The organism is Anaerovirgula multivorans (assembly GCF_900188145.1).
Lineage (GTDB): Bacteria > Bacillota > Clostridia > Peptostreptococcales > Natronincolaceae > Anaerovirgula > Anaerovirgula multivorans.
In genome coordinates, this window is sequence record NZ_FZOJ01000019.1 from 1 (window position 1) to 57671 (window position 57671).

The 57671-nt window shown below is 34.6% G+C and carries 54 protein-coding genes and 2 pseudogenes (1 of these 56 running past the window's edge); 9 read left to right on the plus strand and 47 right to left on the minus strand.

What is annotated here, in order from left to right; translation table 11 throughout:
* Nucleotides 1–744: 744 nt before the first annotated feature.
* Entirely contained in the window at nucleotides 745–1308 is a 564-nt protein-coding gene (locus tag CHB72_RS16515) for a cupin domain-containing protein (RefSeq protein WP_089283983.1), read from the plus strand.
* Between the two features lie 358 nt (nucleotides 1309–1666).
* Here the strand turns inward: CHB72_RS16515 and CHB72_RS16520 are convergent, their stop codons facing one another.
* Together CHB72_RS16520 and CHB72_RS16525 are read right to left on the minus strand one after the other, a co-directional pair.
* A complete protein-coding gene (locus tag CHB72_RS16520; RefSeq protein WP_089283984.1) occupies nucleotides 1667–2743 on the minus strand; it encodes a M24 family metallopeptidase in 1077 nt (358 codons plus the stop codon).
* Between the two features lie 68 nt (nucleotides 2744–2811).
* Nucleotides 2812–4206, minus strand: coding sequence for a peptide MFS transporter (locus CHB72_RS16525; RefSeq protein ID WP_089283985.1), 1395 nt, complete (start codon nucleotides 4204–4206; stop codon nucleotides 2812–2814).
* A 333-nt stretch (nucleotides 4207–4539) separates the two neighbouring features.
* Between CHB72_RS16525 and CHB72_RS16530 the strand changes: the two genes are divergently transcribed.
* Entirely contained in the window at nucleotides 4540–5091 is a 552-nt protein-coding gene (locus CHB72_RS16530) for a helix-turn-helix domain-containing protein (RefSeq protein WP_330397067.1), read from the plus strand.
* A 496-nt stretch (nucleotides 5092–5587) separates the two neighbouring features.
* Here CHB72_RS16530 and CHB72_RS16540 read toward each other — a convergent pair whose 3' ends face one another.
* The 19 genes and pseudogenes from CHB72_RS16540 to CHB72_RS27425 form a co-directional block, all read right to left on the minus strand.
* Complete coding sequence (locus CHB72_RS16540) at nucleotides 5588–6439, minus strand: GNAT family N-acetyltransferase (RefSeq protein WP_089283986.1); 852 nt, start codon at nucleotides 6437–6439, stop codon at nucleotides 5588–5590.
* Between the two features lie 47 nt (nucleotides 6440–6486).
* Nucleotides 6487–7360: pseudogene (locus tag CHB72_RS28115) on the minus strand (ABC transporter ATP-binding protein); the annotation flags it as partial.
* Between the two features lie 62 nt (nucleotides 7361–7422).
* On the minus strand, nucleotides 7423–8235 hold the full coding sequence (larE, locus tag CHB72_RS16550; RefSeq protein WP_089283987.1) for an ATP-dependent sacrificial sulfur transferase LarE: 813 nt from the start codon (nucleotides 8233–8235) through the stop codon (nucleotides 7423–7425).
* Nucleotides 8236–8260: 25 nt separating this feature from the next.
* Nucleotides 8261–8473 (minus strand): nickel insertion protein, encoded by a 213-nt coding sequence (larC, locus tag CHB72_RS28120; RefSeq protein WP_334293334.1) that lies wholly within the window; start codon nucleotides 8471–8473, stop codon nucleotides 8261–8263.
* Nucleotides 8460–9386 carry a nickel pincer cofactor biosynthesis protein LarC gene (gene larC, locus CHB72_RS16555; RefSeq protein WP_330397068.1) on the minus strand — a complete coding sequence of 309 codons (927 nt, stop codon included), beginning with the start codon at nucleotides 9384–9386 and terminating at the stop codon, nucleotides 8460–8462. The genes larC (CHB72_RS28120) and larC (CHB72_RS16555) overlap by 14 nt, the downstream gene beginning before the upstream one ends.
* Nucleotides 9379–9747 (minus strand): nickel pincer cofactor biosynthesis protein LarB, encoded by a 369-nt coding sequence (gene larB / locus CHB72_RS16560; RefSeq protein ID WP_330397075.1) that lies wholly within the window; start codon nucleotides 9745–9747, stop codon nucleotides 9379–9381. The genes larC (CHB72_RS16555) and larB overlap by 8 nt, the downstream gene beginning before the upstream one ends.
* On the minus strand, nucleotides 9704–9937 hold the full coding sequence (locus tag CHB72_RS28475; RefSeq protein WP_330397069.1) for a hypothetical protein: 234 nt from the start codon (nucleotides 9935–9937) through the stop codon (nucleotides 9704–9706). The genes larB and CHB72_RS28475 overlap by 44 nt, the downstream gene beginning before the upstream one ends.
* Before the next feature lie 119 nt (nucleotides 9938–10056).
* Complete coding sequence (locus CHB72_RS16565; protein ID WP_141131470.1) at nucleotides 10057–10281, minus strand: hypothetical protein; 225 nt, start codon at nucleotides 10279–10281, stop codon at nucleotides 10057–10059.
* Between the two features lie 283 nt (nucleotides 10282–10564).
* Entirely contained in the window at nucleotides 10565–12187 is a 1623-nt protein-coding gene (locus CHB72_RS16570; RefSeq protein WP_330397070.1) for a mannitol dehydrogenase family protein, read from the minus strand.
* Nucleotides 12188–12310: 123 nt separating this feature from the next.
* Nucleotides 12311–13375, minus strand: coding sequence for a mannonate dehydratase (uxuA, locus tag CHB72_RS16575; protein WP_089283989.1), 1065 nt, complete (start codon nucleotides 13373–13375; stop codon nucleotides 12311–12313).
* A gap of 209 nt (nucleotides 13376–13584) precedes the next feature.
* Nucleotides 13585–14871 (minus strand): TRAP transporter large permease, encoded by a 1287-nt coding sequence (locus CHB72_RS16580; RefSeq protein WP_089283990.1) that lies wholly within the window; start codon nucleotides 14869–14871, stop codon nucleotides 13585–13587.
* A 70-nt stretch (nucleotides 14872–14941) separates the two neighbouring features.
* On the minus strand, nucleotides 14942–15433 hold the full coding sequence (locus CHB72_RS16585; protein ID WP_176431427.1) for a TRAP transporter small permease: 492 nt from the start codon (nucleotides 15431–15433) through the stop codon (nucleotides 14942–14944).
* Nucleotides 15434–15521: 88 nt separating this feature from the next.
* Nucleotides 15522–16532, minus strand: coding sequence for a TRAP transporter substrate-binding protein (locus CHB72_RS16590; protein ID WP_089283992.1), 1011 nt, complete (start codon nucleotides 16530–16532; stop codon nucleotides 15522–15524).
* 79 nt (nucleotides 16533–16611) lie between these two features.
* Nucleotides 16612–16878, minus strand: a complete 267-nt coding sequence (locus CHB72_RS16595) for a hypothetical protein (protein WP_089283993.1) — start codon at nucleotides 16876–16878, stop codon at nucleotides 16612–16614.
* Between the two features lie 75 nt (nucleotides 16879–16953).
* Nucleotides 16954–18237, minus strand: a complete 1284-nt coding sequence (locus CHB72_RS16600; RefSeq protein ID WP_089283994.1) for a nickel pincer cofactor-dependent isomerase, group 22 — start codon at nucleotides 18235–18237, stop codon at nucleotides 16954–16956.
* A gap of 120 nt (nucleotides 18238–18357) precedes the next feature.
* A complete protein-coding gene (locus tag CHB72_RS16605; RefSeq protein ID WP_089283995.1) occupies nucleotides 18358–19377 on the minus strand; it encodes a zinc-binding alcohol dehydrogenase family protein in 1020 nt (339 codons plus the stop codon).
* Between the two features lie 370 nt (nucleotides 19378–19747).
* Entirely contained in the window at nucleotides 19748–20419 is a 672-nt protein-coding gene (locus tag CHB72_RS16610; protein ID WP_089283996.1) for a FadR/GntR family transcriptional regulator, read from the minus strand.
* Nucleotides 20420–20703: 284 nt separating this feature from the next.
* The gene (locus CHB72_RS27820) at nucleotides 20704–20835 is read right to left on the minus strand and encodes a hypothetical protein (RefSeq protein WP_278277857.1); all 132 of its coding nucleotides are present in this window, start codon (nucleotides 20833–20835) and stop codon (nucleotides 20704–20706) included.
* Nucleotides 20836–21154: 319 nt separating this feature from the next.
* Nucleotides 21155–22197, minus strand: a pseudogene (locus CHB72_RS27425) (transposase); the annotation flags it as partial.
* 412 nt (nucleotides 22198–22609) lie between these two features.
* On the opposite strand from CHB72_RS27425, the gene CHB72_RS16625 reads away from it, so the two are divergent.
* Nucleotides 22610–23329 (plus strand): lysophospholipid acyltransferase family protein, encoded by a 720-nt coding sequence (locus tag CHB72_RS16625; protein WP_207652588.1) that lies wholly within the window; start codon nucleotides 22610–22612, stop codon nucleotides 23327–23329.
* 350 nt (nucleotides 23330–23679) lie between these two features.
* Nucleotides 23680–24570 (plus strand): DUF3658 domain-containing protein, encoded by an 891-nt coding sequence (locus CHB72_RS16630; protein ID WP_089283999.1) that lies wholly within the window; start codon nucleotides 23680–23682, stop codon nucleotides 24568–24570.
* A gap of 184 nt (nucleotides 24571–24754) precedes the next feature.
* Here CHB72_RS16630 and CHB72_RS16635 read toward each other — a convergent pair whose 3' ends face one another.
* From CHB72_RS16635 to CHB72_RS16710, 16 genes are all read right to left on the minus strand, one after another.
* Nucleotides 24755–25087, minus strand: coding sequence for a cupin domain-containing protein (locus tag CHB72_RS16635; RefSeq protein WP_089284000.1), 333 nt, complete (start codon nucleotides 25085–25087; stop codon nucleotides 24755–24757).
* An 89-nt stretch (nucleotides 25088–25176) separates the two neighbouring features.
* Complete coding sequence (locus tag CHB72_RS16640; RefSeq protein ID WP_089284001.1) at nucleotides 25177–25956, minus strand: RNA polymerase sigma factor; 780 nt, start codon at nucleotides 25954–25956, stop codon at nucleotides 25177–25179.
* A gap of 318 nt (nucleotides 25957–26274) precedes the next feature.
* Nucleotides 26275–28632: an NlpC/P60 family protein gene (locus tag CHB72_RS16645; RefSeq protein ID WP_089284002.1), complete on the minus strand. Its 2358-nt coding sequence runs from the start codon at nucleotides 28630–28632 to the stop codon at nucleotides 26275–26277.
* Nucleotides 28633–28864: 232 nt separating this feature from the next.
* Entirely contained in the window at nucleotides 28865–30229 is a 1365-nt protein-coding gene (rlmD, locus tag CHB72_RS16650) for a 23S rRNA (uracil(1939)-C(5))-methyltransferase RlmD (RefSeq protein WP_330397072.1), read from the minus strand.
* A 215-nt stretch (nucleotides 30230–30444) separates the two neighbouring features.
* On the minus strand, nucleotides 30445–31209 hold the full coding sequence (locus tag CHB72_RS16655; protein WP_089284003.1) for a class I SAM-dependent methyltransferase: 765 nt from the start codon (nucleotides 31207–31209) through the stop codon (nucleotides 30445–30447).
* Nucleotides 31210–31234: 25 nt separating this feature from the next.
* On the minus strand, nucleotides 31235–31786 hold the full coding sequence (locus CHB72_RS16660; RefSeq protein ID WP_089284004.1) for a DUF6648 family protein: 552 nt from the start codon (nucleotides 31784–31786) through the stop codon (nucleotides 31235–31237).
* 159 nt (nucleotides 31787–31945) lie between these two features.
* The gene (gene pssA / locus CHB72_RS16665; protein ID WP_242975166.1) at nucleotides 31946–32461 is read right to left on the minus strand and encodes a CDP-diacylglycerol--serine O-phosphatidyltransferase; all 516 of its coding nucleotides are present in this window, start codon (nucleotides 32459–32461) and stop codon (nucleotides 31946–31948) included.
* A gap of 332 nt (nucleotides 32462–32793) precedes the next feature.
* Nucleotides 32794–33444: a YesL family protein gene (locus tag CHB72_RS16670; protein ID WP_089284005.1), complete on the minus strand. Its 651-nt coding sequence runs from the start codon at nucleotides 33442–33444 to the stop codon at nucleotides 32794–32796.
* Nucleotides 33445–33684: 240 nt separating this feature from the next.
* A complete protein-coding gene (gene xylB / locus CHB72_RS16675) occupies nucleotides 33685–35187 on the minus strand; it encodes a xylulokinase (protein ID WP_089284006.1) in 1503 nt (500 codons plus the stop codon).
* 226 nt (nucleotides 35188–35413) lie between these two features.
* Nucleotides 35414–36733: a xylose isomerase gene (gene xylA, locus CHB72_RS16680; RefSeq protein ID WP_089284007.1), complete on the minus strand. Its 1320-nt coding sequence runs from the start codon at nucleotides 36731–36733 to the stop codon at nucleotides 35414–35416.
* Nucleotides 36734–36842: 109 nt separating this feature from the next.
* Entirely contained in the window at nucleotides 36843–38456 is a 1614-nt protein-coding gene (locus CHB72_RS16685; RefSeq protein WP_089284008.1) for a glycoside hydrolase family 43 protein, read from the minus strand.
* An 81-nt stretch (nucleotides 38457–38537) separates the two neighbouring features.
* On the minus strand, nucleotides 38538–39440 hold the full coding sequence (locus tag CHB72_RS16690; protein WP_089284009.1) for a carbohydrate ABC transporter permease: 903 nt from the start codon (nucleotides 39438–39440) through the stop codon (nucleotides 38538–38540).
* Nucleotides 39441–39455: 15 nt separating this feature from the next.
* Entirely contained in the window at nucleotides 39456–40334 is an 879-nt protein-coding gene (locus CHB72_RS16695) for a carbohydrate ABC transporter permease (protein ID WP_089284010.1), read from the minus strand.
* Nucleotides 40335–40575: 241 nt separating this feature from the next.
* The gene (locus CHB72_RS16700) at nucleotides 40576–41898 is read right to left on the minus strand and encodes an extracellular solute-binding protein (protein WP_089284011.1); all 1323 of its coding nucleotides are present in this window, start codon (nucleotides 41896–41898) and stop codon (nucleotides 40576–40578) included.
* Nucleotides 41899–42001: 103 nt separating this feature from the next.
* The gene (locus CHB72_RS16705; protein WP_176431428.1) at nucleotides 42002–42793 is read right to left on the minus strand and encodes a response regulator transcription factor; all 792 of its coding nucleotides are present in this window, start codon (nucleotides 42791–42793) and stop codon (nucleotides 42002–42004) included.
* Entirely contained in the window at nucleotides 42790–44535 is a 1746-nt protein-coding gene (locus CHB72_RS16710) for a sensor histidine kinase (protein ID WP_089284012.1), read from the minus strand. The genes CHB72_RS16705 and CHB72_RS16710 overlap by 4 nt, the downstream gene beginning before the upstream one ends.
* A gap of 900 nt (nucleotides 44536–45435) precedes the next feature.
* Between CHB72_RS16710 and fba the strand changes: the two genes are divergently transcribed.
* Nucleotides 45436–46365, plus strand: a complete 930-nt coding sequence (fba, locus tag CHB72_RS16715; protein ID WP_089284013.1) for a class II fructose-1,6-bisphosphate aldolase — start codon at nucleotides 45436–45438, stop codon at nucleotides 46363–46365.
* A gap of 56 nt (nucleotides 46366–46421) precedes the next feature.
* Here the strand turns inward: fba and CHB72_RS16720 are convergent, their stop codons facing one another.
* Both CHB72_RS16720 and CHB72_RS16725 read right to left on the minus strand, forming a co-directional pair.
* Nucleotides 46422–47111, minus strand: a complete 690-nt coding sequence (locus tag CHB72_RS16720) for a metallophosphoesterase (RefSeq protein WP_089284014.1) — start codon at nucleotides 47109–47111, stop codon at nucleotides 46422–46424.
* A gap of 33 nt (nucleotides 47112–47144) precedes the next feature.
* On the minus strand, nucleotides 47145–47948 hold the full coding sequence (locus CHB72_RS16725) for a GTP pyrophosphokinase (protein ID WP_089284015.1): 804 nt from the start codon (nucleotides 47946–47948) through the stop codon (nucleotides 47145–47147).
* A 411-nt stretch (nucleotides 47949–48359) separates the two neighbouring features.
* Between CHB72_RS16725 and CHB72_RS16730 the strand changes: the two genes are divergently transcribed.
* Nucleotides 48360–48590: a SelT/SelW/SelH family protein gene (locus CHB72_RS16730; protein WP_089284016.1), complete on the plus strand. Its 231-nt coding sequence runs from the start codon at nucleotides 48360–48362 to the stop codon at nucleotides 48588–48590.
* A gap of 25 nt (nucleotides 48591–48615) precedes the next feature.
* Here the strand turns inward: CHB72_RS16730 and CHB72_RS16735 are convergent, their stop codons facing one another.
* Together CHB72_RS16735 and CHB72_RS16740 are read right to left on the minus strand one after the other, a co-directional pair.
* Complete coding sequence (locus CHB72_RS16735; protein WP_089284017.1) at nucleotides 48616–49038, minus strand: hypothetical protein; 423 nt, start codon at nucleotides 49036–49038, stop codon at nucleotides 48616–48618.
* Nucleotides 49039–49297: 259 nt separating this feature from the next.
* Nucleotides 49298–50260, minus strand: coding sequence for a TIGR01212 family radical SAM protein (locus CHB72_RS16740; protein WP_207652589.1), 963 nt, complete (start codon nucleotides 50258–50260; stop codon nucleotides 49298–49300).
* Between the two features lie 291 nt (nucleotides 50261–50551).
* Between CHB72_RS16740 and CHB72_RS16745 the strand changes: the two genes are divergently transcribed.
* On the plus strand, nucleotides 50552–50899 hold the full coding sequence (locus CHB72_RS16745) for a P-II family nitrogen regulator (protein WP_089284018.1): 348 nt from the start codon (nucleotides 50552–50554) through the stop codon (nucleotides 50897–50899).
* A gap of 22 nt (nucleotides 50900–50921) precedes the next feature.
* Entirely contained in the window at nucleotides 50922–52178 is a 1257-nt protein-coding gene (locus tag CHB72_RS16750; RefSeq protein ID WP_089284019.1) for an ammonium transporter, read from the plus strand.
* Nucleotides 52179–52403: 225 nt separating this feature from the next.
* Here CHB72_RS16750 and CHB72_RS16755 read toward each other — a convergent pair whose 3' ends face one another.
* The 4 genes from CHB72_RS16755 to CHB72_RS16770 all read right to left on the minus strand — a co-directional run bounded on the left by CHB72_RS16755 (nucleotide 52404) and on the right by CHB72_RS16770 (nucleotide 55372).
* Entirely contained in the window at nucleotides 52404–52793 is a 390-nt protein-coding gene (locus CHB72_RS16755; RefSeq protein ID WP_089284020.1) for an adenine nucleotide alpha hydrolase family protein, read from the minus strand.
* A 392-nt stretch (nucleotides 52794–53185) separates the two neighbouring features.
* Nucleotides 53186–54004 (minus strand): SafA/ExsA family spore coat assembly protein, encoded by an 819-nt coding sequence (gene safA, locus CHB72_RS16760; protein WP_207652590.1) that lies wholly within the window; start codon nucleotides 54002–54004, stop codon nucleotides 53186–53188.
* Nucleotides 54005–54128: 124 nt separating this feature from the next.
* Nucleotides 54129–54317: a DUF378 domain-containing protein gene (locus CHB72_RS16765; protein ID WP_089284021.1), complete on the minus strand. Its 189-nt coding sequence runs from the start codon at nucleotides 54315–54317 to the stop codon at nucleotides 54129–54131.
* 113 nt (nucleotides 54318–54430) lie between these two features.
* Nucleotides 54431–55372, minus strand: a complete 942-nt coding sequence (locus CHB72_RS16770) for a phosphoglycerate dehydrogenase (protein WP_089284022.1) — start codon at nucleotides 55370–55372, stop codon at nucleotides 54431–54433.
* Between the two features lie 180 nt (nucleotides 55373–55552).
* On the opposite strand from CHB72_RS16770, the gene CHB72_RS16775 reads away from it, so the two are divergent.
* Entirely contained in the window at nucleotides 55553–56035 is a 483-nt protein-coding gene (locus CHB72_RS16775; RefSeq protein WP_176431429.1) for an HD domain-containing protein, read from the plus strand.
* Nucleotides 56036–56321: 286 nt separating this feature from the next.
* Here the strand turns inward: CHB72_RS16775 and CHB72_RS16780 are convergent, their stop codons facing one another.
* Nucleotides 56322–57635 carry a 2-hydroxycarboxylate transporter family protein gene (locus tag CHB72_RS16780; RefSeq protein ID WP_089284024.1) on the minus strand — a complete coding sequence of 438 codons (1314 nt, stop codon included), beginning with the start codon at nucleotides 57633–57635 and terminating at the stop codon, nucleotides 56322–56324.
* Nucleotides 57636–57657: 22 nt separating this feature from the next.
* Nucleotides 57658–57671 carry the final stretch of an NAD(P)-dependent malic enzyme gene (locus tag CHB72_RS16785; RefSeq protein WP_089284025.1) on the minus strand. It continues 1159 nt past the right edge of the window, so only the last 14 of its 1173 coding nucleotides appear in the window; the start codon falls outside the window, past its right edge; the stop codon is at nucleotides 57658–57660.

The window sequence follows — 57671 nt, forward strand, 5'->3', positions numbered from 1 at the left end:
ACTGGGACTTACGTAGACAAGAATTACTATATGTTTGACTATTACGATGAAGTTGTAGAAGATTTAGGAAAAGCAAGCAACATAGATTTCTCCAAAAGATTTATGACCTTGGGAGAAGTTAAAAATATCATATCTCGAACTAAAAAATAATCTGTAGAACTACAGGTTATTGAGTAAATCAAAAAGCCTGCACCCTTTGCAATACAAAGGTTGAAGGCTTTTATTTTCTCTCTAAGGTGTAAAACTCAAGTTATATCTATAATTTTCCATGGTATCAATATATAATTAGAATAAATATATTTAAAAGTTTTACAGTATTCAGTTCTACTTGATTTCTTTTAAGTCTTATACTATACCTTTTACTATCTTACAATTCCCCAATTTGTACACTTTTACCAAATTTCATAACGCTTCAAGACACAGATTACTCCGTATATTGGTTACTAGCTACCAAGCAACCTGACCCTTACTCTGACAGGACTTGCACCAGTCAGTATTTGAAAGCTTAATTGGACGCGATTGTCAACACAACACATTCCACATGCGTTTTGATAGAATGCTGATATTATTTCGCAGAAATATTGTAGTTAGACCTCGGATGTTGTCTTTTGTTGGGGGCTCATATAATTCATGGATGTTCTAATTTAAAAGTTATCTCAGGTACATATCTTCCTGTGAATTGAATCACCACTCCTAAACATAGAACATATGATATTAATAAAGCCTATGAAAGGAATGAGCAATATGTATCATGTTTATAACCCATACCCATGTCCTTACTACGTTAACCCACCAATGTATTACCCACACAATACGTATAATGATTATAGAACGCATCCACACCCTTACTGGGTTAACACGCTAATGTATTACCCAGACTTTTGGAGACATTTTATTGAATTGAAGGATTATGGACCAGAACCCTTTGTAGTTAATATTGAGGAGGCTACTAAGCAAAATAATACTTTTCGTACCGCTTTATGGACAGGAAAATATTTGCAACTTACCTTGATGAGCATTAATGTTGGGGACGACATAGGTCTAGAGATTCATCACGACCATGATCAATTCATACGTATTGAAGAAGGTCAAGGAATTGTTAAAATGGGGGATAAAAAAGATAAGTTGGATTTTCAAGCAAAAGTCTATGATGACTATGCAATATTTATCCCTGCTGGCAAATGGCACAATCTAATTAATACAGGTTGTACACCACTTAAATTGTACTCTATTTATGCGCCACCTGAACATCCACATGGTACGATTCATGAAACTAAAGAAGATGCTGAAGAGCATCACGGATACTAAATATCGAAAGGTTTATTCCTTTTAAAATTGGAGAACGTCTATAAGTTTATGTAAATGTCATTAGACAAGGCATGATTGATTTAAAAATTACTACAAGAAGTAATTCCTGTAGTAATTTTTATTTTATTGGAAACTACTAGCATATATTTTCTTCACCGTGATTAGCTGCAATCACTTTAGAAGCAAAAGAGACTTTGCTGCTAATTATAAAGACGGGTTATCATAGGAAACTTGTCTATTTAAGTTTGTTGTATAGGTCTGCTTGACAGCAGAATTTATTTGGTACTTATCATCCAAAAAATAATAACATAGCCCTCACTCTAATCCTAGGTGGGGCTATGTTTCACTTATAAATATACTATCCTATTATAATAAAATCTTTATCGGCCTTATTAAGCACTTCGCATCCACTTTCCGTTACAAGAACAAGATCTTCTATTCTCACTCCAACCGCTCCCGGTAGATAGATTCCCGGCTCTATTGAAAATATCATTCCTGGTTGTACGGTATCAGTGTTTACAGAAGACACATCACCAAAATCATGAACTTCTATTCCTATAGAATGTCCCGTTCTGTGGGTGAAATACTCTCCATATCCTTTTGAATCTATGTAATTCCTTGCAGCAAAATCTATGTCACAAAATCTTACTCCTGGTTTAATCATTTCTATAGCTCTTTTATTCGCTTCTAAAACTATGTTGAATATCTCTTTAAATCTTTCGCTTGCACTTTTGTAGAACACCGTTCTTGTCATATCAGAGCAATATGAATTTTTTACACAGCCTATATCTAATATTATGCTATCTCCTGCACTAGGAATTTTATCACCATTTGAATGATGCGGATTCGCAGCATTGGCTCCATAGGCTATGATTGGTTCAAATGAAAATCCATCGGCTCCAACTTCTTTATATATTGAGAGTAAAACTTGAGCCAAGTCTTTTTCACTATGTCCACTAAGCGCTGCCATCTTAAGCTTTTCCATTGCCATGTCATTTAATCTTGAAGCATTTCTCATAAACTCTATCTCTTCATTGTCTTTTATCATTCTAACCCTATCTACGATTAAAGAACTATTGACATAGGAAGCTGCTCCATTCAGTTCCATAAGTCTTATTAGAAATCTAGAAGGCCAATTTTTGTCTATTCCCACCGGCTCATCTTTCATCAAGCTATCTGAAAGAATTTTTATACAGTTATCAGTATCGTCAAACGAAACAATTTCCACACCTAAGTCTTCATTTATAGGAAAAAGTCTGTTTACAAACAGTTTGTTATTTCCTTTAGAATTTATATAAAGTGCAAGCATTCTTTCACCCGGATGTATCCATTTTCCAGTAAGATAAAATATCGATGCTGGATCCGAAACGATTATCTGTTTTAGATTTGAATCTTCCATTGATTTAAGTATTTTTGCTAATCTATTTGATTTCAATGTTGTCCCTCCTTGATCATTTTAGCCTATTTGCCAAATAAATAACTTTTTATATAGAAACAAATCAACTATACAACTTCCTCATATGCAGGGAATTCTTCAATTATAGGCGCATCTTCATCTTCAAGAAGTTTTATAAGTTTCTTATCAAAGAAGAATAAAAGCATTGCACATATAAACAGTACTACCGGTATTACAGTATAAGCCTGTATAACAGAAAATTTTGAAGCGAATGCATATAAATAACCATATGATTTTCCTGCTATGAAAGTAGCAAAAGTCCAAACTCCCATTAGTACGGAGTAGATCTTATTAGGTGCATATTTTGTTACAAATGAATTACCAAGTGGTGAAAACAGCATTTCTCCAATACTTAAAAGCAGCCCAAATGCAATCAGCCATACTATATTTGCTTGAAAGGTAGCCTCTGCTCCTACGCCTCTTGAAAACTCTGCAAATACCAGCATCAAGAAAGCAGCCCCAAGCAGTCCAAGTCCAATACCTAATTTTTTGAATAAACTCAAATCCCCTTTAGCTGTTTTTGATAGCTTAAACCAAAGCATACCTAGTATAGGCCCAAGTATAATACATGTTAGTGAATTCAAAGAGTCAAACCATGAAAGTGGAACTGCAAATCCTCCTACAGACATGTTGATGAATGCACCACCATAATCATAAGCAGCAAGATAAGTAAGATACCAAAATACCCAGAAAATAACAGAAAAACCTGATATCAAGCTAATTGCAAAAACTTTTTTCTTTTCTATTTTAGTCAAAGGTTTGTTTTCTGTTATAACTTCTTTTTTTATGTTCTTACCTGCTTTAAATGGCTTTTTACCTGCTTCTCCTAAGAACCTACTTCCAACAAGGAACCACAAAAAGTCAATCCCACAGATAATTCCACAAAGCTTAAATGCTGTTCTAAAACCTTGGATCTCACCTTGAGCAAACGTGCTTGCTACAAGAATACCAACAGCTGTTGTCCCTATGAAAGCTCCAATGTTTATAAATGAATACTGAAGAGAAAACGCCGAATCAAGCTGTTCTTTATCCTCGAACAAAGATCCGCTAATTGCAGCAATATTCCCTTTAAATAATCCTGTTCCTATGGCTACAAGTGCAACCATAATATTCATACCCACTGCATCGGTCGCAGACCCACCAATCCAATATCCTACTCCCATCAAAGCTAATCCTACCGGAACACAATATCTAGCTCCTATATACCTATCTGAAATATATCCTCCTATAATAGGCGCAAGATATGTAAAAGCTACAAGATTTGATTGAATAAGTGCTGCTTCAACCGTTGTAAGTCCTAATCCCCCAGTTGTTATCGTAGCTGCTACAAATACAAATATAAGATACTTAGCAGGATAGTACGCCATTCTTTCAAACATAAATGCAACACTGCACAAATAAAAACCAAAAGGTCTTTTGTTACTTATTGTCGTTTCACTCATGATTTTCCCCCATTCATTCAATTTGTTTTTAAAAATTGATAATTACAGTAAAACGTATAGCATTTTACTACAATAATTGTGATGAGAAATCAGAATATCACAATTGTTAAATCGTTAACTTTTACTAAATTATATATTATATTACTGTAAAATTCAATAGTATTTTTTTAAATACAGTAATTTTTTAACTTATACCGTAATAATTAGTGCGCATTTAAAGTAATATTGAATACCCATTCTACGATGTGATATGATAATAAGTAGAATAAATTTTGAAAAACCACAAAAAATCTAATAATTTGTGTATTGGAAAATAGAAACGGAGGTGAAAATATGCAAATACTTAGTGAAATAGCAGATAAAATTAAGGAATTGAGAAAAGAAAAAGGACTTACACTCAAAGACCTTGCAGAGAAGACCGAACTTTCTGTTAGCTTTCTTTCTCAAGTTGAAAACGGTTCATCTTCGCTTGCAATAACTTCCCTTAAAAAAATAGCTGACGCTTTTGCCGTGCCCATGACATATTTTTTTTATAACATAGATGTGCATAACTATCACGTAAAAATCCAAGAGCAAGAACCTTTCAAAATGGAAGGATCAAACTCTAAGTTTATAAGACTAAGCGGTGATTTTTCAGGAAGAATCATGGAAGCTGTGATAGTTTCTATACCTGGAGGACAAAAACACGGACATAGATACAGTCATCCTGGAGAAGAGTTTGTATATGTGCTTGAAGGTGTTTTGATAGTAGAAATAGAAGGAACAGAGTATCTTGTCAAAAGTGGGGATTCAATACACTATCCCTCTACAATAGTACACCAGTGGAGCAATCCCTTGAATTCTCCAGTGAAAGTGCTTTCAGTAATAAGCCCCGCCATATTCTAATTTTACCTTTCCATGCTGAACTATGGCTTCAGTACATGTATCAATAGATGATGTTGCTTCATCTAAAATCATTACAGCTGGATCCACAACAGCAACACGATCAATTGAAATCAACTGCCTTTGCCCTGTGGTAAGCCATTACCATCGCCGTGAAGGATTATTTTGTACCTATGAGATAACATTTGAATGAAACCATCTGCATTTGATATAATTGTAGATATAATAAATCCAGTAGAAGTTAGGTTTCTGACAACTCTACTGGATTTTATATTTTTATTTGGTGTGAATTTTTAACTCCTCCATTTCATCCAAAATAAAAAAACACAGATTGGTTACCTGTGCCTTGAGTAATCGGAATATACATGATAAAAATGAAATAGATGCTTGTTTCCATTCATATAATAAAAAGCACAAGTGACTTCAAGATGTTAATTGCTCTTCGCTTAGTGGATTTAATAGAACAGTTTGCTTAAGTTTTTCATCATCCTCAATAATATTAGAGGGTTAAATACATCTCATATTGAGCAATTTCTTCCCTTTGAAAATTAAGGCGTTTTAAAAAACCTGCTAAACCAGCATTATTAGGAAAACTTATACTTAGCTTGTTTAGATAAAGCTCCTTTGAAGCCTTCATAATCATATTTTTTGCAATCCCCTTATGTCGATATGAAGGCTTTATCCAAATAAAATAAATTTTCCCATCTGTATTTAAGCTTAAAGCTCCTATAAGTTCTGAGTCCTGATACACACCATAATGAATTAAACTCTCAAGCTTTTCCATATAATCAAAATCATTTTGCCAATTAATATGGACATCTTCTATTTGATTGGACAACATCCTAATAGCCTCAAAAGAAACCTTTTGAATTCCTATAGAATCATCTATCTTCTTTTTAAGATTCCCCTGATCCTCATAGGTATAATAACTTAAATCATAAATCTTTTCATACCCTAAATTTTTATAGAACTTTAATGCTCTATCATTACCTACAAGAATCTCCAAAAACATCTGCTTGCAATCATTAACTACTGCTACTTGCTTATGCAATTGAAAAAGTTCTTTACTTACTCCCTTACCTCGATAGTCAGGATGGACACAAAGAGTACCGCAACGAAGTGTTTTTACACCTTCATAGTCTTTGATACCCCCTAGAATAACCCCTATTGGTTCCCCTCCGTCTAATGCAATAAACGAGTGTTCTAGCTGATTACCCTCAGGTCCAAAGAAACGCTTCAAGAAATTCTCCTCAGACATTTCTATTTTTATCATATAGTCAGAAAATCCAATTTGGAATGCATTATATACACTATGAAATTCAACATGACTGCAGTTGTCGTATACGATCATACTTATCCCCCTTTTCTTATTTTAGCAATATATAGCTTTCTTATCTTCTACACAGCATTATTTTCGATGTTGTCACCACTAAACTGACTGTTGTAAAGCTCTGCATAGAACCCATTTTTGTCCATAAGCTCTTCATGATTACCCTTTTCAATAACATTTCCGTTATTCATTACAAGTATCAAATTGGCTTGTCGAATAGTAGATAATCTGTGAGCAATGACAAAACTGGTTCTTCCTTTCATTAGCTCCAGTATAGCCCTTTGTATCAACACTACTTGTGGCTTCATCTAATATGAGGATTCTAGGGTTAGCAAGTATGGCGCGGGCAATGGTAATAAGTTGTTTTTGGCCTTGGGAAATATTAGATGCTTCCTCATTTAATATTGTATCATATCCATCAGGTAGAGTTTGAATAAAACGATCAGCATGGGTGACCTTTGCCGCCTCTATGATTTCTTCCTCGGTGGCATCCTTGCGTCCAAAGGCTATATTATCCCTTATTGTACCTTTAAAAAGGCAAGTATCCTAAAGCACCATTCCAAATAGACTACACAAGTCTCCTCATTTTAAATCTGTGATATTTATGCCATCAATGGTGATTTTTCCTTCTTGTATTTCATAAAAACGCATGAGAAGATTGACAAGAGTGGTTTTCCCGGCTCCAGTTAGACCAACGATGGCAATGGTTTGTCCTTGCCTTACATCCAGATTCATATCCTCTGTAAGAGTAACATCTTCCTTATAACCAAATTTTACATACTGAAACTTCACCTCTCCTCTAGGAAATTCTATTACTCTAGGATTTTCAGGATCTGGTATTTCTTCTTTTTCATCTAGCAGTTCAAAAACCCGTTCTGCTGAAACCATGGTAGATTGAATCACATTGGCTATGGTAGCTGTTTGAACGATCGGTTGTGTAAACTTAAATAATGATCCACCAGCTAAGCTGGTGGATCATTATTTAAGCTTTTAGATTTATAGTGTTAAATGTTTTTTAAAATCTCATTCATACTTCCTGTTCTATAGCCATTTAAATCCAACGTTACATAGGTAAAGCCAATCTCATTGAATTTTTTTCCTACTTGTCTCATTAGATTCTTATCTATAAATCGGTCAAATTCGTTTTCTCCTAATTCGATCCTTGCTGTATCTTCATGATGTCGCACCCTTAACTGTCGAAATCCTAGTTCATATAGGTAATCCTCTGCTTGCTCTACCATAGATAGTTTTTCTCTAGTAATCTTATGTCCATAAGGGAAACGGGAAGACAGACAAGCAAAGGCCGGCTTACTCCAAGTAGACAAGTCTAATTCCTTAGATATAGCTCGAATATCATCCTTGGTCATTTTTGATTCTTTTAAAGGCGATACGACTTTCAGCTCAGCTGCTGCTTGCATCCCTGGGCGATAATCTCCTAAATCATCTTGATTAGAACCATCAGCTACATATTTAATATTATTTTCTATAGCCACTTCTCTGACCTTAGTAAAGAGCTCTGCCTTACAATAGTAGCAGCGATTGGTTGGATTTCCAGAAAAACCATCAATGTCTAATTCCTCTGATTCAATGATGATGTGCTTTGCTCCAATGTCTTTAATCCATCGTTTTGCCTCTTCAAATTCTCTTTGGGGATAGGTAGAAGAGGTAGCGGTTACAGCAATTACATTTTCTCCTAATACATCATAGGCTACCTTTAGCAAAAATGTACTATCTACCCCACCGGAATATGCAATGGCTAAGCTTCCCAGTTCTCTTATATAGTGCTTTAGATGTTCATATTTTTCTTGTAGTAACATTTAAATGTCCTCCTTTAATTTTGAGTTAATCAGTTAATTTCGCTTGCTTCACTGCATCATATACGCTTTTAAAGCCTAGTCCTCTTTCATCACAAATTGTTTTGATATCTTCATACTCAGGATAATAATATTTTTCATCTTCAAATTGACAAACCTTTACCCTTACTTGATCATACTTGGTCTCTACCAGTGTAAATTCTATCTTTAAAATCGTACGATCAATTTTATACCTTCTGATTTAAATGGTGGTGGTATTTAGGATGATCCATAGATAAGGTTTTTTTAGCATAATTACTACTATCTTCTATCATGTAGGCTCTCAATATATTGGCCTTAGGAAAATCCTTTTTACCAGAACCGATTCCAATTTTTTTGATTTGATAGCTTACTGTCAAGTTGTCCCTTGTTTTTATTGCTGCAGCAATGGCAGCTCCCGTAGGTGTTACAAGCTCTCCCTCTATATTGGTTATTTTTAAATTTAATGCATTATCCATGACAATATTGACCACTGCTGGTACTGGAACAGGTAAGATACCATGCTGACATTTTACATGTCCACGCCCTTCATATAAGTCGGATATGATTACGTCATCAATATTTAAATTATCTATGCAAACGGCAGTAGCAACAATGTCTACGATGGAATCCACGGCACCTACCTCATGAAAATGCACCTCATCGATTCCAATTCCGTGGGCCTTTGCTTCAGCCTTTGCCACCACATCAAAGATTTTCTTAGATAACATTTTTGCACTATCTGAAATCTGTGAATGATCGATTATTTCATAGATGTCCTTTATATTTCGATGGGCATGATGTCCTCCATGATGATGAGGATGACTGTGGCTGTGGGTATGTTGACCATGATGATGGCCGTGCTCATTCTTATGACCATCTTGGCTATCATGATGATACTCATGGATCTGATGGTGGTTATGGTGATTTTCCTCACTGTCTAATAGAACATCAAAATAGCAGGTATCGATTCCACATTTTTGTCTTCTCCCTATTTTGATTTCATAACCTTCTAGATTTAGACTACCAAGGGCAGCCTTTAATACTTCTACATCTGCCCCTATATCCAATAAAGCCGATACCGTCATATCTCCACTGATCCCTGAATAGCACTCTAAATATAGTTGGTTACCCATTTCCCTTCACCGCCAATCTATTGATTTGCGTACTTAAATACCCTGCACCAAAGCCATTATCAATATTGACTACAGATATTCCCTCGGCGCATGAATTTAGCATGGTTAATAATGCTGATAATCCATTAAAGTTAGATCCATATCCAATGGAAGTCGGTACTGCAATGACTGGTTTGTCTGCTAAACCTGCGATGACCCCCGGCAAAGTCCCTTCCATACCAGCAACTGCTACAATAACATTTGCCTTATTAATTTTTTCTATATTAGATAATAAACGATGAATGCCTGCTACACCGACATCATAAAACCTTGTCACATTACCCCCACAGAATTCTGCCATTTGGGCTGCTTCTTCTGCCACTGGAATATCGGTGGTTCCACCTGTACATACTGCAATAGACCACTTCGCCAAAGCCAGATCTTAATTTTCGATGATGATCTAGCTTAGCAAAGCCTAAATCTTCATAGGGCAATTTCTTTAATTGATCCGCGGCACTTTCCAAATCAATTTCATCATTTTTAACTTTTCTCAGTAGTTCTTGAATATCCATATGATCCTCCTTTGATAATCGATCCTTAAACTTAGATCTTTAGTTAATTCATCATCTTCAATACAATTTCCAGTAACATTTTTTCAAAAATTCCTGATCCTATTCTACTATTAAATGGATTATCCTTGTCCATTCTCTTCTAAGACCGCCTTGACCATCCAGCCGATTACTGGATCAAAGCCACCATCTGGCTCACTGCCTATGGCTATGACTAAATCTTCCCGCTGATTTCCTATACTGTCCTGTTCTAACCCTTCCTTAGACTGGCTTGTACAGCCTGTGAAAACAAGCGTGCCCAATACAAAAGTAAGCAGTCCTATTGCTACCCTAGTCTTATTATTCATATCTACTCCACCCTCTAAAGCAAAAAACCACAAAGGAACCCCTTATTCTTAAGGGATAAAAACCTTCATGGTTTGAATCTGTTCAATATTTTTTTATAACATCATTTTAATTTTTTTAAGCAATTATTTAAAATGTGGTTTACTAGTGATACCGAAGTAAAATAACATTTGAAAATAATCATAAAAATGGGAATCTCAAAGTGACTGTCTAATCACACAGGAGAGATTCCCATGAGGGCTATATTTATAGATAAAAACCTTTGTCTATATCTACTTAAACTAATTAACCTAAATATTTTTTTAATGTTTCTCTTACTGCTCCTTCAGATGCCACCAGCCCAGCAAAATAACCTTCTATCATTTCACCTAACCCAGCCTCGTATAAATCAATGCCAAAGATAGAAGCATTTGATAAAATCGGTTTTAAGTTTTCAGTAAAAGGTCCCTTGTCTCCAAGCTTAATTCCTGAAACATAAGGTGTTACTTCCTCTAACATTGGATCTGGGCTTAAGGTCATATCATTTCCACGATCATCTATTTCCATTAAGTATCTACACCATCCAGCTATGGTTAGTGGAATATATTTTAAGTCCTTGGCATCCATATCATCCCTTACCACATAGGCCTTGATAGTCTCTCCAAATCTTATACCAAGCTTTTGAGAGGTATCTGTGGCGATCCTTTGAGGTGCATCAGGCATAAATGGATTTGGGAATCTTACCTTCAATACTTCATCGATAAAGTCCTTAGGGTTGATGATTTCAGGATTCACCACCACTGGTAGTCCTTCCACATAACCGATCTTTTCAACCAATGTCTTTAGTTGAGGATCCTTCATTTCTTCAGAGATTAAAGTGTGACCTAGTAAACAACCGTAGATAGCAAGGGCTGTATGAAGAGGATTCAGGCAGGTACATACCTTCATTTTTTCAATTTTATCAACAGTCTCTCTGTCTGTAAAAATGACGCCTCCCTCTTCAAGATTCGGTCTTCCGTTAGGGAAAAGATCCTCGATTACTAAATACTCTGGTTCTTCTGCATTTACAAAGGGAGCTACATAGGTATTCTTTGATGTCACCACAGCTTCAACATCCTCAAATCCATCGCTTTTTAGCATTTCCTTGACGCTGTCATCGGGTCTTGGTGTAATTTTATCTATCATAGACCATGGGAAAGATACAGAATTAGGATCATCAACATATTTTTCAAATCCCGCTTCTACTAATCCATTTGCCACCCATTTTTTCGCAAAGGTGCTGACTGCATTGTAAAGCTTCGTTCCATTATGGGAGCAGTTATCCATACTCACAAGGGCAAGGGGTGCTCTCAAATTAGTATATCTTTCATATACAAAAGATGCTAATTTACCAATATAGCTAACCGGCGCCTTTGGCCCCCTTTCAAAGTCTTCTAAAACAGAAGGAAGATATTCCCCCTTAGCATTTATTAGGCTATATCCCTTTTCAGTGATCGTAAAGCTCACCATCTGCAGGCTTGGATTGACAAAGATCTCTTTTAATCGATCCCAGTTCTCCGCATCCTGTGAATCCACCACAAGGGATTCCATAACACTTGAAATCACTGTCTTATCAATGCTGCCGTCTGCCTTCAATGTCACAAGTAATGTTAGATCATCATGGGGTTTGTTCATTTTTTCAATAATTTCATAATCAAATCCCTCTGCAACAACAATGCCCGTAGTACTTTTTCCTACATCTAAGATATTTTGTTGCACATTAGCCAAGAAAGCTTTGAAAATATTTCCTGCACCAAAGTGGATCCAATTTGGATTTTTTTGAGTATTAGATTTTACTTCTTCGTAGTTGAACTGAGGAAGCTTGTATCCTTTTTCTTCCCAAACTTTATTATCTTTTAATCCATTGATATTCAGTTTAATTGTACTCACCCTTTCCTAATTTATGTTATCGCTATGAGTCAACTTCTCATAACTGAGTTAGACTAAACACGACGCCTTGTCATAGGTGATACTGCAATTCAATGGGAGTAAAACTCCCCTATGAATATGTGTCTATGATGTTTTTTCTAAAGCTTCCCAAATTCCATTTAAATAGGTTGCCCCTAGAGCTCTATCATATAGACCATAGCCAGGCATTGAAACTTCATCCCAAATAGCTCTTCCATGGTCTGGTCTGATAGGACCTTCCATACCGATCTCATGGAATGCCTTCATAATTTCATACATGTCTAAGGAACCATCTGTAGAAAGATGTGCTGCTTCATCAAACTTTCCAGGACCAAGATGAATCAGGTTTCGAACATGTCCAAAGTGAATTCTTCCTTTGAAGCTTCGAATCATGTCCGGAATATCGTTATCAGGGTTAGAGCCAAGTGATCCTGTACATAAAGTTAATCCATTATTCACCTCAGGCACAGCCTCTAGTAATCTTTGAATATTTTCCTTGGTATTAATGATTCTCGGCAATCCAAATACTGGCCAAGCAGGGTCATCCTGATGAATCGCCATTTTAATCCTATACTTTTCACAAGTAGGCATGATTGCCTTTAAGAAATATACTAGATTTTCAAATAGTTTTTCCTCATTGACATCTTCATACATTTCAAATAATTCCTTAACTCTTGCAAGTCTTTCAGGTTCCCATCCTGGCAATGCAAATCCATTTGAACTAGATTCCATTTGATCAAACATCTTAGTAGGATCAATTTTGTCAACCAGCTCTTGATCATAGGAAAGCACAGTAGCGCCATCAGGTCTTACCTTTGCAAGATCAGATCTTGTCCAGTCAAATACAGGCATGAAGTTATAGCATACAAGGTCTATTCCTTCTTTCCCTAAGTTTTCAAGGGTTTCAATGTAGTTTTGAATATACTGATCCTTTGTAGGTAACCCAATTTTAATATCATCATGAATGTTTACACTTTCAATACCGCTAAGTTCAAGTCCATCTGCCTCTATTTCTTTTTTCATCGCTTTGATCGCTTCTGGACTCCAAACCTCCCCAGGCTTTGTATCATAAAGGGTTGTGATGACTCCTACGCATCCTGGTATTTGTCTAATTTGCTTTAAAGTTACACTATCATGTTTACTGCCAAACCATCTTAATGTCATTTTCATAATAAACTTCACCACTTTCAAATTAATGTATGATCCTAGTAAGCATGGACAATTCTATCCTCTTTCTTTATTGTAGGAAAATTCTGTCTTTATGAGAAAAAGTTTCTTTATGATGGCGGATATACGTGAGGTTGGTCAAATATATCTGCCATCCTGATTTCATATTCAACTTCTTCTGCTTTGTATAACTATACTGACTATGCTTAGATTTATCTATTTACCAATGATGGTAACCACGTAGAAAGTATCGGAACAAAGGAGAACAGCAGTGCACAACCAATTTGAACTGCAGTGAATGGCAGGATCTGTCTTGCCACACGACTCACAGGTTCTTTACTGATACCAGAGGCCACAAACATTGTGGTTCCAAAAGGCGGTGTTGCTTGACCCATGGCTAAAAGGAATACAAATACCATTCCAAATTGTACAGGATCTACGCCAAAGGCAACAGCAATTGGTGCAAGGATAGGCGCTAATATAAGATTTGTGGCACCTACTTCCATAAACATACCGGCAATAATAAGCAAGATATTAACAAGTATTAAGAACATGTATGGACCGCTTGCAACTGCCATAAATCCATCGGTTACATAAACAGGTATTCGATAGTAAGTAATCAACCAACCAAATAACTGTGCCGTAACCACCAACATCATCAGATTTGCACTTGATTTTGCAGTTTCTTTCATAATTGGCCATAAATCCTTAAAGGTTAATTCCTTGTAGATGAAAACACATACAATAATTCCATAAAAAACAGCGATGGCCGCTGATTCTGTAGGTGTAAATACCCCAGAATAAATACCCCCTAAAATAATCACTGGCATGATCAATGCCCATATGGCTTCTTTAAATGTAGAAGCTAGTTTCTTTGGAACGAACTTTTCTTCTTTAGGGAAGTTTTGTTTTTTTGCTATAAAGTAAGCCATGATACATAGGACGATCCCACAAATAATACCTGGGATAATTCCTGCCATTAGTAAATCCGCTACTGACACACCTGTTATATTTCCGTAAATAACTAATACAATACTAGGTGGTATTACGATTCCTAATGTTCCTCCAATGGCTTGAATCGCAGAGGAATAATCTTTAGGATACCCTCTTTTAACCATCTCTGGATACATTAAGCCCCCAATTGCTGCAGTTGTGGCAACTGATGAACCAGAAATAGCAGCAAAGAAGGTACAAGCCACAAGTGATACTAAAGAGACCCCACCAGCAATCCATCCCACCAGTGAATTGGCAAAGTCGACGAGTCGTTTGGACAAACCACCCTTTGACATAATATCACCAGCAAGTATAAAGGCTGGAATAGCTAACATAGAGAATGAATCGCTCCCAGTAAAAAGACGTTGGGAAATAACAGTGATTGGTAATCTTATATTCACAACAATAGATAGTGTACTAGCCAACCCAAGTGACCATGTGATTGGTACACCAGCAAGCATTGCAATAAACAATGTAACAATTAATACGGTTTCTGCCGTCCCCATCTGTATATAGCACCTCCATCATTTAAAATAATTATTATATTCTTCCCGTCTTCTGCTCTAAAGCAGTCCGTTACATTTCCTCTGGTCCACTTTTTATAGCAAAAACTACTTTTCTCATAATTTCCAGCATTGCGAATCCAAGACCAACAGGTATGCATATATAAATATATATCATCGGAATTTGCATAGCAGGGCTCAGCTGTCTCGCACCTATGGATAGAAAGTTGAAGGAACTATAGAAAAACACACCACTAACAACGAGGGACACAAGGTGCTGGAAAACAGTTATCACTGTTTTCCCCCAACCTGTGAAGACCCGATCTATAATATCGATTCTAACTTGCATATCATCACGTATTCCTAGATTTACTCCAAGCATAATCATCCAAACAAATAAATATCGTGAAAGTTCTTCAGACCATGGTAGACTATAGAAGAAAACGTACCGTGTTATCGTCTGCAACAGGATCACAACCATCATCAGTCCCAGGAGTATTGTAATGAGTGTGTGTATCCCATTTTGAACTTTTTCGTAGAAGTTAATCAATGCATTTTTTTTCATCATTTTCACCCATTTCTTGGAAATCTCACTAATATGATTGTATTATATAAAATTCGTTAGTTAACGCTTCCTTTTTTAAAATCAAGACTTAGTCTTCAAGTACATCGATTTGCTTGATAATATCTTCAAACTTTGCACCAAAATCTAGTTTAAATGCTTCTGAAGCGTCAATAAATTCTTGCTTATCTGGGTAAGTTACTTGCATACCAAGAGCTTGAAGATCTTCTAATGCAGAATCATTCATATCCCTTTGTACTTGACGTTGGTAGATTCCAGCTTCATAGGCTGCTTCTTCAAATATTGCTTGATCTTCTGGAGATAAACTATTCCATGCCACAGGGCTCATAATGAAAACTACAGATGCATATACGTGTTCTGTCATAGCAAGGTGCTTATTCACTTCAGCTACATTCATTTGTAAAATAACGGATAATGGGTTTTCTTGTCCATCAAGGGCTCCTTGTTGCATACCAGTATAAGCCTCTCCCCATGACATTGGAACTGGGTCAGCCCCTAATGCTCTCCATAATCCTTGATGTGCACGGTTTTCCATTGTTCTAATTTTAAGACCCTTTACATCTGCTATACTATTAACTGGTTGCTTACTATTTGTTAAGTTACGGAAGCCTGATTCCCAGAACCCAAGTGTTTTAAGTCCAGATGCATCGATTTCTTCCATAAACGCTTCACCGATTTCTCCTAGAAAGATATTATCTGCATGCACGTAGCTTCTGATTAGATATGGCAGGTCTACTGCTGCAAGGCTAGGTGCAAAGTTAGTCATTGGTCCTTGATTTGCAATTGCCATGTCAACTGAACCCAGTTGCGCCCCTTCAATCAAATCACGCTCTGCTCCAAGTTGTCCGTTATGGAAGATATTGATCACATAACGTCCATCAGTTTGTTCTTCAATGATTTCTTTGAACTCGATTAATCCTTGTCCAACTGGACTCGTTTCAGATGCTGAATGACCTACATTAAATTCAACTATCGCTCCAGGTGTTGTTACTGCTCCATTACCAGCATCCGAACTACATCCTACAAATACTAAACTCATAATCAATAAAACACATAACATCATCGTAATCCTTTTTTTCATTTAAATTACCTCCTCATATTTGGAATTAACTTCTCTATATTACAATGCCTATTTTCGATTATTAAAATCCTTCTAGCATTTATAATTGTTTTGCAGTCCTACTTGTGAAACTTCTTACTTTCTTAGATTTAAGTCGATAAAGTACTGCTGTTAATATACAAATAGAAGCCCAGACAAATAGTGTCCACTCTGGTAAACCGATAGCCATATGATAGCACAAAAAGGTAATCCAGCCTATTATCGAAAATATTTGCAATTTTTCAACTGCTTTTGCTTTTAGCATTGATATCACTAATATTACTGTCATCACTAACGCAATTGTAAGCCAAATTACACTCATTCTCATCTTGCCTTCCCCCTTTCTTATGCCTCTCTAATATTAAACCATAGATTTATGTTAACCTCAAACGTTTAACAACTCCTACCACAAGTTACCGTCTTCATCAAATGAAAATTCCTTAGGTTCTTCAAGAATTTCAATCCCTGGTATCGTTTTAGCCTTTTCCAGTAAAGATTCTGAAATATGAATATACTCTATATGTAGAGAATTTGGGATTCGAATAATGTCTGGTGATTCCTTATTTATGTCAACACAGGTTTTGATAGCTGCTTGAATTGCTTCTTTATCATTTTTTAGGATCATTGGAATTTTGATGTTTTTTACAATTTTAGCCGTTAAAGAATTAGGATAGGTTTTTTCTAGATCTGCCTTGTTAAATAGACGTCGTGTAACCATATGTGCCATTCCTAATCCATTGGCATTTCCGTGGGTTTCATCACTTAAATCTAATAAGACCACTCTCTGGGATTTAATACCACCGGAAGCATAAGGAGTTGGAAACTTGCCAGTAATATTAGGATCCATCCCATCTCCAGAAAAGTTCTTACCGATTTTATCAACGATTAGGATATCGGTTTCCTCAATCAAAATATTTGGCATTAAAGCCTTTGATTCCAGTAATAGTGCTGGTTCTTTTTCTGGAATTTCTTCATTGGTTAAGGCAACAATCTTGCATGTTTCATCAAAAGGATTTTCAATTAACCCTACACCAAAAAGAACATTTGAATTCTTTAAAATGGCATTCCCGAAAAGAGGTACTAGCTTTGCTAAGTGTTTGATCCCTATTTCGTGGCAGGTCTCTGCCCCTTTTTGTTTTCCTAGACCAATGGTCATCATTTTCATGATTCCTGACTCATATGGACCCCGGAAGGCTGGATGTGTTTTAATACGGTTGACAACAATAATACCATCTGCTTCAGCAGCATATTTGTCAATAAACACTGGATATTGCTCCGGAAATTGTGTTTCATCGGTAAAACCGATTTGTGTAGTTTCCATAGTGGCTTTAATCGGACACCCACAAAATTCTTCTGTAATACCAAAGCTTTCAAGTACTTCTACCTGACCTTCAGCAGTAGCACCTCCATGACTTCCCATAGCTGGGATAATAAAGGGATGTGCCCCTTGCTCCTTTACAAATATTACAATTTCCTTTAAGATCAGAGCGATATTTGCAACACCCCTGCTCCCTCCAGTTATGGCTATACTCATTCCTGGCTTGATTGTACTTCTAATCTTATCCTTTAAAAGCTCAACCTTTAGAGCTTCTGGAATATCATCAATTTTTTTTCTAGGAAAGGTTTGTCTGATCCTCGCCATTTTAGGCAATTTGACATCCTTCAACAACTCACTTACAACTCCCATTTTAGCCTCCATTCTGTTATTAACATGATGATGTTTATGAAAAGTAAAACTCACCTTAAGGGTTAATAACTTGTGTTCTTTTCTATATCCTTCTTAGTTTTTTTCTGTTCAAATGAGATACTAATCAAATTTCAATATAACTTTGTAAGTCTCAATTGGATTGTTTTCTACTTGTTCTATGGCTTTCATAATATCTGAAAAGTTATATACATTTGATATCAACATTTTAGGATCGATTTCCCTGTTGTTAAACCATTCAATCACTTCTGGAAATTTATTACTATGAAGTCTTGATCCTTTTACGTCTAGCTCTTTCTTTGTGATTTCAAGCTGAGCGATTTTGGAAGGTGTATCTGTGAAACCGAGAAGAATCACTCTTCCAGCTGAAGCAGCCAGCTTTACTGCTTGCTCAAAGGTTTGTGGAATACACACAGCATCAATAATAACTGGTACCCCTAATCCATTGGTTTCGTCCATAATGATTTTATCTACATCTTCCTTAGAAGGATTGATGACCATATCAACGCCGATTTTTTGAGCTAGTTCAAGTCTCGAATCCACTAAGTCTGAAATAATACATTTAGCGCCGATCCTTTTAACAACCTGCGCTGCACAAAGTCCTGCAGGACCTGCGCCCATTATAAATACAGTGTCTCTTTCTGTTATTTCTCCACGGGAAGCAATTTGTGCGGCTATTGTAAAGGGCTCAATCATAATTGCCTCTTCCCAACTTAGATCCTTTGAAATTTTATGAACACCATTTTCTGGTAACACAATATATTCTTGGTATCCTCCATCTTCATGGACCCCACGTACCTTTAGATAAGAACATACATTAGGTCTCCCAATAGAGCATGGGTAACACTCTCCACATCCAATAACCGGATCCATGATCACATGATCCCCGACAACAAGTTTTGTTGCTTTTGTTCCAACTTCTACTACTTCTCCTACAACCTCATGACCTATCACCCTAGGATAAGTTGCTACTGGAGAGGTACCATGATAGATGTGGATATCAGAACCACATATTCCAGCAGCCTTTACTTTAATTAAAACTTCATCATCACTTTTAATCTTAGGCATTGGCACTTCACATATTTCTAGATTCCCTGGAGAAATTATTTTTGCTGCTTTCACCCAAAACACCTCCTAGTCGATTTTATGTTTCCATAATTGAGTCGAAATTGAATTTCCTCCATTACCTTGTTCTACAAAATGACTATCCTTTGCTTTTTCTTTTGAACAACAGGCACCCTTTTGTCCAAGGTTATATAAAAGCTAAATACTATTAGTGAAAATTTATTTCGTTACAAAATTTGTAATACAAATTTTGCTTGTTTTTATTATAAATTATCGAAATTCGTCTGTCAATACATTTTATGTAATCGTTTTTATAGTTTTTTATGATTTTCTCTTTTTATTTGTATTACAAATTTCAATAAAAAAAGTGGTTTCAGCTAAATACATAGCAAACCACTCTAAGTTTCTACACATTATTTTTTTGTCATTAATAATCAAGTCTTCCCATATCACTTATGGCTCTTAAAATATGCTTTTCAATAAAATGCTCAGCAAGCTTACTGTTTCGTTCTTCTATTGCTATATAGATATTTTTATGTTCTTTAATACTGGTTGAGATTCCTAAAATATTATTTAAAGTCATCTGATGTTTTCTCATAATATGGCGTAGCATTTCATTAATTTTTACATTAATAGGGTTTTTACTACCTCGGGCAATTTCCATATGGAATTCAAGATCAGCCTCAACAAACTCACTGCTTCTGCCAATGTTTTTTTCCATTACATCAAGATAACTTCTCAAATTTCTCAAATTTTCTTCATCTCTATTCTCTGCACAAAGTTTAGCACTCCCAATTTCAATGATGCTTCTAAATTTGAGAATATCAATAATTTTTTCCTCTCGAAATATAACAAAAGGTAATAGGGGATCTAAAAAGATTGAAGGATCAGGTTGATTTACATATGTTCCTCCTCCTCGTACTTTTCTTAGAATGCCTAAGGCAACTAGCCTTTCCATCGCTTCCCTTACAGACACTCTACTGGTATTCCATATCTTACACATTTCATTCTCTGTTGGCAGCTTATCTCCAGGATTTAATTTTCCTACTATGATTTGATTTTTTATATTTGAATATATTTCATCACTTATACTACTCAATTTTTTATATCCTTTCCAAATTTTTATTTGATAATTTAATATAGCATATTAAATATTTTTTGTAAAACAGTTTATTTCATCTATTTATCCTACGATTTATATATCCTATTATATTTTTTCATAGCATTAAAAAATATCTCTATATTCCTTTTTATAAAGAAATCACCAGTTATTTTACAATTCTCTATCAAACCTAGGGCCGACATTGAGTTTACCATAAAGAGTAAAACCCGTTTAAGATTTAATTTTATTCATAATATAGTTTTTTATACACTTCTTTCCTTTTAAAAATGATATGGCAAAACAAGGGTTAGGATAAATTCACAGCCTTCATTTTCTTTACTGTTGCAGGTACTATCACCACCAACAAGTTTGTTTAAGGTTTTATCATCTTCTACCGCCAATATTGAAAACATAATATCTCTACTTAATTTCGCAAGAAAATCTGTACAGTTTCTTCCTTTTCAAAAAAACACGCATACTCCAATGTGTTCTTCTAATAAGATACCATTTTCCCTTAACTTCTTATGTGCTAAATTCAATTACACTTTGTAGATGGCAAGGTGCCAAATTTTTAGATATTTGAGTTCTGAAACCCTTCTAAACCCTTGTTAGTAGAGCGACAGTTTCCACATGTCTGGAGTTGATAGTGTCAACAAAATCAGGTTGGAATAGCGCTTGCTCTCTAAAAAACCATCCCCCTCGGGGGATGGTTCTCATTTTACTATACATTGCTTCATCTATTTTATAGGCCATCTCACTTACTGGGATATATGCCTTTGCTTGAATTTCTTTTGTTTTATCTAGTATTGGTTTTCTAAAATAGGCTTTATCACCATATACTTCCTGAAGTTTTAATCCTGCCTTCTTTGTTAATTCTATTAATTCATCAAATCTTGTTCCATCTACATATGCACCATTAGCTACCGTAATATCTGTGATGAACCTTTCATCGGTTGTAATAATGTATTCATTTTTATAGCCAAAGAAGTGCTCTGTTTTACTCTTATGACCAACTCTTGCATCCTGATCAACAATTGATCCGACTCCTCTTTGTTCTATGAATTTAGGGTCTTGTAGAATTTCTTTAGCATTTTCTACAACTTTGTGGGTTTTGGTGTGTTCTTGAGGATTAGTTATATTTTCAACTTTATTTATTTCTGCTTCTAGATAATTTTTCATAACTTTCTTTGCTTCTTCATTGTCTGTTATTTCTTTGTAATCTGGGATATCTTGATTTATATTTGGGGGGAGTGTACCAATCTCCTTTTCGTAAGTTTTAAAAATTTTCTTTGCTAGTCGCTTCGTTACTCTTTCCGGAATAGCTTTAAAAGTATTAGCTTGTGTATGGGTTGCATCTATACTTATACCTATATCTTTTATAATTCCTTTTTCAACGCATTGTTTTACAATCTCAACAATTACCTCGTCTAAAGTTATATCCTCTAATCTATATACTCTAAACTTTGAAAACTAGGATTAGGTAAAGTCTCATCAGGATTTATCTTAAGAAACCACATGTATGCTAGGTTCAAGGAGGCTTCTTCTATCACTCTTTCATCCGATAAGTTATACAGGTATTGTAATACAAGGATTCTTATCATAAGTTCTGGATCTTTAGCTGGTCTACCATAATATTTGTTGTAAGAGGCCTCTAGCAATTTTGTTACAAAGCTAAAATCAACAGCCTTATTTATTAATTTCAGCGTATGATTTTCTGGTATTTTATTGTATAATATTGAGTAGATGCTTAATTGATTATTTTGGTCTTTAAGCATTGAAATTTCTCCTTTTCGTTAAGGTTTCTAGTCAATTCCATTATACCAAATTAAGGAGGATTTTTCTTTGCTTATTTATATTGAAATTTGTTCTTTTTTACATTTATTTACAGTGTTTTTCAGTGGTCTCGAACAGGGACTTGTCTGTTATGCCTTTTCAACCATATACTTGCTTACCCCCCTATTACTCTCACAAGCTGTTTATTTTCGTACGACAAGTCCCTGTCCCCTCGTCTTGATTTGTCCCCTCGTCTTGATTAATGGAAATTCTATGTTTGCATCTTTTCTACAAAATGAAAATCTCTAAAAAGATAAAATAGATGGATAAATACAAATAATTATCACAAACTTTTAATTTTAAAACAACTATGATAGGATGAAAAAGTATCATAAAATAAGAGGGGGCTATATTGTGCGTACACTAATCTGGATGATATATTTTTGGCTTTATGCAATTGCTAGTATTATTTATTATCCTAAAATAAACTATTATGTAAAAAAAGGTCTTATTCAAGAAAGAAGAGAATTTGCCCATAAATTTACTGCCAATTGGGCCAGATCTTTAATTGCACTTTCAGGTAGTAAAATAGAAGTAACTGGTATTGAAAATATTCCCTCAGAGGGAGCCGTCCTATTCGCCAGTAACCATCAGGGTAATTTTGATATCCCCATTCTAATGGGATATCTCCAAAGACCTATCGGCTTTATTGCTAAAATAGAGCTAAAAAAAATGCCCATCATTAGTAGATGGATGAAGGTCATAGACTGTGTTTTTATAGATCGTAAGGATATTAGACAATCACTTAGGGTAATGACTCAAGCTATTGATATTCTAAAATCTGGTCAATCCATGGTAATCTTTCCAGAGGGGAGCCGCAGTATGGGTAACGAGATGACACCCTTTAAACCAGGAAGCTTAAAGATTGCTGCACGTAGTAATACTCCAATTATTCCTATAACCATTATTGGTTCCTATAAAATGATGGAAAGTAATAATAATCGGATACAACCTGCCCATGTCAAAGTAATTATTTCTCCTGCAATTAATCCTTATCAGACGGAAAAAACCAGTGACCTAACAGTAACGATTCACAATATAATTAAGGAAAATTTAATAAAGTATACTCATTAAATCATAGTTTATGACCTGTGAGTGGAATTATGATGAATCTCTGATTTCAAAATACAGAAGAAAGCCTTGCTACGTTTTACGGTAGCAAAGCTTTCTTCTAAGGTGTTTACTATGAGCAGAATGTAACCACGGAAAAATGTGATGATTATGACGGAGAAAGGTGGGTTGTTTTAGGGGATGTATAAAGTTCTTAAAAATTATGTGTATTAATGGTCTTGAGTATAGTAAAATAAATAAAACACATTACGCAGACATCAGAAAATATTTTGAAAACGAAGATGTGAAATTTTGCGTGAGTAAGGTTAATTTATATAACACACGGATAACCAGGAATTTGAAGGAGGACTTTTATGATAGAAGTAATGTTTGGTGAGAGTGAAGGCGGAGCCATGAAAATGGCAAAGAATTATCAAAAACCTGATTTTAATAATGGAACAACAGCATGGTTTGGAAAAAAACCAACCAAAGATGAGTTTGATAAAATGTTTGACGGGAAGGCGGTAGGTGGTAATTCCTCAGAAGTGCTTTGTATTCCTTTTATGCTGGATATTGGAGATATTAATGTTCCGATTGAAAGTGAGTATAGAAAAAAACTTATTTTGGATATGTATACCATAAATGGATGGGATGATAAAAGTACCTTAGAAGATTTAGAGAAGGCATGGAAAAAATATTTAGATGAAATAGGGCGTTTGAAAAATTATGCAGCCCAAGGAAAAAATATTCGTTTATGGTATAGTGATGCCCCATATTCTATGTGCGGATTTTATTATGTGTGTAATCTTTTGAGAGAATATGGTTGCAAGGTATCTGCTATAAAATTACCACAGTATATGCAGATTTCGGATAATGAAATACAATTTTATACATCTTGGGGAGAAATAGATGCAGGAAAGTTTTATAAATTTCTTCCTTTAGAGAAAGAGTTATCTAGTTGTGAAATGCGCTCTTTTGTACTTGATTGGGTTGAATTAAAAGAAGAAAAAAGTAATTTGCGAGCTGTTGTAAATGGTAAAGTGATTGGTGTTCCAGAAGATTTCTATGACCATATTATTAGAAAAGAGATTCCGGATGGCGAGTTTATTATGGCACGTCTGATTGGAAATATTTTAGGGAAACATCCTCTTGGAATTGGCGACTGGTGGTATGCTAAAAGAATTAATAAGATGATAGAACAAGGTGAACTAGTGGTAGTACAAAAACAGAAAGAAATATATCGCCAAGTACTTAAAAAGGTGTAAAGGTTACTTACAAATTTCAATTTGTTGGAAAGTTTATGAACATAATCTCACATTAGACAAGGCAGACAAAGGGACAGGAGTTTGTCTGTTATGCCTTTTCAACCATAAACTTACTTACCCCTGTTACTCTCACAAGCTGTTATCTTTGTAAGACAAGTCCCTGTCCCCTTGTCTTCAAATTACCCTATTTTTTTGAATATCTACCTTTTTCATTAAAAAATGTAATATCAGCATATCCTGCGAAAATCTTACCAAAGTGTTTAACACCTGATGGAATATAATACCTATCTCCTTTTACAAAAGTATTCTTTGCCCCATCAATAGTTAATTCAATTTTACCTTCAAGGACTATACCATATTGACTTTCATGTTCATGCTCTGGCAAATCAACATCTTTTTCAAATTCCATAAATATAATCTGGTGCTGATCTCCTTGGGATAAAAATGCAGTGATTCCATCTAGTGGGATATCAGCTTCTGGTAAATTTTTAATTACTTCTGGAAAAATCTTAGACATATTATACAGCTCCTTCAACAATGATTTATTTTGTCCTACAATATATAAGATGCAAAAAATAAGTCAAAGTTGTGTTTTTACACTAATTTTTATAAAAATTTTTCTATTGCTCTTAAAACCTCTTCATACCATTCTACGCTTGGTTTATGATCTGGCATTTTTGCGTAAAGATATCTCAATTTATTTCTTATTTCCAAATTATTAAAACCCATAGTCTCACTCTTCTGCCTTAAACTATTCCTTCTATTATTTGACACTCTTGTTTTTAATTTGTTTCTATGATCTGAAAATTCTGCCCAAGCCTTACAGTTACATGGATTCTCCACCAAAACTAAGCTACAATTTTCACTGAAGAATTTATCCAATTTCAACCTTGCTCTATAAAGCAAAGCTTTTACTGCAGACTCTGATAAACCCATAACCTTTGCTGATTCTTCAATTGTTAAGCCAAACATATCTACAAGTGAAAATACTATTCGTTGATTATTTGATAGCCTATGTACCATTGTTAGAAAACAACCATTCTGAATATCTTTTATCGTTTCATCTACAATAACTTCATCATCAAGGGTTGGTAATGAATTATCAATAGTTATTAAATCTCCATCTTTATGAAGTTGCTCAAGTTCATCATAGGACATCTCCTTTATATTATTCTGTTTTCTGATAATTATTAAATGTATATTAAAACAAATACTTCTTAACCAATATTTCATTGAGTCATGCTCTCGTAATTGGTTCAGTTTCTCATAGGCTTTAAGGAAAGTTTCTTGTGTTAAGTCCTCAGCATGTTCCTTATTGTTTGTTAATTTGTAGGCGAAAGCATATATATATTTATTGTAATCTTTAAATATTTTTCCAAAATCCATATAATAAATCCTCCTATCTCAATTTTTGAAATATATCTCTGGATTTCTCTTGAAATCTCAGCATTTGATTCTTTTATATTTAAATTTCTTTACTTATTATAAAATCAACTATCTTTATGAAGAATCAAACATCTTAGTTAGTACTTACATATGATAAATTCCTGTTTTACTCTTTTTTTCGTGCTTGCCTTGGCATATCCTACCACCTCAGCAACATTATGTCATGTTCATCCCCGTCAGACGAGTCCCTGTCCCCTTGTCTGCTCCAAAAACAGCCGAGGCTTTTGCCTCGACCTAGTTAGATTACTGCTATATTGTTTAAAGCAATCGTCTTGCTCCCAAGTATCGTTCGCTCCAATACTCGTGATATCTTAAGTTTCTTTCTTTTACCCCTGTACTTGTAAGTATAATAAATGAACCTTCCCCTGCATTTATACCTGCCATAGATGGTATATCTTCGGATAGATTGCTTCTAAAAAACATAAGATCTCCTTCTTTAAGTGCTTCAGACAAAATTGTTTCACCTAAATTCCATTGCTCATAGGCGTTAGAGGGTAATTGTAAATGAATATCTGTTGCTTCATAGAATACCTTTTGTACAAATTGTGCCGTTGTGTAGTCTTCAAATAAAGCATCTATATATTCTTTTGCCTTAATGACAGCAGAATGGTTATTTTCGATTTTTTCATATCGTCTTGCACCAACATATCGTGTACTCCAGTAGCTATCTGATATATTAAGATGACGAATTACTACACCTTCAGACTCTGTTACAATAATAAACTGCTCATTTCCAATATATAATCCTGGTAATAGCACCATGTTGGAGCCTTCGAAGAATAGGGCATCTCCAATCATTAAATCGTCCCTTTCTATTTCATTTCCTAAAGCCCATTGTTGAGATGAATATCTTGGTAAATCAATATCTAAACCTGCCTTCATAACGTATTGTAAAAACCCAGAGTGATCAAAGCCTTCTTTTGTATTTCCTCCTGCTAAGTAAGGTATACCTAGAGTTTTATAGGCTTCTTCAACAATTTTAGAATCTAGCCTCAAACTAAGGGAGTCAAAGCGTTTTACTCCTGTATAATGATTCATCCAATATTGTCCTAAATAACTGATTGTAGTCATACCTTCGTCACCAGAAGCATGAATCATATAATTATTTCCAAGGTAAATTGCCGCATGCGATATCCCTTCCTGCCATGTTCCTGAAAAATAAATTACATCTCCAGGGCGCTTGTTTTCATAATCGATAGTTTCGCCTACTTCATATTGATTATAAGTTATGCGAGGCAAATAAATCTTTTTAGTATCTCTAAAGGCTGTCTGAATTAAATAAGAACAGTCAAAACCATCAATGGTATTACCGCCTAACAAATAAGGAGTTTCTAGATATTTCATTGCTTCTCGAATCACTAAATTATCATGTTCCCTATAGTTTTCAGGCTGAAGATAATATATATCTGACTCTGTAAATCGTTTTGCCCCTTCATATATGGATGACCAATACTCACTCTCAATATCCCTTTCCACAACTCCATCTGTTACCGTCTGAACTATAAATATACCATTTCCTTTATAAATACCAGGTATAAGGCTGCTTCCTTGGAAAAACACTAAGTCTCCTGCTTGAAGTTCTTCTTTAGAAATAGATTCACCTACTTCATAGATTCTATCGGAAAAGACAGATAATTGTATGTCAAAGGTGTCTTTAAAAACATAACGTACAAAATTGGTCGTGTTAAAGCCCTCGGCTGGTGATTTTCCATCTGGATTATAGGGTGTTCCAAGCAAGTCCATAGCTTTTTGTACAATTGGATTGCTTACAAGGGAGTCCTCAATAATTGTTTTAGTAAACCGCCTTGCTCCTAGAAATCTAGCTTTCCAATAATCACTTGTCTCTAGATCTATTACAGTAACCCCGTTAGTTGTGACAATAACAAAAATATCATTGTCTATGTAAATTCCTGGTAGTCGTACACTGCTACCTTGAAAGAATAGTACATCACCAGATTCAATATCAATCGCATCTACTTCCATACCTACTTGCCATTGTTCGTTCGATGTTTTTGGAAAATCTAGTTTTTTTACTTCACGAAAAACGTATTGTACAAAGCCTGAATGATCAAAACCATTTGGATCATTACCTCCAAGTTCATAAGGAGATTCTACTAATTCGAGGGCTTTTACGGCTACAGGATTTAATTCATTAGCTATATTTGTGTAGCGCCTTACCCCATTATACCGATCCCTCCAATAGGAATGTTCTACTATATTCCGTTCTACTACACCTTCATCAGTTGCTACAACGATAATGACATTATCTCCTTTGTATATTGCTGGTATTAGGTTGCTGCTTCCTTCAAAGAAAAGAACATCTCCAGGCTGTATTTCACTACGTTCTATAGGTTCACCTAGTTTCCATAACTGTGAAGGCGATCCAGGGAGGACTATATTTTCTTTCTCTCTAAAAACATACTGAATAAACCCAGTGCTATTAAATCCTTCTTCTGGTGTATTCCCGCCCTGTTTAAAAGGTTTGCCTATTAAACTTTCTGCAAATAAAACTGTTTGAATTTCTGTCTCATTATTATAACCATAGGATGAGATTTTAACAGTTAACAGAATCAATAGGACTAACCCTATGACATTTAGTTTTTTAAATTGGTTCATTTTAAAATCCTCCTCTTCTTTACTAATTAATTATGATAGCTATCGACACCACAAGTACTAATATTAGTCTGTAGCGATTTATCCATGGTGACCATTTCAACATTTCTGTGCTTTCCACGAGGGATCGTTTAGTAATTTTAACAGACTTTGTATACTAAAAACAACGATTGAGAAAAATTCAGGGGGGCATTATCGCTGAAAATTTAGATATCGCTGTTATATATACTCCTGTTTACTTCTTTGACAAATGTACGCAAATTTCTACATGAGGCGTATGAGGAAACATATCCATACACTTCACTTTCCCTACCTTATAGCCACTAGCTTCTAATTCAGTAAGATCCCGTACCATTGTTTTAGGATTACACGACACATAAATGATTTTATCTGCATTAAAGCTTATGATATCCTTTAACGCTTGTGGATGAATTCCAGCCCTCGGAGGATCGATGATGATGATATCTGGTTTCTCCGTTAGCTTTCTTACTTCCTCTTTTACGTCTCCAACAATGAATGTGCAGTTATGTAATTGATTAAGGGTTGCATTTTCTCTAGCAGCTTTAACAGCATCCTCAACAATTTCAATTCCTATGACCTTTTCAGCATTTGGAGCCACGATTTGTCCTATGGTGCCTGTACCACAATACAAATCAAAAACAATCTGATTTTGTGCATTCCCCACAAAATCTCTTACAATAGAATACAGTTTTTCGGCACCTTGAGAGTTTGTTTGAAAAAAAGAGAAGGCAGATATTTTGAATTGTAAGCCCAATAGTCTTTCTATGATATAATCTCGACCAAATAAAATATGAGTCTCATCGCTTTGAACAACATCTGCTAAATTGTCATTGAATGTATGTAAAAAACCAACTATATTCCCCTGCAAATCCAATTTTAATAAGTCTTCAGTCAAATCCTTTAGGTCTACTTTGCTTTGAGTAGTTGTTACTAAGTTTATCATAATTTCCTCTGTAAACCTAGCTTTCCTTATAACTAGATGTCTCAAATATCCTTCATGTCTTCTGGAGTTGTAGTAAGACACATTCTTTTTGCTGAAGTACTCTAAAATGTGGGAAAGCAATTTCCTAAAATCCTCATCCATAATACGACAGGCATCCACTGTCACAATATCATAATGTCTGCCACGTTTATGCATTCCTAGGGTTAAAGGGCCTCCCTTTTCTTCATCGCCAAAGGAGAATTCCATTTTATTTCTATAATCAAAGGCTTCAGGGCTACCCTCTATTTCTAACCATTGATAATCTTTTATATTTACTTCATCGAAAAGTCTTTTCACTTGATTTTCTTTCAACTCCAGCTGCTTTTCATAAGCTATTGCCTGTTGAAAGCATCCACCACATTTCCCAAAATGCTGACAGGTTTCTTGATTTTCTAGTGGTGAGTCTTCTAGTATCTCAAGTATTTGTGCCTCTGCTTCTTTGTTTTTTATTTTTTTTACATAGGCCTTCACTACTTGTCCTGGTATACCATGTTTTACAGTTACCTTGTAATTTCCTACATGCCCATAGCCTTTCCCACCAAACTCACTGTCTTTTATTTTAAACTCTACAATTTCTTTTCTTTTCAATTTTGCCACTTTTTTCACTCCTATTATCAAAATGCTTTTAAACTATATTTACTAAGAGCGGAGTCATCCACGCTTAGCATCATATTCCCTTATAGAGACATTTTTTCATAGCTAGTAATTCTAGTTCTTATTAGTTTGTATCAAAAACCAAAAAATATAGTGACCTTGCCACAATGATTGGCCACTATATTATATCCTAAATAAACTTTTTAATCAAAACCTTTCTATTTTCTTGCCTTTAAGATATAAGCAGGAGCTAAAAATTCTTTTGTTTGTTCGAATTCCTTTACTAATGCCTCTGTCAATTCTACAAATCCATCTTTAAGGTGCTTATTTTCTAAATCGTTAGATGCTTTTATCAGAGTTTGTTTTCTCTTATCTAGAAATTTTGTAGCCATCTCTGCATTGATTTTTTCATCAAATTCTCTCCAATGAACGTCTTTGAACTCCACTATTTTTAGGGCTTCTTCCAAATCATTGGGATGAATTTCATTGAAAGAAGGCATTGCCTTTAAGATACTGATACTCTTAATAATTCTCAGTCTTTTTGACCAATAGGTATAATCCCCACTGTCAACAGCCCAAATTGGTATTTCTTCTGTTATCAATAATTGTCCATCTGTTTTAAGCACCCTATAAAATTCTTTTAGTGCTTTCATTACTCTTAAAGGAAATTGCTCTACAGAGGAAAGCGTATAATTACAAACAATTATATCTATAGAACTAGAAGCAATAAAATGCAAGTCGCTTAAATCCCCTTTTCTTAAGGTTAATTTACTAAAACTATCTTTAATGTCTCCTTCAATCTCATTAAAATGACTATCGTCAATATCAACGGAAATTAATTCTGTTCTCCAATTGTTTTCAACTACTTTATTGGCAATGAGCCTTGTAGTATTACCCCAACTGGTTCCCCCCTCCAAAACCTTCTTGCCGTGGAGATCAATTCCCTCCCAAAGAAATTTGTCAGCAGTGATAATCTTATACATAATATCCCTCCTTTGGTTTCTTCAATTAATACTTTTCATTGATGTAATTTTCTATTAAAGATTTTTTTATTCCTTCCTTAAATACGCCCTCTTCTTTTAATCGATCTAAAAGCCATTCGCTTCTAGAGTGTAAAATAACCTGTTCATGATCTTTAAAAATAATTTCAAATAGGTTTTCTCTTAAGTTAGAGGATGTTACCTTTATGTAGTAGGCTTCAACATCATAAAAATCTAATAGTTCAATAGCCCTTAAAGTGGATTGATCTTTCTTGTGATAGTAGTAGTTTACTTTGTCTAAGTATTCCTTATAAATGTCTGGATGCTTATCATACTTTTTGATTTCCTTCGATTTTAAGTAACAATATTTTGCCATCATATTATAAAATTGATAATTATATATGGCCTTATTAAAGTTATCAACTCGCTTAAATGGCTTTATGTTCATTCGTTGAATATAAGCGTAGCTTTCCTCAATATATTCTTTTTTACTAATATCACCCTTTTTAAATTGTTGTATTAAGCTTTGTCTTTGTTGAAAAAACTTATCAAATATGTTTTCGCCTGGAGTATATTTCATTTTAACACCCTCTATTATGTCTTATTCATCCTTGTTTGAGAAAACCCTATTGGTTATAACAAAGTCTTCCTTTGTAAGATTTATAGGATGACTTATTACAACTACATTGGATTGATAATTTTCTATCGATTATAAAGAAAGACTCCCTTCGAGGAGCCTTTATCTTTTCTTCAATTTAATTCTCTTACTTACCATAGAATATGATAAAAATAGCACCATCATTCCTATAAAATGAGTGTTTATTTCGTAGTTAATGGAGTATAAAGTAATTAATGCCAAGATACCTCCACACATGGTAATAGGTATTCCCATATAAACGCCTTCAAATTCCATAATATTATAGCGTGCCAATCGGTATGCTCCTGATACTGCGAAAATTACCATGATACCAATTCCTATAACACCAAAATCTACTAAAAGAAAACTCCAAATTAAAACAGCAGGTGCAACCCCAAAAGATATTAAATCACATAATGAGTCCAGTTCTTTCCCTAATTCACTCTCAACGTCTAATTTTCTTGCCAATTGTCCATCGAATCTGTCCATGAAGGCAGCTAGTAATATTAAAACTGCTGAAATGGTATAGGATTCGTTTATTATGCTAACTATTGCTAAGATTCCTAGAGTTAAGTTCAAAAAAGTAAACATATTTGGAATATGCGCTTTTACCTTCACTTTTTCTCACCTCAATTCTTATTAATTTTATAGCAAAAATAATATGAATATGTTTAAATTATATCAACTTCTATTATACTATTTTACTTCATTTTCTTTAAAATTCATAGTCTTATTTGGAAAAAAACATATAATTTAAAAGCAAGTGCACTTTATCAGTATAAGTGATATTACTTATTATGTCTATTATTTTTATCCTACACCCATTATTTCTTCATTATAATATATTGTATGAATATTACTTAAATTTTCTGAAAGATTTAAGTATTAATTGTTGAGTATTCCCCTCGAACGACAAGTTGATGAGATTATCTTTTTAAGATAAGCTACGCTTAACCTAGCGACCCTTCTTTACATGAAATTTTCTCCTGCTTCTTTTCAATCCTTGAGAATGTTGTTGACGCGCACCACATTATCACTAATCCAGTCATACTAACACTAAAGAAAGGGACTAATCCTGGAATGAAATAAAAGAGATGATACAGTAACGCCAAACTCAGCACCAATGTAATCATTGCCAAAGGATTAATGATTCCAATGACAGAAGCTACTTTAATATATTGGAAAAGTTTAAGATCATAATGCACATAAACGGGAAAAATAAAAAATAGAGTAATCAAATAAATAAACACCGTACAAAATAATCCAGCCAATAAAACAGTATGCATAGTTCCATCTACAGTTCCTAAAAATATATGATTAAAATAAATAATATACCCTACAACAGCAAAAATAAGGCCCAATACATTTACTTTTATAAATTCTTTTTTGTAGGTACTTATAAACGTTGGAAAAATAGGAATATTTGGTTCTTTCATCACCCATTTACTTAAAACAGCAAACATTGCTACTGTTGCTGGTAATAGACCAAATACGACTAACCCTGCAAGTGTTGCAAACATCCATAGAAGATTCACATAAGCTAAGCGCCAAATCCACTCACATGTTTGATAGAGTTTATTAGATATCTTGCTTACTTGCATTTTTCAACACTCCTTTTCATCTTATTTGATGCTCTCCTTCTAACTATTTAATAAGCTATTCTAATAAAACATCTCAATTTTGTATGATAAATACCCAAAAATCCTCTTTTTTCTAAAACCAAGATGTTTAAGAGCTATCTCTCCTCAAAAAAACAAAAGATGGATGTCCCATAAGCACTGCCCTTGTTAATCCTGCTTTATGAGCTGACTTTTTGCTGCTTGGTCATCCACCTTTTAAATTTAATTTTTACGGAATTCTTTTAAACCTTCATTAAGTTTTTTTGTTTGTACATAAACATCTTTATATAAGCGGAAGATTTCTTGATATTTTTCAACATTCTTTAAAATCGGACTAAATGTTTTTGCTTCAGTAGTGAATACCTTGGCACATTGTTGAAGGCTTTTATACCACTGGCAACCATAGGCTGCAAGCATTGCCGCTCCAACTGCTGGTCCTTGTTCACTAGAAAGCTTGATAATCGTTGCATTAAAGACATCTGCTTGAATTTGAAGCCAAGTGTCATTTTTTGCCCCACCACCGATTGAAATAATCGTATCAATCTTTTTACCACTCTCTCTGAAAATTTCAATCGATTCATTCAATGAAAATGTAATTCCTTCGATCACCGCACGGGCAAAGTCAATCCTTTTATGGGATGCTTGCATTCCGATAAAGCTAGCTCGAATTGTGGCATCAGCATAAGGGGTTCTTTCTCCTACTAAATAAGGGGTAAAAAGCAATCCATTTGCCCCAACAGGAACATCCTCCAATCCCTCTAGAAGCTTTTCGAATGCTTCTTCCTTTGCAAAGGTATCTTTAAACCAACTCAAACTGTAGCCAGCCGCTAAAGTAACGCCCATGGTATAAAAAGCTTTTTCTTCGCCATGATTAAAATAATGAACTTTTCCACTAAAATCACGATCATTTCTTTCTTCATATGAAAGAACAACACCTGACGTTCCGATACTACATAATGTTTTCCCTTCTGAAAGAATGCCGGAACCAATTGCACCACAAGCATTATCTGCTCCACCAGCAAAGACTTTTGTTGTAGAGGCTAACCCAGTTAACTTTGCAAAGTGTTCAGTGATTGTTCCTACGCATTCATGGGATGCTACTAACGGTGGGCAAAGCTTTGAGTCTATCCCTAAAAGCTCACAAAGCTCTTTGCTCCATTTTTTCTCACCAACATTTAACATTAATGTCCCAGCAGCATCTGAATATTCGCTATCAATCTGCCCGGTCATTGCATATCGCAAATAATCCTTCGGCAGCATAAATACAGCAGCCTTTTCAAGAACCTCAGGTTCATACTTCTTAAGCCATAAAAGCTTCGGTAACGTAAACCCTTCTAAAGCAAGATTTTTTGTTATTTGCAAGAGTCGCTCTTCACCGACAACATCGTAAATTTGTTGACACTGCTCTGTTGTTCTAGTATCATTCCAAAGCATTGCGTTTCGCAACACACTATTTTCTTTATCTAATAGCACAAGACCATGCATTTGACCTGAAAAGCTAATTCCTTCGATATTAGCTTTATCTGCATCAAATTGATCCACTAATTCCTTCAAAGCCGCAGTTGTCTTTTCTACCCATTCCTTGGGATCTTGCTCACTATATCCAGATTTCTCTTGAATTAAAGGATATACCTTTGAGACCTTATGACATACCTTTCCTTCTTGATTCATCAATAATACTTTTACAGCACTTGTACCGAGGTCTACACCAATCACATATTTCATAAATGATTCCCCTTTTTATAAGACTTGTTCATTTTAACAATAAAATAGATTCTTTAACTTTTTAAAAATTACCTATTTGTATTAGGATTAAGCATTAACACTTATAGGCACGTGCTTTTAAGTTTCAATATACTAAGGGCTACATTTGCAGTCCTTGTCTACGTCTTTTAGACAAGGGCGAAACCGTAGACCGTGGATATTAAAATTTAAATCTAAAGACGTATCTCTATAAGTATGCTTCCAGTAAATATTTATTTATAATCCCTTTTAATTTTTCTTGTCTACCTGATTTATTTTCAATCTCACCAAGCTGCAATGCATATTTCTCTAGCTCATGAAAATTTGCCCTTCCTTCGACCACCTCAAGACCAATTCCTTCTTTAAAGCTATTATAACGTTCATCAACAAAGTTATCTAGCACTTTATCTTCTATTAAACGTTGAGCAACCTTAGTTCCGATTGCAAATGCATCCATACCTGCAATGTGTGCATGGAATAAATCTTCTGGATCAAATGAACCTCTTCTTACTTTTGCATCAAAATTAAGTCCACCTGTTCCAAACCCTTCATTTTTCAAGATCTCATACATTGCTAATGTAGTAGAATATAAATCAGTAGGGAACTCATCAGTATCCCAGCCTAATAACGTATCCCCTTGATTAGCATCTACTGAACCCAACATTCCGTTAATACGAGCTACATGCAACTCATGTTCAAAGGTATGACCGGCTAAAGTAGCATGATTTGCTTCAATATTGAATTTGAAGCAATCTGCTAAATCATAGGATTGTAAAAATGTCAAACCAGTTGCTACATCAAAGTCATATTGATGTTTAGTTGGCTCCTTTGGTTTTGGTTCAATTAAGAATTGAGCATCCGAACCAATTTCTTTTGCATAATCTTTAGCCATATGATAAAAACGTCCTAGGTTATCAAGCTCAAGCTTCATGTTTGTATTTAGAAGTGTCTCATAGCCTTCACGACCACCCCAAAATACATAGTTTTCTGCACCAAGCTCTTTACCAATTTCCAAGCCCTTTTTAACTTTTGCAGCTGCATATGCATATACATCAGCATTTGGCGAAGTAGCTGCACCATGCAACCATCGTGAATGAGAAAACATATTTGCTGTATTCCATAACAATTTTGTTTTACTTGTCTTCATATATTCTTTAATCATTGCAACAATTGCATCTAAATTCTCATAGGTTTCTTTAAGATTGTTTCCTTCTGGAGCAATATCCACATCGTGGAAGCAGAAAAAAGGAACATTTAATTTTTCAAACAATTCAAATGCTGCTTCAACTCTGGCTTTAGCTAAATCCATCCCAATATACTTATCCCAAGGACGAATCATTGTTCCTTCTCCAAAAGGATCTCCACCGTCTGCAACAAATGTGTGCCAGTATGCTATAGAGAAACGCATGAATTCTTCCATTCTTTTACCATCAATCATTTCTTCTGGATTATAATATTTAAAAGCAAAGGGATTTGTTGAATTAGGGCCCTCGAATGTTACTTTGTTAATGTTTTTAAAATAGCTCATTATAAACGCCTCCAATTTTGATAACTAATTTATAGATTTGTAAAACTTATTGCGTCCTGTGAAAGTGACTGCCACCAAATCAAAGATTTGGGCCATCTACTTTTTCCTCTTATTCTCTTTCTTCTTTATAAATGAAGTAATCAAAATCGGCATATTGATTTCCTCCTGAAGTATCCTGACACTGCATACCTACAAATGCCCCAGTAAAGAATCCGCCTCCTTGAATATAGTCATCTGAAAGCTTGTAGGAATAAAATATTACAGGAATTGTTGTCCAGTTGTTACCATCAAAAGAGTATGCATACCGATAAGTACTTGTATTCACTTCAACACGAAGATACACATAGTCAACATAGTCTGGTATAACAACCTCTTTTCCTATGAGAGGTTGATTAAATATAAAGTTATCACAGGTCATGAGTTCAAGGATTCTTCCTTTATCTTCATGCCATGTAATTTGAAGTGATGTCCAGTTCTGTGTATTATAATAATTTACTAACCCTGCCGATTGCTGAAAGGACTCTGGATTAAAGGCAACTTTTGTCTCCGCACTAAAGTTAAAATGCTGCCATCGCCTTGCTACAAAAGCTTGTGTGAATTTTGATGTAAGAGATTCCTTTCCATATAATCGCAAATGACCAGGATTATCTTTTAATGCAAGGATATTCTCACCTAATGGGATACGTAATGTTTGGAAATGAGGATTTAAAATTCCAGTATCAAAATCATCTTTCTCCTCATAATCCCTCCCCCATTTCACCTCTCCGATATTGGGTCCTTCAATTTTAAGAGATGGTTGATTACCGCCCACTACATAAGGCCAATCATTTCTCCATTCCATTCTTTGAATTGCAGTTTCTCTTCCAAGTGGACAGTATCCCCGATGATCCAATAAAGGCTGACCTTCCTTCGGCAATGGCCGTCCAGTTAAATGCACTAAGAACCATTCATCTGTATGGGTTTTTACAATAGAAGCATGCCCAGACTTTTGAAGCGGGTTGCGAGGGTAAGCCCATGAAGTCAACAAAGGATTTTCAGGATGTACTTCATATGGCCCCCACAGCTCTTTAGAACGAGCAATCGTAGCCGCATGATCATATTTTGTGCCACCTTCTGCTGTTAAAATGTAATAATACCCGTTCATTTTATATAAATGAGGCGCTTCTGTAAGCTTTAAATCAGTTCCTTTGAAAATGATATCTTTTTTTCCAATAAGTCTCTGTTTTTCAACGTTATACTCTTGAAGTACGATTCCATAAAAATTGTGATTACCAACACGGTGATCCCAGAACATGTTTACTAAGTATTTTCTTCCGTCTTCATCATGAAATAAGGATGGATCAAATCCGGAACTGTTTAAATAAATGGGATCAGACCATTCACCATCAATGGATTCACAGTTAACTAGATAATTATGACAATCTTTCCACTGGCCTTCTACAACCTTTACATCTGTATAAATCAACCAGTACTTCCCATCGCTATAGGAGAGTTGAGGTGCCCAGATCCCACCAGAATCAGGGTTACCCATCATATTTAATTGACTGATTCTATTTAAAGGTCTCGCAGCTAAATGCCAATTTTTCAAATCTTTTGAATGATAAATCCCAACTCCAGGGAACCATTCAAAAGTTGAAACTGCAATATAATAATCTTCTCCTACACGACAAATGCTTGGATCAGGATGAAACCCTGTTAAAATTGGATTTTGAATCGTTGCCATTTATATCCCCCTCTAGACACAGCATTCTTTTTGTTATAAGCTTTTTATCAAACTACTCATAATTTGATATTGTTTTATTGTTTATCCTTTTATCGCCCCAGATGTTATCCCTTCAACAATCCGATTGCTTAAGATTAAAAATGTCAATAAAATTGGTAAAATACTTATCATAAGAGTTGCTCCAATTGCTCCCCAGTCAGTCATATATTGTCCTATAAAATTCTGGATTCCAACAGTTAATGTTTTATATTTATCTGAACTAATAAATGTATTAACAAAAACAAATTCATTCCAATTATAGATCATGTTAATAATAGCAGTCGTTGCCATGACAGGTGCAGTCATTGGCAGGATGATTTGAAAAAACATGCGATGGATCGAACATCCATCCATAATAGCTGCTTCTTCGATCTCACGTGGCAAGGTATAATAAAATCCAAGTAATATCATAATCGTAATTGGGAGGTTAAAAGCAGTATACGTTAAGATGATTGATAAAGGATTATCCATTAGATTCACTTTTAAAAAGAAACTAAATAACGGAATTAATGTAGAGTGTACAGGAATCATTAATCCTACCATAAATAATCCTAGGGCAAGATTTCTATATTTCCATTGCATACGTGTAATGGCAAATGTCACAAAGCTTGCCAACAAAACTGTTATGACAACTGCAACTACTGTAATCCATACACTGTTTAAAAAGTAAACACCAATATTTCCCTCGGTCCAAACCTTTACATAATTTTCCCACTTAGGATTTGTTGGAAAAGATAGTGGAGCTGTGTTAAAAACTTCTTGGTTATTTTTTAATGAGAAAAATAACAACCAAACCAAAGGAAAAATTTGAATAACTGCCAGCAAAATCAATATTGTATAAAGAATTCCATAAGCTAAACGCTGCCATAATGGATGTTGAAAAACTTTTAGTATTGGTTTGTCAGTGGTTAACGTCGTATTTCGATTTTCTATTACTCTTTTCATTATTTCTCCTCCTTTTTAGTATTGTATTTCTTCCTTCGAAGCAGTCAGCTTTCGAATAAGCCAAGTAATAACCAAGCAAATTAATAACAAGAAGAAACCAATCGCACTTCCGTACCCGAAATCAAAAGAACGGAATGCTTGCTTGTACATATAGGATGCCATCACTTCACTGGCTCCGTTAGGACCTCCATTCGTCATTACATAAATTAGATCAAAGTATTTAAGTGAACCTACTACAGCTAAAACGATTGTTACTTTAATGACATTAGAAATTAACGGTATTTTAATTTTATAAGCAATTTGCCACGGCGTCGCTCCATCTATTCTAGCAGCTTCAATGAGTGATTCAGGTATATTCTTTAATGCTGCATAATAAATCAAAATATAAAAACCTGCATACTGCCATAAAATAGCGATAAATATCGCAAATAGAACTATATTTGGATCTGCTAACCATAATGGAATATCCTCGACTCCTAGAAAAGTAAGTAGGCTATTGATCACACCATTAGTAGGGTGATAGATTCTTAGCCAAAGCTGGGCAATGGCTACCGAAGAAAGCAGCATAGGAATTAAATAAATTTTTCTTAACACATTTGCTCCTTTAATTTTTCCTGCAAGAATTAACGCAACTAATAAATAGGCAGCTAAACTAATTACAGAAAATAAAGCAAGTAAAAATGAATGATATACACTTTGCCAAAACATAGAATCCGATAATAGTCTAGTGTAATTTGCTAAACCAACGAATTCCATCTCCCCTATTCCATCCCATTTCATTAAGCCGTAATAGCCTGTCATGACAATGGGACTGTACACTAAAGTCAAAATTATTAATAGTGCTGGAAGTACATACAATGCAATAACCTTTTTATCGGACATGACTTTATCCATTACATTTTGTCTCCCTTCTTATAGTGATCATGAAAAAACTCATATTTGCGCAATATTCTTTATATTATAGTGAAATCGAAGGAATAAATTCTGTAACCAGATGAAAAAACAAAAGCGCTACCTGCTACAAGCACCGGGAGGCCAGCAAGAAATGGTCTGTTCTTTTATAAGCTTACCTTTTAAGAAAGGACATATCGAAATTTCAAGATATGTCCTTTTCTTATCATTATTCATTCAACTACTAATTTCCTTCTGCTGCAAGGGCTTCTTCATGCTTTTTAGCATAATCTTCTGGCGAAACCTGCTTTCCAAAAAGCGATTGAATCATATTTAAATGTGTTTCTGCTACAGCAGCTCTCATTTGTACGTCTGCAAATAGAGTAATGTTACTTGCTTTCCCTAAATCGTTCAAAACATCAATATATAGTTGAGGTAATTCTAGCACTGACGTATCGACTGTTGTTGCTGGCGTCACGCCGGCTCTAGCAACAGCTTGATCACCCCATCTTTCAACAAAGAATTTTACGAATTGTTTTGCTTCTTCTTTCACTGGTGAATTTTCAGCAACAAACAACCCAACACCGGGTCCTCCTACCCAACTGTCAATATCTCCTTTACCACCGTCAACTGTTGGGAATTTAAAGTAGCCAACATTATCTCTAAATTCTTGTGGTATTTCGTCGTTCGTTGTAAAGTTAGGCAATTCCCAAGAACCCATTAAATACATTGCTGCTTGCTCATTAAGAAACTCAGACTTCCCTTCATCATTAGATAAACCATTGTATCCTCTAACAAAAGCATTCATATCAACTAAATTCTGAACCTCTTCAGCGGCCTTAACCAGACTCTCATCTTCAAAAGTACCTGTTCGATTTATTGCATTTGTTAGTACTTCTGGTCCGCCAAGTCGATCTGCAAGATACATATACCATAATGAGCCCGTCCACCGGTCTTTATTACCAAGTGCAATTGGCGCAACCTTATTGTCTACAAGTGTTTGTACTACATGCTTAAACGCTTCGAAATCTGTGGGAACTTCAAGATTATATTCAGCAAAGATTGCTTTATTATAATAAAGAGGTACTATGTTTAATTCAAGCGGAAATGCATACGTTTTCCCGTCAACCGCATAGGCTTCTGTTGTACCAGCAACAAATAATTCTTTTACTCCGCCGTGTAAAATATCATCCAGTGGGGTGAAGCGATTTCCTTTTACATAAGGCTCCATAAAACCAGCAGGCCATGTCATCCCTACATCAGGCAGTTCATTTGAAGCCGAAATAATTTGTAATTTATTTTTGTACTGTTCATTTTCTAAAACTTCCTGTACAATTCTTACATGTGGGTTTGCATCTTGATATTCTTCGATAATTTCATTAACAATCATATTTTGTTGCCTCGAACTTCCCGCTGGCCACAAATGCATGAAGTTAATCGTTACGATTTCAGCATCATCCGCTTGCTCATTTCCACTGCTAGCGGTGTTAGGACTAGAGCATCCAGTTACTACAAGTAAAAAGACCATAGTAAGTGCAAAGATTAGCGAATACTTTTTCCTTATCATTTGAAAAATCCCCCTCACTTTTAAGAAATATTTATTACAAGTATTAGTCTATCATCTCCTTCTAAAGGGAACAAGGTAACAGTGATTAGGGAAAATACCACTTTTATTGGATTTGATTATCACTATTTGATTTTCTAAATCGACTAGGTGTCATTTTCTCGAATTCTTTAAATAATTTAATAAAATATTTTGCAGTCTGATAGCCAACATCATGAGCAATTTCATCTACAGTTAAATTCGTTGACATCAACAGTTTTTTTGCGTTTTCTAATCTGCGTCTCGTCACATATTCACTAAATGTTAAGTTTGTCTGTTCTTTAAATAGGACACTTAAATAGCTAGAATTCAAATGTACATGATTAGCTACATCCCTTAAACTTAACTGGCCTTTAATATTTTCATCTACGAAACGAAGTGCTTCTTTTATAGGGGATTGCGTTCGATAATTTTCGCTTCTAACGTTTAATAACTTATCATCCACCAACTTCTCTATCATGCCCACTCTCTCTTGGTTTGCCTCTACTTCCATTGCTTTTTCCACAGATTCGATCAATTTACGCTTATTTATTGGTTTAAGTAAATAGTTGACTACACCTAAGCGAATGGCCTGTTGTGCATAATCAAATTCTGGAAACCCTGATAAAATGATGACAACCAATTTTTGCTCCTTCATATTTAACTTCTCTAGCATTTTTAGTCCAGAAATTTCGGGCATACAAATATCCGTGATTAAGAGATGAACCCTTTGTCGCTCTAGAACATGAATTGCTTCTTTTGCACTTTCTGCACATATAATCTCATACTTTCCTTCCGACCATATTCCAAGTGTTTTCTTCAAACCTTGTCTCGTCTTTGGTTCATCATCAACAATCAAAATCGTTTTAGAATGCATCATAAAATTCCTCCTTTATAAGGGATTTCAAAAGTTACACAGGTTCCTTTGTTTACTTCACTTTCTATGGAAAGTCCACGCTCTCTATCATTCTTATAATAAAGCTGTAACCTTTTATGAACATTGGCCATCGCCATCCCTTTCCCTTTAACAGATGACACGATTCCAAATTTTAGTGACTGGATGATTGAATAAAGCGTATTTTCCTCTATCCCGGGGCCATCATCTATTACTTTAATCACCAGCTTAGAAGAAGATTTTACTTCTTCAACAATGACCGATATAGTTCCTTGCCCATTCTTATTTCCTACACCATGTAGTACTGCATTCTCCACAAGTGGTTGTATCAATAATTTTGGAATTTTTACTTCACAATCAGGTGGTGACGAAACATACCATGTTAATCGATCTCCAAATCTCATTTTCATAACATGTAGGTATCGTTCCACATGCTCGAGTTCCTCTTTTACTAATACCCATTCATCCTCTACTTTAGGATTACTTATTGTATAACGAAACAAGTCAGACATAGCAACAACAATCTCTGCCAGTTCTTCTTCTCCTTTTTCCTCTAAAGACCAGTACAATGCTTCTAATGTGTTAAATAAAAAATGTGGGTTGATTTGTGCTTGTAATGCTTTTAACTCCGCTTGACTAAGACACAGTTCCTTCTCATACACTACTCCGATTAAATGATTTGTATTTTCAACCAACTGATTGTAGGTTTTGTTTAATTCTACAATTTCAACAGTAGATGCACTCTCTGAAATTGGTTTTAATCCTCCTAGTTTAGCAACCTTCATCGTTTTAATTAAATTTAAAATGGGTCGAGTAATCATTATTGAAAGAATAAAAGAAAAAAAGAAAAAAATCGCAAAACCAGCAATTCCCGAAAATATAATAGCAGCACGAAGAACAGAAAGGCCATTCATTAAAGTGCTAACTGGAGTTAAAATCACAGCCGTCCATCCCGTTAAACCCGATTTCTCTTTCGCCACAATATAATCTTCTTCATTTATTTCTACAACTTTTTGATTTTGGGTGACAATTTCTTCAATATCTCCATAGTAATTGGAAAAAACGGGAGAATTTCTTTGATCAACAATAATCATGTATTCATTATCTTTAGTTGTTTTAGATTCATCTTTTAAACGGAAATAATCTGCATCTATGCGAGTTAGTAAATAGCCTCCATTAGAAAACCAGCGATCTATTAAACTTACTTGCCGAATACCCAAATATAGACTTGGGTCCTTTGGATCTTCTCCAATCCATACTAACTTTCCTTTTGCATCCTTTGCTTGTTTTATCCACTTTTCATCAACTCGACTAGGTAAAACCATGCCATTTAACGGGAAAATCCTTGTGTGATCTTTTAAATAAAGTTCAAAAGAATGAATGCCATCTGAATAAGCTTGATAACTATTTACCACTTGCATAAGGGATTGCCGCTGATCAAAACCTACAGGTCTACCCTCAACTTCGTCTAGTAGTAATTGTTGCACATAAGAATCTGTTATTACTTGTTTCGAAATCATATCGATTTGCCGATAAAGCGTGTCTAACCTTTCACTGACTTGTACCGTTGTCCCTTGTATTTGTACTTCAGCATTATCTTTTAACAAATTTGACACAATATTAAAGGTGCTGATACTAACAAAAAATAATACCAAAACCATAACGATCAAAAAAACCACTAATATCTGATTACGTAATGTATTGAATTTATTTAACCTAGAAATCAAAATAAATCAACCTTTCATAAATGAAGTTATTACTAAATAAAATTAGATAGCTGAATATCTCTTTATTTAAGAAAACGTTTTCAATAATAAGATAATAAATTTGCTGATGCCTACAAAAATGGTGAAAGTGATTATTAAAGTAGATAAGAAGCCAATTGATGTAGCAAGTCTCTGCAGCTATTAGAAAATGAATAAAGTACTATGTTTCCCTTGAGAAAGGAAATCTTAGGCCAACAGAATATAGAACAAATAAGATTAGAAAAAGAAAATGAAAAGCTTAAATAAAAAATTAGTATACTTAAAAATGTTATTGCATCTTTAGCAGAAACACCAAACAAAATGAGACTTTATTTAGAAGGAAGTTTTTTCCCACTGGATTGTAGCCGAATTTATTTCGAGGGTATAGTGCTTGACCTTTTACTTAGATAAGCAGAAGTCTTAGCAATACCCTGAAGAATAAAGTATTTATTTAAAAACACAGTTCTGAGTTTTGTGTTAAAAACAGATATTTACTATTTACATAATCCTTCGTAGGTATATTTAAAACAATTATAACTTTTGCCCTAAAAACTGGTCAACCTTTTTTAATATTTTATTTTTCATCTTCTATAATTACCATTAAATCAACGCTCATATAGGGCCTTTTTCCACTTTATTGATTAACTACTTGAATATGAATATTAACTTAATGATTTCATAAATTTAAGTATTATATGAAAATATTTACTATCATAGAGCTAGCAACATTGACGATAATAAAAGTATTATGGTACAATTTAGTATGCTACGATGTAAATATTCCCTTTGTGGAAGTCTTAGTGATATACCGACGGGGAAATTTGTTGAGGTTATTGAGTATTTATATTTTTACATAAAAAAACTTATTAGGAGGAATACAATATGCCATTAGTAACCAGCAAAGAACTTTTTTCTAGAGCCTATGATGGGAATTTTGCCATTGGTGCCTTCAACGTAAACAACATGGAGATCATTCAAGGTATTGTTGATGCCGCTAAGGAAGAAAAAGCACCTCTCATTCTACAGGTTTCCGCAGGAGCTAGAAAATACGCTAATCCAACTTATTTGAAAAAATTGGTTGAGGCCGCTGTAGAGGATTCAGGTTTGCCTATCGTTTTACATTTAGATCATGGCGAAAGCTATGATATCTGCAAACAATGTATTGATGATGGCTTTACTTCAGTTATGATTGACGCTTCTCATCATCCCTTTGAAGAAAACATAGCCATCACTAAAAAAGTTGTTGAGTATGCCCATAGTAAGGGGGTTGTAGTAGAAGCAGAATTAGGTAGATTAGCAGGCATTGAAGATGACGTAAATGTAAGTGAAAAGGATGCTGCCTACACAAATCCTGAGCAAGCAGCTGAGTTTGTAAAGAAAACTGGCGTAGATTCCTTAGCTATTGCCATTGGTACCAGCCATGGTGCTTATAAGTTTAAGGGAGAGCCTCAATTAGATTTTGAAAGACTCCAGAAAATTGCAAAGCTTATGCCTGGTTATCCACTAGTTCTACATGGTGCTTCTACTGTATTACCAGAGTTTGTAGAGCTTTGTAATAAATTTGGTGGAGATATACCAGGAGCCCAAGGAGTACCTGAAGAAATGCTTAGAAAAGCCGCCTCATTAGGGGTATGTAAAATAAATATTGATACTGATCTTCGTTTAGCCTTAACTGCTGCTATTAGAAAGAGTCTTTCAGAAAATCCTGGTAACTTTGACCCAAGAAAATATTTAGGTGAAGGAAGAACTGCCATAAAAGAGATGGTACGTCATAAAATTGTAAATGTATTAGGATGTAACAATTTCCTTTAGAAAAAAAGCGACTATTAGTCGCTTTTTTGTAACCAAGTAGGAAATTATAAATTTTTCTATAGTAATTTCATTAGCTGAAAATCTAAGAAATCACAGGAAACTAAATGATAAGTTATACCATGGTGCTCTCCTTGTAATCCCCCATTATAGGCGTCTTCTCCATGGAGGTGCCCATAAACCACCATCTCAACATCATAATTCTTTAAAACTTCTGTAAACAAAGAATCTTCCAGCATATCATTTGTTGGAGGATAATGTAGCATTACAATAATTTTGTTAAACTTTGATTTCCCAGCTTGATCTAAAGATATTTTTAATCGCTGAACTTCTCTATAATATATCTTTTTATCCTGTTGGGTAAATTTTTTATTATTTGGGCAAATCCAACCTCTAGTACCGCATATTGCATAATCCTCATAGGTGAAAAAGTTGTTTTGTAAAAAATCCATATTAGAGAAGGCACTATTTAGCTTTGAAATCGAACTCCACCAATAGTCATGATTACCCTTCAATAGTATTTTATGCCCCGGCAGTTTTTCAATCCATTCCAAATCAGAGCTTGCCTCTTGAATATTCATTCCCCATGAAATATCCCCTGGAATCAGAACAGTATCATTTTCGCCTACTTTATTGTACCAATCTTCTTGAATTTTTTCATCATGTTTTATCCAATGACAACCAAATATATCCATGGGCTTATTAACATTGTTACTTAAATGCAAATCTCCAATTGCGTATAAAGCCATTTTATCACCTATCTTTTAAGATGCTTACAAGTATTAATCATATACTTCATGCTTTTCTATTAATTTATCTATTTCTCTATCTAGGAGCTTTAGTTCTAGCATTTCCCCTTTTTCCCATAGTCTATAAAATCTTTCCTGAAACTCATTAGCCTCCCTGGTTCTTCCAGATATGTACAAGGACTGAATGCTTTGTAGTATACTGGACACAGTATTAGATCGGACCTCAAAGAATTTTTGAGCTTGCCTAATTTCATGTCTGATTTCTGACATCTCTTGATCCAATTTAAAGGCAGCATCAGCAGCTTTTTTCAATCGTTCATTAATATGTGGTGGGATTTGCTGTTTATATTTATATTTTAAAGAGTGTTCGATGATCGCCCAAAAATTCATGGCTAATGTTCTAATTTGTATTTCTGCTAATATATTTTTAGGTCCTAACGCCGTATGTATCGGGTATTTAATCACAACATGATAACTTCTATAACCACTATCTTTATAATTATTTATGTAGTCCTTTTCCAATACAACCTCAAGATCTTCACCATCTCTATCTCTAATATAATCTACTACAGTATAGATGTCCTCCACAAATTGGCACATAATTCTTATACCTGCTATATCTTCTATCTTATCAGGTATTTCTTCATGACTCACATCTAGCTTTCTTGCTTTCTCTATAATACTAGAGACTTTCTTAACTCTCCCAGTTACAAATTCAATAGGAGAGTACTCACCAATAGTTCGAAGTTCATTTCGAATGCTTTTAAATTTTACTTTTAGTTCTTCAACTGCGTGTTCATAAGGAATCAAAATTTTTTTCCATTCCGTATTTTCCACATTCATCACCCCACTAACTTCTTGAAAAATCTATTGCTAAAATTGAAGTACAACTGCACCTTCTATATTATATCACTATTTTACCAATTTTTTAATTTATAATTATAAAATGAGACTTAATTTAGGGCGCGTCTTGTTCCCACTAAAAGGATAAATCTTCTAGATTCAGTAATAATGTAGTTTATCCTTTTAGCTAATCTTTATACTTTTTGCTTTGATTTTTTAGAAATACGCGGAATACTTTAGATGAATTTTTTTAAAAAATACTCTGTGATGTTAAAAACTTGGATAGTTTATACATTGCAATCTATATGATTATATTTATCATATAGGGGTAACATATCTAATAGATATGTTCTATCATTAACAGGTTTGTTATAGAAATGATCAATGATAAAAGGAGGATTATTTATGCCAGACAGAAAGATATCTATTGAATATTGTACAGGATGAGGCTACTTACCTAAAGCCTTGGATATGGCTGAAAAAATATTAAGTAAATATAAAAATGAGGTTACCGCACTAACACTAAGCCCCTCTTCCGGTGGAGTGTTTGAAGTAACCTCAAATAATCAATTGATTTTTTCAAAAAAACAAGAAGGTCGTTTTCCTGAATTTAATGAACTAGATGCAAAAATATAGAGGTTAGCCTCTATATTTTTATGCTTTATTCCAATATCTGCAGCATATATTTCTTTAGGTAATCTGGCAGTTCTTCTTGTATACCATGAATGGTAAAAATAAAGTTGATGTTATACTTTTGTTCAAGTGCATCAAGCCTTTTAAAGAAACCCTCTAGTTCCTCAGTTTTCTTTCCAGCTATTTTTAACAATCCATCAACATATAGTCCCTCAACATCATAGTTTGAAGCTATGACTCCACAGACGAATCCATAAAATGCTTCCTCATTGGTAATTTGATAATCTTTAATTCCCATAAATCTAATTTTATAATCTATCTGAAACATATGGCTATTATCTACATCAACAAAGACTAGATGCCCTTTAGTTTTCTTTACAGCTTCATTGGCTTCATGAATCAAAGTTTTTGTTTTGCCACTTCCTTTTTTTCCAAGAATTATTTTTATCATCGTTAATATCCCCCTTACTTTAATTCATTAATATTTTTTACTCCTATATAAAATATTCTATAAATTCAGACATTTTCCTGCACGATTTTAAAAATTTCGCAGAAAAACTTTGTTATTGAAGACGATTGAAAAATCTTCATATTCTTAGATAAAGAAAGCTCAGCATCTTTGCGCATATTCAAATACGCAAGATACGCAAGAATGCTGTATTTTACAAATATAAACAAGATGGAGCTTTTTCAATGCCTGAGAACTATCTTCAGACATTTCTGCTGCAGTGTAGAGCTTTTCCTCCTAAATAATAGGCTTTCTTTCCCTGGTAATTATTACTCGCTCTCATCTTTTCATGAATTTCATCTCTGATTTTCCACCAGCTCATATTCCAATTAACAAATAAACTATTTTCCTCTGGAGCTCTTCCTATTAATCTTTGCACTACAATACTAGGGTCTAAATATTCTAAAAAGGTTATCACTCTATCTTTATATTCCTCAGCAGAAATCAGTTGAAGTTCCCCTTTTTCGTACATTTCTCCCATAACGGTGTCTTTTACTATGTAAAGAGCGTGCAGCTTCACCTGTTGTACTTTTAAAGCTGAAAGTATTTTAGCGTTTTCAATGACATCCTCTTCGTTGTCCCACGGCAAATTTAATATTAAATGGGTACATATTTCAAATTCATATTTTTTTATTTGAAGTACAGCATCAATAAATTCGGCTAAGCTATGTCCTCTGTTGATTTTTTTTAAGGTATGATAATTAACGGTTTGCAGTCCTAGTTCTATAGATATTTCTACAGAGTACTTCAATTGTATTTCTTTTAAAAATGCTAAATAGTCTTCTGTTATACAGTCAGGTCTTGTGGAAATAGCAATCTCTACGATATCTTCAACCAGTGCCTCTTGTATATATACCTTAAAATCCTCTAAAGGTAAGTAGGTATTAGTAAAGTTTTGAAAATAAGCAATAAACTTATTAGCCTTATACTTTCTCTTTACTAGTATCATATTTTCTTCTAACTGCTTGCTTATACTGTAATGATTTGGCAAGTTTTCAAAGCCTGTTCCAACCTCTGCACAAAATATACAGCCTCCTTCTCCCAGCTTCCCATCCCTATTAGGACAAGTTACCGGAAGATTAATAGGGAGTTTATAAACCTTTTCTCCATATTTTTCTCTAAGATAATCGGAGTAAGTGTTATATATCAATACTTCCTTTTCCATGAATATCCTTCCTTCTTCTAGTTTTTTCAAGAGCTTTATAATTTCTAATGTGATTATATCATTTTTACTTGATAGTTTGACCAATATTCTTAAATTTAGAAATGTGTTAGTATAAAATTTTCAAAAACTTCAAAAAACATATTGTTTTTTTCTAAAAAATAATATATAATAGTTTTCATAAAATTTAATACATTTAATACTTAATTATTGAGCAATGGCGTTCACATTAATGGGATAGTAAGCATCCCTTTAAGGTGGGCGCTTTTTTGTTTGTCAAAGGAGGTGAAGTAAATGAGTGATCTGATTAAAATTGAAATTATCACTAGACAAAAAAAGTTTGAAGAACTAAAAGAGGCACTCAATAGTATTGGAGTATCAGGCATGACAGTGACGCAAGTATTAGGGTGTGGTCTTCAAAAAGGAAAGACAGAAATATATCGTGGTGCTGAATACAGCATCGATCTTTTACCTAAGGTTAAAATAGAAATCATCGTATCTGAAGAATCTGCAGATGACATTGTTTCTATTACAAGAAGGATATGTTCCACTGGAAATATAGGAGATGGCAAGATATTCATATCACCAATTCACAGGGTGATTCGTATTCGTACTGGTGAAGAAGGAACAGATGCATTATAGATTTTACAAGGGAGGTTTTAATATGGAAATCAATGAATTCATTACGGCTATTGACACCATTTGGGTATTGGTGGCTTCTGCTTTAGTATTTTTTATGCAAGCTGGTTTTGCGATGGTGGAGACTGGTTTCACTAGATCAAAAAATGCCGGAAATATAATTATGAAAAATTTAATGGATTTTTGTATTGGCTCTTTAGTTTATTGGGTTATAGGCTTTAGTATTATGTTTGGAATTAGTAATAGTGGTATTATCGGAGATATCAGTTTTTTATCCGCAGCAACCTTTGAGCATTTAGATTTAACAATTCCTAAGGAAGCATTTCTTATTTTCCAAACAGTCTTTTGTGCAACTGCTGCTACTATCGTTTCTGGTGCAATGGCTGAAAGAACAAAGTTTAATGCTTATTTAGTTTATAGCTTTTTTATCAGTTTAATTATTTATCCTGTAGTAGGTCATTGGATTTGGGGTGGTGGCTGGTTAAGCGAATTAGGTTTTATGGACTTTGCAGGTTCAACAGTTGTACACTCTGTAGGAGGTTGGTCTGCTTTAATGGGTGCTTGGATTATCGGTCCTCGTATTGGTAAATATTCAAAAGATGGAAAGCCTACAGCAATTCCTGGGCATAGCTTAGTATTAGGTGCATTAGGTGTATTTATTCTTTGGCTAGGATGGTTTGGTTTTAATCCTGGCTCTACCTTATCTGGAATGGATTCCGTCGGTATTTCTCATATCTTTGTAACAACTAACCTTGCAGCAGCAGCCTCTACCTTTGTTACAATGGCCATTACTTGGATACGATATGGTAAGCCAGATGTTAGTATGACGTTAAATGGTTCTTTAGCTGGATTGGTTGGTATAACCGCTGGAACAGATGTGGTTAGTCCAGTGGGTGCAGTAGCAATAGGTATCATTGCAGGAATTGTAGTAATATATGGCATAGAATTTATCGATAGGGTATTGAAAATAGATGATCCTGTAGGCGCCATCGGAGTACATGGTCTTTGTGGAGCTGTTGGTACGATTGCTGTTGGTGTCTTTGCTGTAGATGGAGGTTTGCTCTATGGAGGTGGTTTAGACTTATTGTTGGTTCAAGCATTAGGCGTGTTTGTAGTAGCCTTATGGACTCTCACTACCACCTTTGTAGTATTTAAATCCATTGACAAAACCATTGGTCTTCGTGTTCCACAAGAGGAAGAATTAAAAGGCTTAGACATTGAAGAGCATGGTATTGAAAGCTACGCTGATTTTCAGATCAAGGGTGTTACTGCAACAAATTAGATATCACTACATTTTTCCCTTTAATTTATTTTTCTCGGATGTTACTTTACTAGGTAACATCCCTTTTTTTCACTATTCAAGGGCTTACCCATTTGGAAATCTATCATCTGTAAATGATTTATGAATATATGCAATTTTTGAAACAAAAAACCTCTTAAAGTAATGATAAATCTTAAAAAGTCTTTATCCTTATACTTTAAGAGGAGCTAAATTCCTGCACCTATCTTAGTCAGTAGCAAGCACTTTTATATCAATGCTATTACCTATTTTTTTACTTAATTTGGCGATGACATTATTATCAGCAGATTTTTCTCTAGATTCCCCCAGTACGATTGTTCTTATAGCATGTTTTTCACAGAAATCAATGATGGTCTTCACAACTTCAGAAGATCTTAAGACCGTCATATGTGCCCCAACTTCTTTTGAGATATCAAATAAATAATCTAATGCTTCCCCTTCTTTGGAATTTCCTAATATATTCCATCCAATAGGTGCTACATGCACTACAAAAATATTTCCACCTTGTTTTTCTTGAATTTGAACACCAGTTTTTATCAATCTTGCACAGGTTTTTTGTTGGGTAACACAGATCATCGTATTTTCTTTTAACTGCATATCTGTACCCCTTTCTAATATGTTTCTATGAATATTTGTGGTATTTTATGGATATATAAATATCCTTCTACTAATTCTTTAGGACAAATAAGGTTATAGTTCATTAAAACTAATATCATCTCCCATAAATCATCAAGAATTAATTCCTATTCTATTATACTACATATCATGATTAAAATAAAATGAGACTTAATTCAGAGGGAGTTTTTACTCCCTCTGAATTGTAGCCGAATTTACTTCGAGGATGTAGTGCTTGATCTCCCGCTTGGAGAAGCGGGAGTCTTAGCAATACACCGAAGGATAAATTTAAGTTGAAAGTAAATCTCTAAAGTTTTTAATTTTATTTATCCAAATAATAAAAATCCTGTAACCCTTAGGTCACAGGATTTTTTCTATCTAGGAGTAACTAATCTTCCTCGTAATAATACAGGTCCCGTTGGTTTTTTAACAGATATAACTGCTTCTGCGGTAACGATGACTTCATCATAGGATACGAAGGTACCTTTTGTTTTTCCATATCCAGCCATGATTCCTGGTAATCCGCAATCCTTTAAATCTACCCTAAAGTAGGTATCAGCATCTCTATCTACTACCCAAGCATAATAACAAACTAGTTTAGAATCAATTTTTGCTGGTTCAGGTAATCCAAAGGTACTAATCCAAACAGTTGGGTCAGGTATGTTAACGAAGGCCGTTCCCCCTAATACCCCTTTTCGTTCTGGTCTCAATTCAACTTTAACAATTCCGACTGGAAGTGGTATATCCGGTACTGGCACACAGATTTTTTGACCTACATCTATAACATTAGGATCTGGAATTTGTGGATTTGCTCGAATAAGTCTTTCTAGAGTCACCCCAAATCTTCTAGCTATATTGAACATAGTATCTCCCCGTTGCACAATGTATATTGTGCCGTCAGGACAAAATACATCCGGTGGAGTTGGTGGTATTACTATTCGAGGTATACATATTCTTTGGCCCACATAGATAACATTTGGATTAGGGATTTGTGGATTTGCTCTAATCAACTCCGTTAAATCTATCCCATAACGATTTGCTATTCTGAACATTGTATCCCCTGGTTGAATCGTATATATCGTTCCTCCTGGACAGGCAGGTGGATCTGGAACTGGCACTGGCATTGGCATTGGTGTCACTTGTTGATTCATCATAGGTGACATATAGTTAGGTATTTCATAGTTATGATACATCATTATCCTCCTTTTAATTTTCTCATTACCATTATATGCCACTGATTTTTTTTTGTTAAACATTGATCATAATAATTTCACAATAAAAAAAACAGCGAATTTCTAAGTTTTCGCTGTTTTTTTATTACCGTCTCAGTATTAACATGATTAGCGTATAGATTCCTGAAAACCCCACTAAAGTATAAATAATTCTGCTTACGAGAGATCCTTGCCCTCTAAACAGCTTTGCAATTAAGTCAAACTTGAATAGTCCCAGCAATCCCCAATTTATTGCCCCGATGATGATGAGTATTAAAGCAATCCAGGTTAACAAAACAGCCCCTCCTCCTCTATATAATATCCTTATTGTATTAGTTACTTCATATATATGAGGCTAGACCTTTGGATATGCCATAAAACTTGCATCTTTCAACGATAAGGGGTTGTCTAATAACCTTTTTCTATGTCCACTTGATTGAACAATAGTTCTCCTTCAATATATCTTTTCATATTTTCATAAATAATTCTAAACCTTCGTTCATTCCGCATTTCAGAAATCCAAGAATTGTGAGGTGTTAAGATGACATTTTCCATTGCCCACAAGGGACTATCTTGAGGTAATGGCTCCTTTTCAAAAACGTCTAATGCTGCTGCCATTAGATTCCCTTGTTTCATGTGTTGAATAAGTGCCTCTTCATCCACAATACTTCCTCTAGATACATTGATAAGAACACCACTTTTTTTCATGCTTTTTAATCTTGTTTCATTGATGAGATGATGGGTTTCCTCCGTATAAGGTATTGTAAGGACAACCACATCACACTGCTTTAACACTTCCTCTAACTCTCCAATAGGATAGCACTTATCAAAGTATTGTACTTTTGTTCCGTTAGTATTTACTCCGATAATATGTGCCTCAAATCCTTGAAGTCTTTTAGCAGCCTCTGTAGCTATACTACCAGTACCGATAAACCCAATACGCTTTCTGTATAGTTCTAAAAGGCTTGTATCCATCTTCCACAGTTTCTGTCCTTGCTGTTCATAAAGTTTATAAGATTTTTTATAAATTTCTAAAATCTTTAAAACAATCCATTCTCCCATTGGAACACTGTATCCACCTTTGTTGTTAGTAAGCACTATGCCATTTTCTAGAACTACTTCTTTGGGAACTTGATCAATTCCTATACTAGATAATTGTATCCATTTTAATCTCTTCATTTTCCTTATATCTAAAGTGATAAATGGATTATAACATACTAATACTTCTACCTCCTCCATCTCTTGGTGATATACAATATCTTTCTCATTTTTTATGATAATATCATAGCCTAATTGACGAATGGATTCCATTTTATCTTTACCATAATCATAGGTGAATAGTATCTCCATCTTATCACTCCTCCTGTATATTTTCTTCTTACTATAAATACTACTTTCTTGTATAAAAATCCTCCTAAGAAAAAAACTTTGCTATCTATTCTGTACCCGAAAACAAAATTAATTATTTTCATTTTAATTGTTTTTCTGTAAAATAATATAGATAGGCATGTAGAAAAGGAGAATATGAAAATGATTTATCGTGTTAAACAATTTTTTCAAGGACTTACAGCTAAATTATATGAAGAAGATCTACATTTCATTAATCAATATTTGACGTCTCAAGAACAAAATCTTTTTTTTCAGTTAAGAAAAAGTGAACAAAGACACAGTATCAATGTGGCCTATGGTTGCAAAATTGATGCTCCAAACAACCTTGCTCTTATCAAAGCTGCTTTGCTACATGATGTAGGAAAAATAGGTAGCAACTTAACTCTAATAAATAAAGCCTTTGTAGTACTATCCGATAAGATGAACCTAAAGCCATCTGTTATGCCATCTTTTTTAAAGGAGGCTATGTATTATAAAATTAATCATGCAAAATTAGGATATGAACTACTTCTTAAACTAGGCTTACAGGAAAAAGTATTGGTATTAGTTAAAAATCACCATAAAGAAAATATTGCCAATGTGAAGGAAATGGAAATACTTCAGCATTATGATAATTTGTATTAATCTATAGATAACCAATTTTAAACCTTAATTTTTGATATACACGGTCTACGGTTTCGCCCAAAACCATGGGCTGCAAATGTAGCCCTTAGTATATCAAAATTTCACCTTGTATAAGCGAATGACATGAAATCATAGATTTCAGTCATCTGCTTAAGTTCTGTAGTTGGTTAATAGTACTTTAAAATATACGACCAGATTAAACAAATCAAGTAGGAGGTAGATAATTATTTTATCTACCTCCTACTTGATTATCATATCATTTTATATTTAAAGGGTGATATGTCTATTATATAAAGATTTTCAATAGTGTACTTGCCAATATTAGCATAAAAGCTCCACCGATACGAGAGGATATTTGAGCAAAGGGCATAAGCTTCATACGATCAGCGGCTGATAATACTGCTACGTCCCCAGTACCTCCCATGTTTGCCATACATAGTCCTGCTGTAATAGAGGCTTCGATAGGATAAAAACCTACAAATTTACCTACAATACCTGATCCTACCACACCACCTATTATGGTTACAGCTACTAATAACACGTATTGAATAGTAAAAGCATCAATAACCTGTTGGAGGTTTGTAAAGGCTACACCTATACCAACCAATAGTACACCAGTTAAGTTGGTCATAACAAACTGAAACCATTGAAAAGCTCCTGTTTCATACTCTCTAGGTAGGATATTCAAAGCTTTTACTATCGCAACTGAGATGATCATCCATGCATAGGAATGTACCTGTGGGAAAAACTTTCCAATAATACTTCCTAATACAAAGAAGGATACCGCTAACAATAATCCTCTTCCCATCATGGCAAGATCAATAGTTGCTTTTTTTTCTTTTTCCTTTGTTTCTTCCTTAACTTGAGCCTGGTTTTCTTTAAGTTCCATTAATTCACCATTACCAGTTAAATATGGTTTTGCTTTTCCAAGTCTATCTAATAAGCCTGCTACAACGATGGCAACAGCGTTCCCCAATGCTACAGCTGGTACCATAACAGAAATCATTTCCCCAGGATCTACCCCTAGACTAGAACCAAATATTTGAGACAATGGTACTGCACCTGCACCCATACCACCACCCATAATGGGTACGCCAATATATAGAATAGCTTCTTTTGCTCCATAGCCAATTACAGCTCCTACTACTCCTACTAGACCTAATGCTGCAACAACACCCCCTAAAATTGCTGGTAAATATCTGATGGAAGCTTTAATTAAAAGTTCTCTATTCATTCCTAAAATACTACCGGTAATTAGTGCAGCAATATAAAAATCTAAGAATCCTTCTCCTTTCATAAAGTTGGACATAATCTCCACAGAGGTTTCTGGTAAGAAATTATAGGTTACTAGTGCCGCTGAACCAAAAATAATTACAATGGGACCTCCACCTAAATAATTCTTTACAATAGGTAGATGACTTCCTATTTCATTTAGTATTGCTCCTATCACCATCATTAATGCAAAGGCACCTATCATTCCCTTAGGTAGTACTTCCATATAGGTTGCTATTAAGACTACTGCTGTTACGATCCCAAAAAGTGGTAAAGACATACCCATAATCCTATAGCTCTGCTTTTCCTGTAATGTTACAGTTGACATTTCTTTCTTCCCCCCTATCTTTTTATTTTTTTGCTA

Coding starts and splice junctions, on each gene's coding strand:
- CHB72_RS27820 (WP_278277857.1), bottom strand. CDS start 20,835: ATGTTTTCAATATTGGCGGTAGAAGATGATAAAACCTTAAACAAACTT.
- CHB72_RS16775 (WP_176431429.1), top strand. CDS start 55,553: ATGATTTATCGTGTTAAACAATTTTTTCAAGGACTTACAGCTAAATTA.
- CHB72_RS16640 (WP_089284001.1), bottom strand. CDS start 25,956: ATGGATTTTGGAAAAATATTTAAAGATTACAATAAATATATATATGCT.
- CHB72_RS16695 (WP_089284010.1), bottom strand. CDS start 40,334: ATGGATAAAGTCATGTCCGATAAAAAGGTTATTGCATTGTATGTACTT.
- CHB72_RS16745 (WP_089284018.1), top strand. CDS start 50,552: ATGAGTGATCTGATTAAAATTGAAATTATCACTAGACAAAAAAAGTTT.
- CHB72_RS16690 (WP_089284009.1), bottom strand. CDS start 39,440: ATGAAAAGAGTAATAGAAAATCGAAATACGACGTTAACCACTGACAAA.
- CHB72_RS16540 (WP_089283986.1), bottom strand. CDS start 6,439: ATGATCGTATACGACAACTGCAGTCATGTTGAATTTCATAGTGTATAT.
- CHB72_RS16735 (WP_089284017.1), bottom strand. CDS start 49,038: ATGATAAAAATAATTCTTGGAAAAAAAGGAAGTGGCAAAACAAAAACT.
- larC (WP_330397068.1), bottom strand. CDS start 9,386: ATGGGTAACCAACTATATTTAGAGTGCTATTCAGGGATCAGTGGAGAT.
- CHB72_RS16670 (WP_089284005.1), bottom strand. CDS start 33,444: ATGCAAGTAAGCAAGATATCTAATAAACTCTATCAAACATGTGAGTGG.
- CHB72_RS16585 (WP_176431427.1), bottom strand. CDS start 15,433: ATGAAAAAAAATGCATTGATTAACTTCTACGAAAAAGTTCAAAATGGG.
- CHB72_RS16525 (WP_089283985.1), bottom strand. CDS start 4,206: ATGAGTGAAACGACAATAAGTAACAAAAGACCTTTTGGTTTTTATTTG.
- CHB72_RS16755 (WP_089284020.1), bottom strand. CDS start 52,793: ATGCAGTTAAAAGAAAATACGATGATCTGTGTTACCCAACAAAAAACC.
- CHB72_RS16700 (WP_089284011.1), bottom strand. CDS start 41,898: ATGATAAGGAAAAAGTATTCGCTAATCTTTGCACTTACTATGGTCTTT.
- xylA (WP_089284007.1), bottom strand. CDS start 36,733: ATGAGCTATTTTAAAAACATTAACAAAGTAACATTCGAGGGCCCTAAT.
- xylB (WP_089284006.1), bottom strand. CDS start 35,187: ATGAAATATGTGATTGGTGTAGACCTCGGTACAAGTGCTGTAAAAGTA.
- CHB72_RS16685 (WP_089284008.1), bottom strand. CDS start 38,456: ATGGCAACGATTCAAAATCCAATTTTAACAGGGTTTCATCCTGATCCA.
- CHB72_RS16595 (WP_089283993.1), bottom strand. CDS start 16,878: ATGAGAATGAGTGTAATTTGGCTTACAATTGCGTTAGTGATGACAGTA.
- CHB72_RS16565 (WP_141131470.1), bottom strand. CDS start 10,281: ATGAATAATAAGACTAGGGTAGCAATAGGACTGCTTACTTTTGTATTG.
- CHB72_RS16655 (WP_089284003.1), bottom strand. CDS start 31,209: ATGTATAAGATTATCACTGCTGACAAATTTCTTTGGGAGGGAATTGAT.
- CHB72_RS16600 (WP_089283994.1), bottom strand. CDS start 18,237: ATGGGAGTTGTAAGTGAGTTGTTGAAGGATGTCAAATTGCCTAAAATG.
- CHB72_RS16635 (WP_089284000.1), bottom strand. CDS start 25,087: ATGTCTAAGATTTTTCCAGAAGTAATTAAAAATTTACCAGAAGCTGAT.
- CHB72_RS16630 (WP_089283999.1), top strand. CDS start 23,680: ATGATAGAAGTAATGTTTGGTGAGAGTGAAGGCGGAGCCATGAAAATG.
- CHB72_RS16590 (WP_089283992.1), bottom strand. CDS start 16,532: ATGAAAAAAAGGATTACGATGATGTTATGTGTTTTATTGATTATGAGT.
- CHB72_RS16515 (WP_089283983.1), top strand. CDS start 745: ATGTATCATGTTTATAACCCATACCCATGTCCTTACTACGTTAACCCA.
- CHB72_RS16780 (WP_089284024.1), bottom strand. CDS start 57,635: ATGTCAACTGTAACATTACAGGAAAAGCAGAGCTATAGGATTATGGGT.
- CHB72_RS28475 (WP_330397069.1), bottom strand. CDS start 9,937: ATGGATATTCAAGAACTACTGAGAAAAGTTAAAAATGATGAAATTGAT.
- CHB72_RS16530 (WP_330397067.1), top strand. CDS start 4,540: ATGCAAATACTTAGTGAAATAGCAGATAAAATTAAGGAATTGAGAAAA.
- CHB72_RS16750 (WP_089284019.1), top strand. CDS start 50,922: ATGGAAATCAATGAATTCATTACGGCTATTGACACCATTTGGGTATTG.
- CHB72_RS16720 (WP_089284014.1), bottom strand. CDS start 47,111: ATGGCTTTATACGCAATTGGAGATTTGCATTTAAGTAACAATGTTAAT.
- safA (WP_207652590.1), bottom strand. CDS start 54,004: ATGTATCATAACTATGAAATACCTAACTATATGTCACCTATGATGAAT.
- CHB72_RS16645 (WP_089284002.1), bottom strand. CDS start 28,632: ATGAACCAATTTAAAAAACTAAATGTCATAGGGTTAGTCCTATTGATT.
- fba (WP_089284013.1), top strand. CDS start 45,436: ATGCCATTAGTAACCAGCAAAGAACTTTTTTCTAGAGCCTATGATGGG.
- CHB72_RS16705 (WP_176431428.1), bottom strand. CDS start 42,793: ATGATGCATTCTAAAACGATTTTGATTGTTGATGATGAACCAAAGACG.
- larE (WP_089283987.1), bottom strand. CDS start 8,235: ATGTTACTACAAGAAAAATATGAACATCTAAAGCACTATATAAGAGAA.
- CHB72_RS16580 (WP_089283990.1), bottom strand. CDS start 14,871: ATGGGGACGGCAGAAACCGTATTAATTGTTACATTGTTTATTGCAATG.
- uxuA (WP_089283989.1), bottom strand. CDS start 13,375: ATGAAAATGACATTAAGATGGTTTGGCAGTAAACATGATAGTGTAACT.
- CHB72_RS16770 (WP_089284022.1), bottom strand. CDS start 55,372: ATGGAGATACTATTCACCTATGATTATGGTAAAGATAAAATGGAATCC.
- CHB72_RS16740 (WP_207652589.1), bottom strand. CDS start 50,260: ATGGAAAAGGAAGTATTGATATATAACACTTACTCCGATTATCTTAGA.
- CHB72_RS16660 (WP_089284004.1), bottom strand. CDS start 31,786: ATGAAATATACTCCAGGCGAAAACATATTTGATAAGTTTTTTCAACAA.